Origin of the sequence: Rhizobium sp. SG741, from assembly GCF_012275435.1 — a bacterium.
In the GTDB taxonomy this organism is placed as follows: domain Bacteria; phylum Pseudomonadota; class Alphaproteobacteria; order Rhizobiales; family Rhizobiaceae; genus Rhizobium; species Rhizobium lusitanum.
Genome location: NZ_JAAZQP010000003.1, coordinates 113042 through 170712 on the forward strand (window position 1 = coordinate 113042; position 57671 = coordinate 170712).

Here is a 57671-nt window from a genome sequence, read left to right on the forward strand (position 1 = left end):
TGCGTCGGCAACAGGGCGCGGGCAAAGCCGTCATGGCCTAAGATCGACAGGCGATGTGCCTCCGCCTTGGTCAGCCGTGCATCGGTAACGATGGCGCCGATCGTCGTGGCGGTGACATTGGTGCCCTTCAGCCGCAAGCGTGTATCAATGGTTTTCGGCATGCCGAGCCCGCCGAATTCGCCATTCTCCTCGAAAGGAGCGGCCCAGAAATGTGGGCCGTCGCCGATGGTGGCGGAGCCAAGCGCGTTGACGGCGACGATGGCGGCGATCCGGTATCCCTTGCTGCTGACGGCGCTGGCCGAACCGAGCCCGCCCTTGACCGTAGCCGTCGTGGCACCTGTACCGGCGCCGACGCTGCCGAGTGCAAACGGCCCTTTGCCCGCAGCTTTGAAGGCGGCATAGCCCATATTGCGATAGGGCGAATGCAGGCCCCAGTCCTTGTTGCCGCCATTGATGAGATCGAAAAGGATCGCCTGCGGCGCAAGTGGCACCCGCGCGTCGCCGACCTGCAGGCCACGGCCGATTTCGCGAAGACCCGCCTGAACACCGCCGGCCGCATCGAGCCCGAAGGCGGAACCGCCTGAAAGAACGAGGCCATCCACCACCCCGACCGTCATGGCCGGATCCAGCAGCGCGGTATCGCGTCCGCCCGGCGCGCCGCCGAGCACTGTGCAGGAGGCGACCGCCGGCTCATCGAAGATGATGGCGGTGACGCCGGAGCCGAGCGCAAGATCGGTGGAATGACCGACGGCGACGCCTTCGATATCGGTCAGGAGATTGAGAAGAGCAGCCAATGAAAAATCCTTCGCCTTTTGCAGCGCGAGGCTGTCATGGCGATAGGACCGTAAAGAGGATGAAAAGACAAGATGGGTTTGTTGGAGCGTCGGGGCCGACCCTCGTGGTTCCAGGGCCCTTCGGGCCACCTCACCATGAGGGCGGAGTGGCCTCGCGTGGAATGCAATAAAACCTGATTTCGAAGGCGAAAGCAGGACAGGTCCGGTTGATTCTATCGGAAAGATCAGCCCTCACCCTGAGGTGAGAGCGTAGCGACCCTCGAAGGGCGAGGGCGGGTGATTGGAATGTAAAAGTGGCGGCAAGGCCGATCCATCAAACGTGGATCGGCTTTGCCTGTTGGCGGGAAAGGAGATCGCGGATCGCGAGCTTCACTTCGTCTGCATTTCTGAAATGCTGCTCGTCCAGATCATGGACGTGATATTTCACAGCAATGAACTTGAGCCGATCCTGATCGGGAACGACGATGCCGACCGGAACGCCGGCGTATTCGATAACTTGCTTCTTCATAAATATACTCCCTCCGCACCGCTATCGGCGCAGACATGGCGAATTGACTGTTTGAATCCGGTAAGGGGACGAACGTCACATTCGACAGCGCGGGCTGGAGAGCGCGCCCGAGCGGTCATGGCCAAGCACGGACCGCCCAAGGATCGAAGCGATGGCTTTAACTTTCAGCATGTCACGTCCCTAGTTGGTGTTGTACTTGTTAAGGCTCCGATTCCAGAGCCGGTGATCCGATGTGCTATTATCTACAATCTTAGTAGATAATAACAAATACATCTCCAGAAACATATTCCGAAAGATGTCAAAATGTCGACGATCGGGGAAATACAATTCCGTACCTGGCTAATTGCGGGGTAGGTTGTGTCGACCTCCGCGCAACTTTCCCTAGTGGAACGGTATTGCCGATCACCGACAGACAAGTAGGAATGAACGAGAGATTCGGCAATGCCCCGGCGGCATTAAAATTCACCCGCCGCTAAATTACCCTAATGGTTAATGGCGCTGTTGGACGGATCAAAATCCGTCTCCAAGTACCTTTTCCAGCGCCTTCACGAAGAAATCGGCACTCTCGGCGGAAAGGCAGAGCGGCGGCTTGATCTTCAACACGTTCAGGTGATCGCCGGTCGGCTGCATGACGACCCCGAGATCGAGCAGGCGCTCGCAGATCGCGGCCGTCTCCTCGGTGGCGGGCGTCAGCGCTTCACGGTCGCGGACGAACTCCACGCCGAGGTAGAGGCCCATGCCGTGCACCGCGCCGATCAGGGGAAAGCGCTCCATGAGCGCGATCAGCCCCGCCTTCAGACGATCGCCGATGAGCTGGGCGTTTTCCTGCAGGTTTTCGTCCCTCAGAATGTCGAGAACCGTAAGCCCGACGATGGAGCTTACCGGGCTGCCGCCGGCAGACGAGAAGAAATAGCCTTCCTTTTTGAGCGATTCGGCAATCTCGCGGCGCGTGATGACAGCGCCGAGCGGATGGCCGTTGCCCATGCCCTTGGCGATGGTGATGATATCGGGCACGACGCCCTGGCTCTCGAAGCCCCAGAAGTGCTCGCCGAGCCGGCCATAGCCCACTTGCACCTCATCGGCGATGCAGAGGCCGCCGCGTTGCCGCACGGCATCATAGACGCCGGCAAGATAGCCATGGGGCAGGGTGATGCCGCCGGCATTGCCGTAGACCGCCTCCGCGATGAAGCCCGCAAGGCCGTCGCCCTTTTGGTCGATGGCCTGCAATTTTGCGGCGACGTCGTCGAGATAATCGGGGCCGGAGTCAGGGCCCCGGAATGGGCCGCGATAGGTATTGGGGGAAATGACGGGATGGACCCAGTCGGGCCGCGTCGTCAGCGCCTGCGGATTGTCGGCAATCGAGGTGGAGACGGCGTCGCTCGCGACTGTCCAGCCATGATAGGCCTCCAGCAGGCAGAGCATGTTTCTCTTGCCGGTATGCGTCCAGGCGAGGCGAATGGCCAGATCGTTGGCTTCGGAGCCGCTGTTGACGAGGAAGATGCTGTCGAGCCCCTCCGGCGCCAGCGTTGCCAGCCGCTCGGAAAATTCCGCGACGGCGGCATAATGGAAGCGGGAGTTGGTGTTGAGCCGGGACCATTGCTGCGCGATGGCCGCCGTCAGTCGCGGATGGGCGTGGCCGAGCGTGGTGACGTTGTTGACCATGTCGAGATAGCAGCGGCCCTGCATGTCGAACAGGAATTCGCGCCAGCCGCGTTCGATCTGCGGCGGGATCTCGTAATAATGTTTCTGCGGCTCGGCGAAATGCGCATTGCGCAAGGAAAGCAGTGAGGAGGAATCCGGCCGTGGCGCTTCGCAGGCGGCATTGAGCAGAGCGGCGGGCGAGGGGCAGACGGCAGACCATCCATCAGCCTGATCCGCTGCAGCATAGAGCGGCGGCTCCAGTGTCGGCACACGGCAGAACTGCACGCGCAATCCGCCGATCGCCGATCCCTCGCTGCCGATCGTGCCCAGGGTCGCGCCCCGTTCGATGGCCGCGCCGTCTTCGAGTGCGGTGTCGACACCATCGAGATGCAGGCTGATCTCTTCGCCGACAAGGACAAGATGTTGCCCTTGACGCTGTAGAAGCCCGGGGAAGGGCGCCGCAACCGTCGCGCCGGCCGGCAGGCAGATGTCACTGTGCAGAGCGAAATTCCGTGGCGGCGCCATGCTGAGCGGAGCCGCGAGTGACAGGCGGAATTCGCCGTAGCGCGTTGCCGCCGCGCCGGAGGCAATCGCCGCCTGCGCAAGCAGCCGCCAGTCCATGTCAGGCTTCTGCCAGTTGCCATCGATAAAATCCGGCCCGGTGACGGAAAGATCGACAGCGACGATCTCTCGCGGATCGATATCCGGCAGCAGCGCCGACCAGCCTTCGGTCGCGATCGGGGTGACATCGAAGCCGATCGTTCGCAGGATCGCGGCCTCCATCACATCCGGTTGCGCACCGGTCGCGACATCGAAAATCTCGCGTTCGAAATCGAGATTGCCGCGCACATAGTCGTTGTCGGGATCGATGGCGAGCTGCTGTTCGGTGCTTGCGGCCAGGATGACGGCGCGCGCGACGATCAGGGGCCATAGGGCCTTGGCCTCGGCCTCTTCCAGCGGATAGATCGCATGATAGGCCCTGACGGCCGGAAGGATTTGGAAGGGATTACCATCAGCGTGATGCAGCAGCGAGGCGCAGGTGACGGCGAGATCGCCGACCAGCCAGCCCTGGATGATATCGCCGAAATCGATCACGCCGTCCGGGACGAGCTGACCATGCGCATCAGGGTGGCTGACGACATTGTCGTCGGTGACATCGTGATGGACGGGCTGGACGCGCAGCGCGCTCGCGAGCGGCTGGATGCGCTTGACCGCCGCCACCATTGCCTTGGCGATGCGGTCGCGTGCCTCATGGTCCGTTATGGCCGACAGGAGCTGCACGGCGACCGGCCCGGCCCGGCGCAGGTCCCATTGCAGGTTCCGGTGAAGGCCGGGATGCTCGAAATCGGCGAGGTCGCGTGCGAGCCGGGCCGAAAGTGCTCCGAGACCGGCGGCGGCCGCCGGTGAGAGATGTTTGCGCCGCGTCAATGTCTGCCCGGGGAGAAAACCGAGCAGCCGGACGAGATAGTCCTGTTCGCGGATGGTGATGGTGAGAATGTCGCGGCCGTTGAGTGATGGCACGACATCGGGTATGCGAGGCGCATCGGGCTTGCCGTGCAGGTGGCGGATGGCGGCGTTCTGCGCTTCGAGCTCGACCAGCTCGTATTCGGCCCGGCATATCTTCAGCACATAGGCGTTGTCGCCGGCATCGATGCGATAGTTGCGGTCCTGCTGGCTGCCGAGTTCGCTCAATGCTCCGCTGAGGCCGTAATGCGTCTGCAGGATCTCGGCTGCGTCTTCCGGCGTGATATCCGGTCTTTGCAGTTGCATACGGTTCACGAGCGCGGCGTCAGCCATGGCATCCCCCCGGACGGTTCATTTGCGTCGACACTAAACCATTCCATCCTAAAGAAAATCACCGAAAACAGATAGGGTGATCGAACATAAGTCGGAAGATAGGCTTCGCGCGGCTTCCGCCCAGATGTCGACCTCAGTCGAATAGCTGCAACCGGCCCGCGTCTCGCCGGACGATTTCCATCGCCTCGCTAAGGGTTTTCGCCTTTGGCACGACATCAATCGCACTTCGGATTGCGGGCGTCACAGCTCGCGAGAAGGTGAATTGACAAGCCTTCAAATCAGCCAGGTTCCGGACGATCAACCCATTTGCGCCGAAATCCCATGACCACCGGAGAACCAGCATATGCCGAACACTACCGAGGCCTCGTCCGATACGCCAACACTCCGATACCGACCGTCGCAGCGAATCCTGCACTGGACTATGGCCATTGTGATCATCTCAGCTCTCGGCCTTGGTCTTTATTGCTCGTATCTCGTGCCGGGCTCGGCGCTTCGCCGCGGCCTTCTCGATGTGCATAAATCGCTCGGCATGACGGCGCTGGCGTTGATTGCAATCCGCCTGCCGCTCAGGTTTTCTTTCGGCGAGCCCGCATATCGGCAGCCGCTCGACGCCCTCAACCACTATGCGGCGCGGGGCGTGCATATCCTGCTTTATGCGCTGATGATCCTCATGCCGCTCGCAGGCTACACGACCTCCGCGGCCGGCGGTTACGACCTGCCGTGGTTCGGGCTTTTCCAGTGGCCTAATCTCCTGCCGCTCGACAAGCCGCTGGAGAGAATGGCCGCCGAAATCCATGAATACGGCGCCTATTGCCTATATGCGATCGTCAGCCTGCATGTCGTGGCAGCCCTCTGGCACCACCTCTTCCGAAAGGATGAGGTGCTGCGGCGGATGCTGTAATCGGGAAAGGCCGTGGATCGAACGATCGGGGCTCACCCCATCCGCTCGGATGCATAGCTTCCCGGGCTTGCCGGGAAGACGATGGTGCGGTTGCCGTTGAGGAAGGTGCGGTAGTGGATATGCGCATGGATGGCGCGGGCCAGCACCTGGCTCTCGACGTCGCGGCCGATCGAGACGTAATCATCGGCCGACTGCGCATGCGTGATGCGGGCCGTGTCCTGCTCGATGATCGGGCCTTCGTCGAGATCGGCCGTCACGTAATGCGCCGTCGCCCCGATCAGCTTCACGCCGCGCTCATAGGCCTGCTTGTAGGGGTTCGCCCCCTTGAAGGACGGCAGGAAGGAATGATGGATGTTGATGATGCGGCCAGACATCTTCTGGCACATGGAATCCGACAGGATCTGCATGTAGCGGGCCAGCACGATCAGTTCGGTGCCGGTCTGCTCGACCACCTCCATGATCCGTGCTTCCGCCTGCGGCTTGTTGGCCTTCGTCACCGGAATATGGTGGAAGGGGATGTCGTGGTTGACCACCACCTTCTGGTAGTCGAAATGGTTGGAGACGACGCCGACGATGTCGATCGGCAGCGCGCCGATCTTCCAGCGATAGAGCAGGTCGTTGAGGCAATGGCCGAAGCGCGAGACCATCAAGAGCACCTTCATGCGCTTCTTGCCATCGTGGATCTCGGCCTCCATCTCGAACTTGGCGGCGACCGGCTTGAAGCCTTCGACCAGCGCCTCCAGGCCGACCCCTTGCTCGGAGATGAAGGAGACGCGCATGAAGAACTTGCCGGTGTCGAGATCGTCGAACTGGCTGGAATCGACGATGTTGCAGCCCTGGTCGGCCAAATAATTGGCTATCGCCGCAACGATCCCGCGCGTCGACTGGCACGATACAGTCAGTACATAGTTCTTCATGTCTCTTCCCTCGTAGAACGGCTCATCGTCGGCGCTCGCTTATCGCAATCAGCACTCAGGGAAAAGCTCCCCGATCCGAACGTGGGACAAAGCTTATGACAGGCGGCGGAAAACTCCGTTCCCATTGCGCCTTTAAGCCGCGTATCCCCGTCGTCTTGAGAGCAGACGCCAAAAAATCTGATAGGAGGCGGTCAAGCGGCGACCGCGCGCTTCCTCTTCCATTTCCGCCAGCGGCTGGGTGTCGTCAGCTCATGAATGATGGCGCCGCCAATTGCCGAGCAGATGATGCAGCTGACGATGAAGACCGGAGGACTTGTCAGAATCTGGATGTTCAGATGGACGCAAATGATACGTAGAAATGCGAGCGTGAAGGCGTGGGTGAGATAGATGCTATAGGAGGCATCGCCGAGATAGTTCAGCGTCGCGATGACCGGAAGCTTCGAAAAGTCGATCGACACGGCCGAATACAGGATGACGATCGCGGGGACGCCCCACGTATAGGCGCGGGTGCTGGCGTCGCAAAGTGCCTCGTTGATCAGCAGAAAGGAGAATCCCACCACCAGCGCCGGCCAGGCAACCGCCTGCGGCAGCAGGATCTTGTCGAGATAGAGCTTGGCGAGAACCACGCCTGCCAGGAATTCGTAGATGATCGGGTCGCTGTAGAATTTGGCCGCCGTCATGCCGCCCGGCATGAAGCGGCAGACGAGAATGATCGTCGTCATCGTCGCAAAGAGTGCCGCAATGCGATATTTTTCGCGCACGAGCAGCAGCAAGCCGAACACGAAATAGAAGAACATTTCGTAATTGAGCGTCCAGCCCGGAACGACCACCGGGACCGCCATCGTCGGATCGGCGGGATTTTTCCAGGGAAGGAAAAAGAGCGAGGCAATCAGATGCGGAAGATCGAAGACCGTCGACTTCAATAATGTCGGAGCGAGAAGTGCCACGCTCGCTGCGAACAAGGTCGCCAGCCAGTAAAGCGGCACGATGCGCTGGATGCGGCGTCGGTAGAAATCCAGCGGACGTATTTCACGCCCGGCAGTGGTGAGCCACATGACGAAGCCGCTGAGCACGAAGAAAATGTCGACGCCGGTTTCGCCGGAAAGGTAGAAATCCGTCTGGAAGTCGGGCTGGACCTTCGACACCTGTAGTATCGAATGAAAATAGACGACCATCAGCGCGGCGATGGCACGCAGATACTGCAACTGAACAAGCATCTCGATCCTCACGCGGCCGTTGCCGACGTGAATGGTCGTCAGCCCGGCACTCTACTTTCATTTAGGTTTTCCGACTGCACCCGAACGGCGCGCGGGTTGTCGGAAACACGCATGTAACCGACGAGCAGCCAGAGCAGCCCGGCGATCTTGATGGAAAAGATCGCCGTACCGCCGATCATCATATTCAGAAAAATGAAAAGAGAGAGTGAATGCGCACAGCGTCTTTGCGCCGCCGTCCTTCCGGCCGGATAGAGGCAGACGAAGAGCCAGAAGACGATGAGGCCGAAAATCGTCGATCCGTAGATGAGATAGACATAGCCGCTGTCGGCAAATTCGCCGATACGTGAGATCGACAGGCCGAGTATTGCCTGGATGTCGAGGTCCAGCATCTTCTTGATCGTGACCCCGATGCGCCCGGTGAAATTGTCGCCAACCTCGTCCGGCTTCATGAAATGCACGAAGAAGCCGATGAGGATAATGACCGGCATCAGCGTCAGATTGAATGCCTTCGGGATTTTCGGAAACAGAAAATAGCCTCCGATGCTGACGCAGGAAAAAATCAGCATCGTGCGGGTGTCATTGGTGAGCAGGATCAAAAGCACAGTCGAGATGCACAGCGCCTTTTCAAGGAGGGCGAGCTTCGGCCAGAAGGAGAGCAGGTAGATGACGATGACGCCGCAGAAATTGGCGAGCGACACCTGTTCCAGGAAGATCGATGACGAGCGGTGATCGATGAGGCCGAAGGAGAAGCGCCCCTGGAAGCCGAGGGCATTGGCGAAAAGGCCGGTCGAGTTGAAGCTCACCTGCTTGATGCCGCGCGTATTCTCGAAATATTCGCCGGGATGGAACAGGCTGACATAAAAGGGCGTGCTGACGATTTCGCAGACGAGAAACAACAGCACTGCTGTGCAGGCGATCCGGAAAGCGAGCTTCACCGTTCTCTCGCTCGCCCAGCTGCCGATGCCGGCAAACGCGAAGATGATCAGAATGTTGCGGAACTGGTCGATGAAGGTCAGGCGGTTGAAGACGATGATGTAGATCGTGATGACCAGCGCGAAGCCGAGAAACAGGACGATCGGCAGGTCTTCCTCGTAAATCCCCTTCTTCAGGATGAAAGCCACGCTGGAGATCATCATCAGACCCTCGCACAGCACGACGTGCGAGATCGAGAGCGGCATGATATTGTGGTTGATATAGGCGAGGATGCAGTTGTAGAGCACCGAAAACAGCGTGATCGCCAGGATCGGATAATCGATACGCTGTTTGTCTGTGAGGCTTCTCATCTGTCGTCCACGACTGCCGCATGCTTTGGCTGTCACAACGATAGCAGTCCCGTGATTCGTGACAAAGCTCTAACCGCTGGAGCAATTCCGGGAAAAGCGCGTAGCGGTTTTCCGTCCGGATGTGCTGGAAAACAAGGAACTGGAGCGGCTCAGACTTTCAGTGAAAAGCCGAACCAGCTTGCTCCGGTCGCGGAAGTTCAGCCGATCAGCCGGCCGGCTTGACGGCTGTGCAGCCAGGCGCCAAGGGTGTTTTCTTGCCGACTGCCGCCGTGATCGTCTTCATTTGCGGCCGGTCCTTGCCGTTGCGTGGCTGCACGTTCATCGGCTCCTCTGGCGGCCACCATTCGCCCGCTGCCCAATAGCTCCAGCCGAGCCAAACATCGCTATTGTCGGCCATGATGCCGAAAACGGCCTTCAACCCGTCGAGGCAAGGCTGTGTGCCGGGCACGCCGAATTCGCCAAGAAAGCCGCGCTTGCCGTTGTTGCGTAGCCAGTCCGTGACATCGAGCAATCCCTGTCGCGCACTGTCGCTGCCATCGCATGCCGGATGCGTCCCGGAACTGTCTGCATCGAGATACTGATGGAATTCGAAGGCGTAGAAATCGAGCGGATCTTTGACCCCAAGCATGACGGTGCCGTTGGCGCCGCCGCCCAGCACGTCGGTAGACCAGCTATGCGCCCCCGTCCAGTTCGTGCCGGGGACGAGAATGAGGTTGCGTGCCCCAACCGTGCGGATGCTGCGAATGGCCGTATTGGCCGCCTCCAGCCAGTCGGGCGCCCTGATGTCGTGCGGCTCGTTCATCAGTCCGAAGATGACGCCCTTGCGATTGGCGAATTCGATGGCGAGTCGTGCCCAGAAATCGCCGAAGGCAAGATCCGTTGCCGGTGCTTGCGTTACCTGGGTCTTGTCGTAGTAGCCGAAATTGTGTGGGTCGAGAACCACGGCCATGTCGTGCTTCTGGATGAGGTCGACGGCCTCCTTCAAGCGCTGCATTTCCGCTCTGTCGAAAGGCTGGCCGAGCACAGGCTGCAGCCGCTCCCAGCGGAAAGGCAGGCGCACGACGTTCATGCCCTTGCTCGCGAAATAACCGACCGTCTCCTCGGATGGGTAGGTGTAGTTGACATTGGCCACGCCGTCGCGCTCGCCGTACTCCGCGCCGGAAAGATTGACACCCCGATAGCAGAGCTGCGTCGCGGCAAAACCGCTGTCTGCCTGCACCGCTGCGGCCAGCATGACCGTCCCGGCCAGCAGGCGGCGCAGAAATTCCGTCATCGATCCCGTCATTGCACGTTCCTGTTGTCCACGAGAATACGTCACTCTCATAAGGGCTACGGTATTGAATAATGATGAAGGGGCGGACCGAACCGGCGCCTGCATGGCGACTTCCTGGGAGTGTCCTTAATGTTCCGTTAGCCAAACATTTCTAAACTCTCGGCATCTGCTGCGTGGAATCGGCCTGCGGAGCATTGAAAGTCTGACATGAGCTCAATGGAACAAAGCAGGAGAGCGAACCGACTTGCGGGTTGGCGCGGTACGCAGCCGTCTGACGCGCAGCGCGACGGTCTGCGTCTGCGCAGTCCGGTATTACGTCCGCGCGACTTCGTCGCCGAAGCAGAGGCCGACACATCATCGGAACCAGTCGATCAGGCCAGCAGCAACAACTCCGCGCCCAGGCAGATGCCGGACCGGCACGAGCTTCAAAAGGAAGCGACGCCGCCACTAACTGTCGAGCCGTTGGCTGTCGCCGCCGCGCAGCTCACGGAACCGGCAACCGTTGCCGTACCGCCGGTCGCTCCGCAACCGGGGCCGATACCTGCGGCAGATACGCCATTGATCGATCTGCGCTCCGCCATTCGCTCGATCTGGGCAAAGAAGTTTCTGGTTCTCGCCTTGGCGGTGGTCTGCGCCGTGCTGGGCGCTGCCGTTATTCCGCTCATCCCGCAGAAATTCTCAGCCGAGACCAGTCTTTATTTCGATCCTCGGCCCACCGGAGGCGCCGATTCCTCGCAGCAGGCGCCGACGGCTCCCGAACTGATCACGACGATGATCGACAGCCAGACGCAGATCCTGTCTTCGGGTAGGGTGTTGGGCCGCGTCGTAGACGCCTTGAAGCTCGATCAGGATCCGCAGTTCGATGGCGGCGCCACCGGCGAGGCAGCGAAATACATAGCGACGGCAACCCTGTCGAAGGCAGTGCAGATCGCTCGCGAATCGAGCACCTATGTCGTAACAGCGAAGGTGACGACGCGCGATCCGCAGAAATCGGCAAAGATCGCCAACCAGCTCGTTTCCTCCTTCATCGAGGAAGAGAGCGGAGCTGCTGCGAAGAGCTTCAAGACAAGCAACAGCGCGCTGGACAGCAGGCTTGACGATCTGCGCCAGCAGGTGCTTTCAGCTGAAAAAGCGGTAGAGGCTTATCGCGCCGACAATGACATGGTTGCTGTCGAGGGCAATCTGATCTCCGACAAGCGCCTGACGGCGCTGAACGACATGCTGGTGACCGCCCAGCAGAGGACGATCGAGGCCAAGGCGCGGGCGGATGCGGCCGGCAAGCTGAGCTTCGAGGATGTCGTCGCCAACAACCCCAACAACCCTGCCGGCGGCACGGCATCGACGGCGCTGAGCAGCCTGCGCCAACAATATGCGACGCTTGCCGCCAATGTCGGCAGCCTGCAGAGCCAGCTGGGTGCCCGCCATCCCCGCCTGCTCGCGGCGAAATCCGCGCTGGAAATCCTCGCCGCGGAAATACGGAGCGAATTGCAGCGACAGATGACATCGGCGCGCGCCGACTATGAGCAGGCGCAGGGGACCGAGCAGGATATTGCCAAGGAGCTGGCGGTGCAGAAAGCATCGCAGGTCAATACGTCGGGCAAGCTCGTCGGCCTGAACGAATTGCAGCGCAAGGCCACCGCTACCCGCGATCTCTACGAGTCGCTTCTCAAGCGATCCGGCCAGAGCAGCGATGCGCAGGACCTGTCGCAGAGCAATATTCGCGTGATTTCCGAGGCTGAACCGCCACTAACTGCGGATGGCCCGGCTCGGAAAGTGATGATGATAGCTGGATTGATCGCCGGCGCAATGTTCGGCGCAGGTCTTGGCATGACCTTCGCCATTCTCCTCGGCCTGTTCCGGCATCCCGTGATCCGCAGCTATCTGGCCAAGTGAACCTTATTGATCTTTTTCCGCCTTCCGCCTCTTCAATATCGGGGATGCAATTGTGCGCCGGCTGTTCTAGATGTAAATCGGCGCTGGGAATGATTGAATTTTACTAATGAAGGCATGATGCAATCATCATGCGTCATGTGGCTACATTGTGAGACGATCTATGCGAGAGAAGCGGTGCGCTGTTCCGATGACCGGCGCCAGGGGAAACTGACCAATGGTGCCCGCGGATAAGCTCGTTCTGCCGTTCCTGGCACTGCCGCGCTCCACCAAACGTGCGCTCGCGCTGCTGGTCGACGCCAGCCTTTGTGTGCTGACTGTTTGGTTTGCCTATTGTCTGCGCCTTGACGATTGGGTCATCCTGCAAGGCGTCGAATGGCTGCCGGCCATCGTCTCCCTCCTTGTTGCCATCCCCATCTTCATCGTCCTTGGTCTCTATCGCGCCATTTTCCGATATGCGGGCCTTTCGGCTTTCGTGACGGTTCTCAAGGCGGTGGCCATCTACGCGCTGGCCTTCATGACGATTTTTACCGCGATCAGCGTGCCGGGTGTGCCGCGCACGGTCGGCATCTTGCAGCCGCTGCTGCTGCTGATCGCTATCGGCTTGTCGCGCATGTGGACGCGCTATTGGCTCGGCAATGCCTATCAGCGGCTCTTGAACCGCAATCAGCTCGCCAAGGTGCTGATCTACGGCGCCGGCGCTTCGGGTCGCCAGCTCGCGGGCGCTCTTGCCAACAGCGCCGAGCTGAATGTCGTCGGCTATCTCGATGACGATCGCAACCTGCAGGGCAGCATCATGGGCGGCCTGCCGATCTATGATCCGACCGACCTGCCGGCGCTTGCGGTTACCAGCGAGATCAAGGGCGTGCTGCTGGCCTTGCCGAACGCGACGCGGCAACGCCGCAACGAAATCCTCGAAGATATGCGCAAGGCTCGCGTCACCGTGCGCACCATGCCGGATTTGACGGCGCTCGCGCAGGGCCGTGTCGCGGTCTCCGACCTGCGCGAACTCGATATCGAGGATCTGCTCGGCCGCAACGTGATTGTCCCCGACCGCGCGCTGATCGAGAAGAACATCCGAGGCAAGGTCGTCATGGTGACCGGTGCCGGCGGCTCGATCGGCAGCGAACTTTGCCGCCAGATCCTGAAGAACGGCCCATCCTCCCTGCTGCTGGTTGAGCAGAATGAATTCGGGCTCTACGCCATTCACGGCGAACTTGAAAAATCGGCTGCATCCGCAGAACCCGCCGATGTCCGCATCATCCCCTTCCTCGCATCCGTCCGGGACGGCCAGCGCATCAGGCAGATCATGGAGGCATGGCGGCCGAAAACCGTCTATCACGCCGCCGCCTATAAGCACGTGCCGCTTGTCGAGTACAATCCCGCCGAAGGCATCCGCAACAACGTGCTGGGCACGTTGATCACGGCCCAGGCGGCGCGTGACTATGGCGTCGACGATTTCGTCCTCATCAGCACGGACAAGGCCGTCCGTCCCACCAACATCATGGGCGCGAGCAAACGGCTGGCGGAGATGGTGCTGCAGGCGATGGACGCCGGTCGCAAACCCGGTGTCGCCAGCACCAATTTCTCCATGGTCCGCTTCGGCAACGTGCTTGGCTCATCCGGCTCGGTCGTGCCGCTGTTTCGTCAGCAGATCCGCGACGGCGGCCCGATCACGCTGACGCATCCCGACATCACCCGTTATTTCATGACCATTCCCGAGGCCTCGCAGCTGGTGATCCAGGCCGGTGCGATGTCGGGTGGCGGCGATGTCTTTCTGCTTGATATGGGCGAGCCGGTACGCATCGCCGATCTAGCCCGCCGTATGGTGGAATTGTCCGGTCTGACGGTTAGGGACGAGGATGAGCCCGATGGCGATATCGAGCTGGAGATCACCGGCTTGAGGCCCGGCGAAAAGCTTTTCGAAGAATTGCTGATCGGCGACAACCCGCAGCCGACGAGCCATCCGCGCATCATGCAGGCCAAGGAGGATTTTTTGGCCTGGCCGGAACTGTCGAAGCGACTTACGGCGCTGGAGGCGGCACTGGACGAGAACGACATACCCCTGGCACGGACAATGCTGCAAAAGCTGGTGTCCGGTTATGCGCCGAGCAGTGAAGTTGTCGATCTGGTTTACCGCGAACGTGAAACGGACCTCGCCGTCGTTCAGCCGAATCTCGACAACGTCGCGCCGCTGTAGGGCAGTTCCAGGAAAAGTGCGCGGTGGTTTTCCGTCCGCAATTGCGCAACCGCTCCGGCGTCAGCGTTCGCTGATGCCCGTCTCCCGCTTGACCTTGATGGCATAGCGCCAGCGATGCAGCTGATCGCATGTGCGGAACCAGTGTGCGGTTGCCCGTAGCAGGAAATGTCGCTTCACGGCGCGATAGTGCACACGCTTGCCGATCGTCGTATCGGAGCGGTACGGGCTGAAATCCGCAATATTTTCGAGCGTTGCAAATGTCTCGACGCCGGTGGACCAGCCGCGCTCAAGAGCGACGTCATACGGAAGGAGCATGGGCTTCAGCGTAATGAGCAGCTTCTTGGCGGCCTTTCGATTGACGATGTAGCAGGCGGCGGATCCTTGTGGGCCGTGCATGCAGCGTCCGACAATATCGCTTTCGGCGGTCTCCGAGATCGGTTTGAAGCCGACCAGGCGATGATTGACCAGCTTGACGAGGCGTGCGCCGTTGACACACTCCATGGCGGCAATCGCACGCGGGATCAGCCTTTCGTTCAGCTCGACGTCATCCTCCATGATGATGGCCATCTTGTCGCCGCTGGCGACGAATTGCTGGAGGGCAAGCAGGTGGCTGCGATAACAGCCATATTCGCCGGGCAGCAGCTTGCGGCCGTTATGGTAGATGAACGATTTCTGGTGAAAATCGGCGCGATCCCTCTCCGCGACCGTACGACCGTCGATAGCCGGAATTCGCGTGATATTCAGGTCGTAGTCCATGGCCTGGCCGCACAATCTCTCCCAGCGCTCACGCGAGCGATCGAGATTGATGACATAGATGCGAACTTGCTGCGCGCTCTCGGCAACAATGAAGGGATCGCCGGTCGGAGGAATACGACTAATCCGTTCGAGAATGACTGTTACTCCTACAAACAGAAATCGCGTTGGCGGGAATGAAGAATGCAAGATCTATACTATATAACATGCTTATCACTTGTCGCAAATGCCTGATGCACGTGGATGTTGCATTTTGAGATAAAAGCATTTTGTTTGGTGTAACGTCTCGTGAACGGTTCCCTGCCGGGATGGATATTGCCCGCCGGACGCGATTTTGCGGACCTGCCCGTTGGCGCCCGGCATCCGCTTCACTATATCTGATTGACGCGGCGCACGGTCGTGGCGTCCGCATCGGTGAAGGACGATAGCAATTCATGTGGACCAGATCGAAAATCGTCATTGTTGCTCTGTTCCTCGCAGGCCTCATGCCCGCGACCGGCTTTGCCGACAACCCGCTTCTCCCTAAGCCATATGTCCGCCCCGTCTATCCTTACAGGAACCTGCCTGGTGTAACTGAGCCCAAAATGGCGGCCGACGAGAAATTTCAATGCCGCACGACCACCTTGTATCCGGATGACTTCATTAGGGGCTATTTCTACCGAGGCCTCCCGCGCCTGGGTTATGTTTGCGAGCAGGACGGCGTTACTTCCAGCAGCACCAGAAAGCCGAACTACAAGTATTGGCAATATAACGAACCTGACAGATAACGCCATTGCCATGCCGAAATAAGCAGCAATGCGATGAAATGAGGCGCAGCATCTTCCGATAGGGCTGCGCATTTTTAGGCGGTCATCTGAAAATAAATTTCATGTTTTCGAGTAAATGCGCGAACGTCGTTGACGAATGCGAAAATTTGTCCCAATCTTACGAAAATAAATTACGTAGTGGGAACTGAAAAAGCATGCGAGTTGGAATCATTGGGCTGGGATTCCGCCTGGGATATCTGGGCTATGTCTTCAAGGCGATTGATGAAAGCTTCGAGATCGCCGGATATGTCGATCCGGAGCCGGCGGGTCTGCCGGGCTTGATCGAAAAGGGCATTTCCGCCGGAAAGGCCTATGCCACTCCCCAGGAGCTGATCGCCAACGAAAAGTTCGATCTGTTGATGATCGGCTCGCCGAACCATATGCACCTCGACCATATTCGCATCGGGCTTGAGGCCGGCCTCAAGATCTTCTGCGAAAAGCCGATCGTCACCACCATCAAGGACAGCATCGAGCTTGCCCGGCTGATGGCGAAATATGGCCATGAGAGGCTGATGGTCGGTCTCGTCCTGCGCTATTCGCCCATGTATCGCGATCTGCTGGTCGCGCAGGCCGAGGGAAAGCTTGGCCACGTCGTTTCCATCGAGGCGTCCGAACATATCGAGCCCTATCACGGCGCCTTCTTCATGCGCGACTGGCGCCGCTACGAGCATTATTCCGGCAGCTTCATGCTGGAGAAATGCTGCCACGACCTCGATCTCTATAATGGCGTGGTCGGCGCGCGTCCGGAGAGGGTCGCAAGCTTCGGCGGGCGCAAGAGCTTCATTCCGGAAAACGATCCGGCCAGGGAAGGCATCAACGACCTAGAGCTTTTCCATCGCAAGCCGAGCGGCTGGATGGGATCGGACAAGGTCTTCGACAGCGATGGCGACATAATCGATTACCAGGTGGCGATCGTCGAATACGCCAACGGCGTCGGCATGAACTTTCACACCAATCTCAACGTACCGGACCAGTTCCGTCGCTTCGCCATCATGGGTTCGCGCGGCATGGCGGAAGGCGACTTCATTCGCGGCTATTTCAACGTCCATGAGATGCTGACCGGCAACAAGGTGGTCGAAAAGACCTATGCGACGCGCACAGCGCTTTCGCAGCACTACGGTGCCGACGAGCAGATGGCGGCCGATATCATCTCGCATGTCAAATCGGGGCAGCACCTGCCGGTCTCGACCTTGAATGCGCTGGAGGCAGGCATCCTGGCGCTTTCGATGGATGAGGCACGCATGAAGCGAACCGTCGTGGATCTCCGACCGATATGGGACGAGTTCGACGAAGCGCTCTATTCACGAGCAGCCTAGGGAGGGGCGCAAGATGGGTGTTCAACGCAGCACAATCATCTTCGCCTGGGTCCTGCTTTTTCCGGCTCTCCTTTACGTCACCATCATCGTCGCCTATCCATTGGTCGACACCATAATCCTGTCCTTCACCGACGCCTCGTTGAAGCGGGTGACGAACTGGGTCGGCTTCGAGAACTACGGCAAGATCTTCAACGATACATTCGCATCGGTGATCGTCCGCACGTTCATCTGGACGTTCTTTTCCGTGTCGATCAAGATGATCATCGGCACCCTGGGCGCGAGCATGTTGAATGCGGCGGTTCCTGGGCGTGCCCTCTTCCGGGTGCTGACCATGCCGCCCTGGATCGTGCCCATGGCGATCGGCATCTTCATGTGGGGCTGGATGTATAACGGCCAGTTCGGCATGATTTCCGGCCTACTGCAGCGCTTCGGCATCGTCGACAGTCCGGTTGCGTTTCTTGCCTATGGCAGCACGGCCTTCTGGGCGACGATCGTCACCGACGTCTGGATCGGCGTACCGATGGTGACGCTTTATATGCTGGCGGCCATGCAGGCGATCCCGCAGGATCTCTATGAAGCCGCCTGGACCGACGGTGCCGGCCGGTTCTATCGCTTCCGCCGCATCACGCTGCCGCTCCTGGTGCCCTCTCTGGTCACCATGTCGATGCTGTCGCTGATTTCGACGTTCAACTCCTTCGACATCATTTGGATCTTGACCCGCGGCGGCCCGAACGGCGAGACGACGACGATGATCATCGACACCTATCGCACGGCGATCGGATCTTACAAATACGGGGAAGGTGCTGCGCGCGCGGTGCTGATCTGCATCTTCCTGTCGCTTTTCTGCCTTGCCTATTTCCGCCTCACCAGCCGCTTTTCCACAGGAGCCAAGCGATGAGCCAGCCCGCGATGATCAATCGTTACAAATGGTATGAGCTCATCGGCATCTATGCCGGAATCCTGCTGTTCCTCACCTTCGTCCTGGCGCCCTTCATCGAAGGGTTCCTGGTCTCGCTCAAGCCGCTCAGCCAGCTTTTTTCATCGCCTTACCGCTTCATCCCCGAGCACGGGTCCTTCGATGCCTATCGCACGATGTGGACCAGCGTGCCGGGCTTCGGCTGGTATATCTTCAACTCGTTCCTGATCTCCGGTTCGATCACCATCATCGTGCTGATCCTCGTGGTGCCGGCCGCCTATGCCTTCGCCCGGTTCGAGTTCAGGGGCGCCGGCCTGTTGCTCGGCGCCTTTCTGGCCGTCAAGATGTTCTCCGGCGCCGTTCTTCTGATCCCGCTGTTCCGGCTCATGCGCTCCTTCGGCGTGCTCAATACCTATTTCGCCATGATCATACCCGGCGTGGCCTTCATCATACCCACGGGCATCTGGCTGCTGCACACCTATATCAGGCGCATTCCCCGCGAACTCGACGAGGCCGCCTATGTCGATGGCGCGAGCCAGCTCTACACGCTGCGCCGCGTCATTCTGCCGATCGCCATGCCTGGTATCACTGTGGTTGCGATTTCTTCCTTCATCGAGGCCTATGCGCAGCAGTTCATCTATGCGCTCACCTTCAATTCGAAAACGGAATACATGCCGTTGCCGGTTGGGCTGTTTGCCTATTTCGGCCGGCAGGAGGTCGTCTGGAACGAACTCATGGCTGCAAGCTTCGTCGGCATCGCGCCGGCGCTGGTCGTGATCTTCTTCCTGCAACGGTATCTCGTCAGCGGTCTGACCGCCGGCGCGGTGAAGCAATAAAACCAATCAAACACCAGAGAAACGGGAGCTTAAACGTGACATTCCATTTCAAAACGGGGCTGGTTGCCCTTGCTTTGCTTGGCTCCACCGCGCTCGGCGCTGTGACTGCCCATGCTGCCGACAAGGAAATCAGCTGGATCTATTGCGGCGACAAGATCGACCCGATCCATGAGAAATATATCAAGGCATGGGAAGACAAGAATCCGGGTTGGGCGGTCAAGCCCGAAGTCGTCGGCTGGGAACAGTGCCAGGACAAGGCGACGACGCTTGCCGCAGCCGGCACGCCGGTCGCCATGGCCTATGTCGGCTCGCGCACGCTCAAGGAGTTCGCGGAGAACGACCTCATCGTTCCTATTCCGATGACGGACGATGAGAAGAAGACATATTATCCGGGTATCGTCGGTACCGTTACCTCCGGTGGCCAGCAGTGGGGCGTGCCGATCGCCTTCTCGACCAAGGCGCTCTACTGGAACAAGGACCTTTTCAAGCAGGCCGGTCTCGATCCGGAGAAGCCGCCGACCACCTGGGCTGAAGAAATCGCCGACGCCAAGACGATCAAGGAAAAGACGGGTATCCCCGGCTACGGCCTCTCGGCCAAGACCTTCGACAACACCATGCACCAGTTCCTCCATTGGGTTTACACCAACAACGGCAAGGTGATCGACGGCGACAAGATCGTGCTCGATAGCCCTGAAGTGCTGGCCGCCCTTCAGGCCTACAAGGACATCACGCCTTACTCCGTCGAAGGACCGACTGCTTACGAGCAGAACGAAATGCGCGCCATCTTCCTGGACGGCAAAGTCGGCATGCTTCAGGCGGGCTCGGGCGCTGCCTATCGCCTGAAGGAAACGAAGATCAACTGGGGCGTCGCACCGTTGCCGCTCGGCCCGGCGGCCAAGGGCCAGGGCACGTTGCTCATCACCGACAGCCTTGCCGTCTTCAAGGGCAGCGGCGTCGAGGACAAGGCGATCGAATTTGCGAAGTTCATCACATCGCCCGGTCCGCAGGGCGAATATGAGCTGCAGGGCGGCGCCGGTCTCACGCCTTTGCGTCCGTCTCCGATGGTCGATGAGTTCGAGAAGAAGGATCCCTTCTGGAAGCCGTTCATCGACGGCATCAGCTATGGTGGTCCCGAGCCGCTGTTCAAGGACTATAAGGGCTTCCAGAATGTGATGATCGAGATGGTCCAGTCGGTCGTAACAGGCAAGGCCGAGCCGGCGGATGCCCTGAAGAAGGCAGCTGCCAATCTCGAGCAGTACAAATAAGATCGCAAATCGCCGGGCCGCGCGCATCGCGCGCGGCCTTTCGAGCCCTGCACGCACAATGGCGGCGCCGCGCGGAGACAGAGTTTGGGAAAGCTGCACCTTAATCAGGTCAAGAAATTCTATGGTCATTTCGAGGTCATCAAAGGCGTCGAGCTCGACGTCACGGACGGTGAATTCATCGTCTTCGTCGGGCCGTCCGGTTGCGGCAAGTCGACCCTGCTGCGGATGATCGCCGGCCTCGACGAGGTGACCAGTGGCGACATCCTGATCGACGGCGCTCGCGTCAACGATCTGCCGCCCGTCAAGCGCGGCATTGCCATGGTGTTCCAGTCCTATGCTCTCTATCCGCATATGTCGGTGTTCGAGAACATCGCCTTCCCCTTGCGTGTGGAGAAGATGCCGGAGGACAAGCTCAAGGCCAAGGTCGCGCATGCCGCCCGCATTTTGCATCTGGAGCAGCGCCTGCAGCAGAAGCCGGGCAATTTGTCCGGTGGCCAGCGCCAGCGCGTCGCCATCGGCCGCGCGATCGTCCGCGAGCCGAAGATCTTCCTCTTCGACGAACCCCTGTCGAACCTCGACGCCGCTCTGCGCGCCGACATGCGCATCGAGCTGGCGAAGCTGCATCACCAGCTGCAGGCGACGATGATCTACGTCACCCACGACCAGGTCGAAGCCATGACCATGGCCGACCGGATCGTCGTCCTCAATGCCGGCGAGATATCGCAGGTCGGCGAGCCGCTGGAGCTTTATCACAAGCCGGCGAATACATTCGTCGCCCGGTTCATCGGCAATCCCAAGATGAACTTCCTGCCCGTGACCTGCACTGATGTCAGCGAGGCCGGCGTGGAAATAGACTATAAGGGCCAGAAGGCGCTGTTGCCGGTGACGCCGCGCCAGGGCGCGGTCGGCAAGGCGCTGACGCTCGGCATACGGCCGGAGCATGTCCAGCTCGGTGGCGGCGAGCTGACATTGACCATCGTGCCGACCGTCGTCGAACATCTGGGTGCGCAGACTGTTGCCTACGCCGCCGCCGAGGGTGTCGACGAGAATTTTTGCGCCACGCTGCCGGGCAGCGTCGCCATCCGCCTGGAGGCACCGCTCAAGACCGGCATCCGTATCGCCGATTGCCATCTGTTCGATGAAAGCGGCATGGCCTTCGAGCGCAGGGTGGAACTGACCGATATCGACATGGAATTGCTGAATTCTGCGGCTTCCTAAGGGAAGCGGCTGCCATCTCGGGCCCACTTGTCCTTCGAGGCTCTACCCTGTGGGCTGCGTACCTCAGAATGAGGGGAGCGGGCCAGCGCTGTGACAAAATAGCAGTCGAGCGATTAACTTTCCCGTCGCCGGACGGGAAAGGATCAGTTCTCCTGGTGAGGTGCGTAGATCGCGAGGCATGAAGGCGGGTTGCTGCTGAAGCCGTTACCAAACCAGGCCGCGCGCAGCCACATCCTCGACGCGCGTGACGATACCGTCGCGGTGAAACACCATCTGATCGAACAGGTTGGACACGACGCAGGTATGGTTGGGGATGATGCGGATCTTGTCGCCGATCTGCGGGCGCGGACCGGTGCAATTGGATAGATCGATGACGCCGTGTTCTTCCGAAAGGCCCTTGATCACGGCTTCCGGGTAGCCGACCACCTGGCCGTAATCCGCAAAGCCGAGGAGATCGGAGGTAAGAGCCTTCGAGCCGGCATCGATAACGGCGCGGTCTTCCGTCGGCCGCGAGACGACGGTGGCGAGAATATGCATGGCGCAGTCCTCCTCGCGGCAATGGCCTGCCCGCACCATCGACCTGTCGTTGTAGATATAGGTTCCGGCGCGATGCTCGGTGGCCGCCGTCACGAGATGCGCTTCGAACAGGCTTGGCGTGCCGCCGTTGCTGACGATCGGGCATTCGATGTTCTCGCCCTTCAGCAACGCGACGGCTTCGGCGAGGAACGCCTGTGTTCCGGCAGCATTGTTCGGCTTCGGATAGCTCATCAAGCCGCCGAAGACGAGGCCCTGTTTGCCGGCGATAAGCTTGCCGAGCGCAGCAGCTTCGGCTGGCGATTGCACGCCGCAGCGCGCGCCGCCGGTGTCGCATTCCACCAGCACGGTCAGCGGTCTGCGTTCGGCGAACCAGGCGGAGAGCCCGTCGACGGTGACGGTGTTGTCGGCTACGACCTTCAAGCCGGAAATGCGATCGTTCAAGGCCGAGAGGCGAACGAGCTTTTCGGGGCCGAGAATGTTGAAGGTGATCAGGATATCCTCGAAACCCGCATCGGCGAAGGCTTCCGCCTCGGTGATCTTCTGGCAATTGATACCCTTGGCGCCGGCGGCCATCTGGGCGCGCGCCAGCGCGGGAATCTTGTGCGTCTTGATATGCGGCCGGAAGTTCAAGCCGTGCGCATCCATGTAGGACTGCACGCGGGCTATATTCGCCGCCAGCCGCTCTTCGTCGATGATCGGACGCGGCGTCGAAATTCCGTCGATCCGGTCGCCGGGCTTGGGGCTGATTTCGAGCGCAATATCATGTGCCATCTCAGGCTTCTTTCCGTTTTTCCACATGAGGATCGGCCACCATCGGCCAGATATCTTTCCGCGCGCGGCGATAGGGCGTGCGGGCCGGATTGTTCGGATAGGGCGTTCCGGCGGAGCAGTAAAGGATCTCCGAGGCGATCCTGGAGAAGGACGCGTAGAAATGATTGGTTGATTTGATGACCAGGATCTTCTTGAGCGTGGAGTCGATGCCCATCACGGAGAAGAGGCTCGGATCGAAACTCTGCGCGCGCGTCGAATTGAGGATGATGTCGATGCCGTCGAGCTGGATATGCGCGGCGTCGCCAAAGGGGGCGAAGCTTTCGCCGAAGCGCATCTCGGCACTGGCGACGAGGCTGATGATCTTGACCAGGCCGTCGATGGGATTGCCCGTGCCAGGCGCCGATTTTGCGCCGAACCGCAGCGGGATTTCCGCGCCTTCGCCGGCCGCCATGCAGATCTGCACCGCCATCGGATCCCAGATCGTGCCGATCGCCGTGTCGGTGGCGCCGCGGTCGAGCAGTTCCTGAAGGATGACGGTCGCATCACCAGCAGTACCGCCGCCGGGATTGTCCCAGAGGTCGGCAATGACGACAGGTCCTGATGTCGCCGCCATGGCCTGGCTCACCGCCTGCTTCTCGTCGATCTGCGGCATGATGAACGTGCCGCGCTTGGAGAACAGCTCCAGCCCAAGCGCACGCGCAATCGCGGAGCCCTTATCCGGCTTGCTGTTGGTCACGACAAGCAGCTTCGTGCCCATCTCAGGCACGTCGCCGGCCATGAAACCATGAATGACCGATATGGACAGGATATTCGCATCGCTCTTTTCCATCGCCATGATCTTGTCGACGAAGGAGCGCATTGGCTCTCGCGATGTCGGAAAGACATCGATCATGCGGCAATCGAACACGGACATGGCAGGCTTTACGCGGCCTTCCAGCGTATCGACGGCAATGCGCCAAAGGTCTTCGGCGCGATCGACGAAATCGGTGTGCGGGAATTCCTTGAAGTAGACGAAGAAATCCGCAGCCGCGACGCGCTTCTCGGTCAGATGGCTGTGCGGGTCGAGTTCGGCGCAGACAAGAATGTCCGGCCCGACGATCTCGCGGATCCGGGACAGCAAGTCACCCTCGGTATCCTCATAGCCGTCCGCAACCATGGCGCCGTGCAGGCCAAGCACCACGGCATCGACCGGCATGGCCGCACGAAGCTGATCGAGGATCTCGTCCCGTAAGTCCTCATAGGTCCGGCGGTTCACCAGGCCGGCAGGATCGGCCCATGCCGCGGTGCCCTCGATCAGGTCCCAACCCTTTTGGGCGGCAACGCGCCGTCCCACAGTGATCGGTGCGGAACAGAGTGTCGGCGTTTCCGGATGCATGCCCGGCGGCGCATAGAGGGAAGCCTCGAAGGCGCGCCGGTCGATACAGATCGGGGAGAAGGTATTCGTCTCGGTCGCGAATGCCGCAGTGAAAATGCGCAATACGGTCGCCTTTATTCCATGGGGTTCGGCAGGTAACCGGTAAAGCCGGAGATCTTCCAGCGCCCCTCATGCAGTCGGCAATAGTAAAGTGTCTGCCATTTCAGCACGTCGATGCCGCCATCCGACTTCTTCAGGCTGCCGTCGAATTTCTTGCGCACCAGCGCCGTGTCGCCTTCGATCTCGATGTCTTCGAGCGTCGTCGTCGTGAAAATGGCGGTACGCGGATCCTCGGCAAAGGATTGGCCGGCGAAGTCGCGCGCCTGGCGCAGCCATTCCTCGCGATAGGCTGACAGTGTCGGAAAGGCGAGGCGCCACTTGTCGGGGTTGATTTCGCGCCGTCCGTCGATGCCGATGAAGCCCTCCTCGACGAAATCGCCTGCTACCGACGACCAGTCGGCGGCAAGGAAAGCGTCGATGTCACGCGGCACGAGCATCTCCCAGATCGCATGCCTGATGGTATCGCTGGCAGGGAAGGGATTCTGGAAGGGATCACGCATTGTATCGGCCGTCATTTAAATTCTTTTCATAATCCACGATTTTCACTGGTCAAATTCTGCTTTCTATGGTCACTTGTCAACGCATCAAGAAAATAATTTGCAGGAATCGCATGATGTCCATCAAGCGTTATGGTTCCGGCCAGAGAAGAGCAGGCGGCGAGCCGCAACCGCTCTTGCGCCATGTTTTGGCCCGATGATGGATAACCGGATTGAGATGGATTGCGTCGCTCATTAAGTATCGGACGTTCTTAAGCGCAGCAACGCAAAGGGGGAGCTGATGGATATCTTCACGACCATGCAGGAGGAGAGGGGGCGGCTTTCACAATCGGAAATCCGGATCGCCGATATCGTCCTCGGTGACTTCGAATTCGCTGTTAACGCTTCCATCATCGAGCTGGCCGGCAAGGCGGATGTCTCGCCGCCGACCGTCACCCGCTTCTGCCGCCGTCTCGGCTGCGAAAGCTTCTCCGATTTCAAGGTGCAGCTTGCGCGCACGGCCTATGTCGGCATGCGCTATCTCAAGCCAGAGCCGAAGAGCATCGCCCCGGCCGATGTCGCCCAGGACATCATCACCAAGGCGCAGAATGCGCTCTTCCTGCTGCACCGCGGGCTCGATGTCGCGGCCATCGAACAGGCGGCCAATCGGCTCGCCGGCGCCGAGATGATCTACGCCTTCGGCTCCGGCGGCAATTCCTCGATGATCGCCAGCGAGATGCAGAACCGTCTGTTCCGGCTCGGCCTGCGCATCACCGCAAGCTCCGACCACAGCATGCAGCTGATGATGGCTGCGGCCGCCAAGCCGACGGATGTGCTGATCGGTTCGTCTTTTTCCGGCCGCAACGCCGAGCTCGTGCGCGCCTTCACGCTGGCGCGCGAGGCCAAGGTGCCGACCATTGCGCTGACGCAGAGCGGAAGCCCGGTGGCGCACGTCGCCGACATCACGGTGCCGGTCGATTTGCCGGAAGGCGAGAATATCTATCGACCGACATCGACGCGCATCGCATATGTGGCCGTTCTCGACATTCTCGCCAGCCTCGTCGCATACCGCATCCAGCCGCAGGCCACGGTGACATTGCGCCGTATCAAACAGCAGCTCGTCACCCATCGCGACGGCGATGATCGCCAGCTTCTCGGGGACTAGGATTTCATCAAGGGAACAGAGACATGAGCAGATCGGTAGCCATCGTCACCGGGGCCGCGGGCGATATCGGCCGCGCCATCGCCAAGCGCCTGGCGGATGACCACGATGTCATCCTGCTCGTCGATATCGACGAGGCTGCCGCGCAAAAGGCGGCGGAGGCGTTGGGCACCGCAGAGCGCTTCGTTGCGTTCAAGGCGGATATAACAAGCGAAGCCGATACCGCCGAGATGGCGAAGGCTACGGCTCGGCTCGGCACGCTGAGGACGCTGGTCAATAATGCCGGGGCTGCCCGCGCCGTCAGTCTGCACGATACGACGCCCGAGATCTGGCGCGCCGACAATGCCCTCAATCTGGAAGCGGCGTTTCTCTGCTTCCGCGCTGTCGAGGACATGTTGAAGGCTTCGAAAGGGTCGCTGGTCAACATCGCCTCCGTCAACGGCCTGGCGGTCTTCGGCCACCCGGCCTATAGCGCCGCCAAGGCGGGGCTCCTGCATTTCACCCGGCTGGTCGCTGTCGAATACGGCAAGTTCGGCATCCGTGCCAACGCGGTGGCACCCGGCACGGTGCGCACGCAGGCATGGGAAAAGCGCGCCGCCGCAAATCCGAATGTCTTCGAGGAAGCAAAGCGCTGGTATGCGCTGCAGCGCGTCGTCGACCCGGTCGATGTCGCCAATGCGGTTTCCTTCCTGGCAAGCCCGCTCGCCGCCGCCATTACCGGCGTCTGCCTGCCGGTCGATTGCGGGTTGACTGCGGGGCAGGCCGAGCTCGCCCACACATTCTCACAATCCGATCACTACTAGAGTCGGATGATTTTAGGTCTGTTCGACCTAAAATCTGAATCCGCTCTAGAATCAAAGAGGTAGAGCATGATGTCGTCCGAAAAACCGCTTACACTTTTCGGCATCATGCTCTGAACGCGCGTCGCCAAAGAGGGAACAAAGATGCAGCCGGCTTCCTTTCATCTCGAAAACACCTGGTCTCCCGAGGGAGGAAAGCATGGTCGACTGACCCTGACGCTTTTCAATTTCTCGGATGCGCCGCTCGCGAATTTCCGCCTTGCCTATACGACACTAACGCGCGTCGTCGATCCAGAGGCCTGCGACAATGCCATCTTCGTCCGCCGCAACGCCAATTTCCATGAGTTCGCCCCACCGGCAGGCTTTTCCGTAGGTCCCGGAGAGAGCTGGACGTTCAGTGTCTCCGCCCTTCACCGGGTCGCGCGGCATTGCACCGACGGTGCCAAATCAGCCTATGTGACGCTGGCGGATGGCAGCCATGTCACCGTCTTCACGTCGGACCTCCTGCTCGAAGGCCGCGTCAGCGAGCCGCCGCCGGTGCTGTTGCCGGAGGGCAGGCTGGAGCTTCCCTTCGCCATCCAACCATGGCCGGCGACGATCGATGTCGAGCCGGGCGAAGACTTCCCGGTTGCGCTCTATCCCGCAAAGGGCACGGATGCTGCAAGCGTGAAGGCGCTCGCCACGGCGCAGGCGCTGTTCCGCCGGCTGTTTCCCGCCAATCACATTCCCTTCAGCCTCATCGCCGCGCCGCAGGGCAGGGTGCTGCGCTTCGTCGATCGGCCGGTGCTCGCGCGCGAAGCCTATGAGCTTACCTTCTCCGGCGATGAGGTCGTGCTCGCCTATTCGGCCGATGCCGGCCGCCTCTACGGCCTGACGACGCTGGCGCAGCTTCTGGACGGCGCGCGACGCGAACCCGGCAAGTTCCGCTTCCCGATTTCGGGCGAGATCGCCGACCAACCGCGTTACGGCTGGCGCGGCTGCCATCTCGACGTATCCAGGCAGTTTACCCCCAAGGCGGATGTCCTGCGCCTGCTCGACATTCTCGCCTGGCTGAAGCTCAATATCTTCCACTGGCACCTGACGGACGACGAGGCCTGGCGGCTGGAGATCCGGGCCTATCCGCAGCTGACATCGACCGGCGTGCTGCGCGGACCCGATGAGCCGTTGCTGCCGCAGCTCGGAAACGCCGCCGAGCCCGTAGGCGGTTTCTATTCGCAGGATGATGTGCGCGAGATCGTCGCCCATGCCCTGGCGCTCGGCATCGAGGTCGTGCCTGAGGTCGATATTCCCGGCCATAGCACCGCCACCCTTGTTGCCCTGCCTGACCTGACGGATGGGCAGGAAGCGCCGGACAGCTATCATTCCGTCCAGGGCTTTCCGAACAACGCATTGAACCCCGCCATCGAGCCGACCTACGAATTCCTCGGCAAGGTCTTCGACGAAATGGTCGAGCTCTTCCCTTCCGAATATATCCATATTGGCGGCGACGAGGTCGCCAACGGTTCCTGGCTCGCTTCGCCCCTGGCGCGCAAGCTGATGGAGAAGGAAGGCATATCGGGCACCTTTGCGCTGCAATCCTATTTCCTGAAGCGCATCAAGGCCATGCTGACCGAGCGCGGCCGCAAGCTTGCCGGCTGGAACGAAGTCGCCCATGGCGGCGGTGTCGGTGCCGAAGGCACGCTGCTGATGGCCTGGGAAAAACCCGAGGTCGGCATCGAGCTTGCGCGCGAAGGCTATGAGGTCGTCATGACCCCGGGCCAGGCCTATTATCTCGACATGGTGCAGGCCGACGCGTGGCAGGAGCCCGGTGCCAGCTGGGCCGGCACGGTGCCGCCGGCCCATACCTATGCCTACGAGGCGGAGGGTGATTTCCCGGATGAACTGAAGCACCTCATGAAGGGTGTGCAGGCCTGCATCTGGCAGGAGAATTTCATCTCGCGTGATTACTTCAATCGTCTGGTCTTCCCACGCCTGCCGGCCGTTGCCGAGGCCGCATGGACGCCGAAGGCGCAAAAGGACTGGCTGCGCTTTGCCGCCATCGTCCCGCTCAGCCCGAAGCTCTAGCGCAGACCACTTGGGGGTGAGGCGTTCTTATTCAATGTCTCACCGTGTTCGAAGCTGCCGAAAGAAACTTTCGGCGGCTTTTTCATGCCTGGAATGAGGTGACAAATGACGGCCGGCAAAGCCAAAATTGCTTCATTTCGCCAGGTTACCCGGCCCGCGCCGCGGTGACGTCAGTCGGGAATACCCCAACCCAGGCCAATACGGCGATGGCCGTGATGACAAGCAGATACCACATGGTCAGATAATCCCCGACCAGCCTCCTGTTCAACGCGGCAAAGAGAAGAGCGACGCTGAAGGCAAGCCAGAGGAGGTTGCAGATATGGTCCATTTTATTGTTCCCCTTATTGGTCTGTCCCTCCCTTTGCGGGAGGTTAACCAGATGGGGGACCGAGAGGTAGTTCCGTAGCGGGATGGAGGGTTGCGCAAAGTGGGGGACGAGGGCGCGTGGGTGACGCGTGAGCAGGCCCAGACGCAATGTTGCTACCCTCTGTTACAGAGCAGCAAATATGCAAATTATTGTGCAGGACTAAGTGTTTGATCTTGGCAGTGATCAAATGGAATGGTGCCCAGAAGAGGACTCGAACCTCCACACCCTTTCGGGTACCAGCACCTGAAGCTGGCGCGTCTACCAATTCCGCCATCTGGGCGACGGACACGCATGTAAGGGGGTGGCCGTCTGGTGTCAACAGGGTTTTTGAAGTTTTCGTGTCAATCTGGAAAAAAGCGGTTGAAGCCCGGGTCAGACCCGGGCTGCCGCCCACGCGGTGATCAGGCCAAGTCCCTGTTCCAGCAGGGCCTTTGCCTCGCTTTCGCTTCCGGCTTCGACATAGCAGCGCATTTCCGGCGCGTTTCCGGAGGGGCGGAAATGAATGATTCGGCCGTCCACAAGCGTTACCCGCAGCCCGTCTATGTCGCTCTTCGATGTCACCCCTGCAATGGGGCTAAGGAAGTCCGCGAGATTGGCGTCGGAAGCGCGCAAATAGGCCATCAGCGCGGCGCTGGTTTCCACAGGGAAATTCTCCAGACGGTCGGCGGCGGCAAAGGGCAGGCGATAGCCGTCGGCCACGGCGGAGAGCGGTTTCTTCGCCTGTGCGGCGGCATAGAGCGACGCGAGGATCGGCAGGAAGCTGTCGCGTGTCGGCAGGGCGTCGAAGGGCTTGCCCGCGACGGTGAAGCGGCTCGCCGTCAGCGTGCCGCCATTGGCCTCGAAACCCATGACATTGGCCTTGCCGGCGGCAACGGCTTCGTCCATGCCGGCGATCACATAAGGCGAGCCGACGCGGGTGCGGGTGACCGCATAGGAGCCGGCGGCTTCGATGCCGGAATTGGAGGTGATCGGGGTCACCACGACCTCGGCGCCGAGGAAGTTCGCGGCGATGAGGCCGAGCAGATCGCCGCGCAGCGGCTCGCCGGTTTCATCCGCGACAAGCGGCCGGTCGCCATCGCCATCAGCCGAGACGATGGCATCCAGCCCGTGCTCCGGCGCCCAGCCCTTCAGCAGCCGGATGGTATCGGCGGAAACGGCCTCGGTATCGACCGGAATGAAGCTCTCGGAGCGGCCGAGCGGCACCACGCGAGCGCCGTAATGGGCAAGCACCTGGCCGAAGAGGTCGCGGGCGACCGTGCTATGCTGATAGACGCCGATGGTGAGGCCTGCGAGGCTGCCTGCGGGAAGCAGACCCTTGTTGCGTTCCAGGAACAGCGCTTCGGTCTCCGCCGTGCGATTTTCGGCACTGCCTGATGTCTCGTCGATGAGCGTGTCGATGATCGCGGTTGCTTCCGCGCTGATCGCCAGCTCGTCCTGCTTGTCGATCTCGCCGTCCGGCCGGTAGAATTTGATGCCGTTGCGATCGGCGGGGATATGCGAGCCGGTGATCATCAGCGAGGCGGCTTTGAGCTGCAGCCCGTAAAGCGCCAGCGCGGGGGTCGGCAGCGCGCCGCAATCGATCGGCGTCAGACCGGCGCGCTTCAGGGCGCCGATGCAGGTGGCCGAAATGGCAGGGCTCGACTCGCGGAAGTCGCGGCCGACGAGAATGAGGTCGCCGGGCTTGGCATGGCCGCTCTTCAACAGGTGGTGGGCAAAGGCGGTCGCATAGAGGGCGGATGCCCGTCCGATGAGGTCGACGGACAGGCCGCGAAGGCCGCTGGTGCCAAATTTCAAGCTGCTCACGGGCAATCTCCTCGGAATGATTGCGCTGTTATGGCGCAAGCCGTCTTAAGGATCAACCGATCGTGAAGCGTTGTTTTCCGGTTGCGGCAGCACTGGTTTTGCCACCGTCATGACCCCAAATAGATATGGAAGCGCCGCGGCAGCGACATCGGCTGGCGGCGCCCGCTACAGGAGTTTATCATGGCTGTTTTCGGCAGGATCGCGTTCAGTTGCGCTCTCGGTTTCGCCTTGCTGGCGCATGCGGATTTCGCCGCTGCCGCTTCCGATCCTCCGAGGATCGTCATTCCGCCGCGCACCACCAACTCCGTCATTTGTGATTCTCGCGGCTGCTTCGGCTTCGGGTCACGGCAATTCTATACCCGTCCCGGCCAGCCCCTTCCCATCACGCCGCCCTATACCGGCGGCACGAACCGTTACGACAGCCCGCGGATTCAGATCCCTCCGCGCGAAGACTATAGGCCCCCGAGGGTCGTCTATCCGTCGCCGGCGCAGCAGCGCGCGCGGCATCAGATGTGGTGCGCCGAACGCTATCGGACCTATAACCCAGGCACCAACCTCTATTCCACCATCCATCACGGCTTCCAGACCTGCCGTTCGCCCTTTGACTGAGGGCTGCGGCCGGCAATAGGCAGCTCAGCTTTCCAGCGATGCGCGGTCCGTATGGCCGAGATCGCGCTCGGGGTCGATGATATCGCGCACCCGCTGCTTCAGCTCCTTCGGCCCGGGGAAACCGCCGTCGCGCTTGCGTTCCCACAAGAGCTCGCCATCGATGCGGATTTCGAAGACGCCGCCGGTGCCGGGTATCAGCGCCACTTCGCCGAGACTGTCGGTGAAAGTCTGCAGCAGCTCTTGCGCCATCCAGCCGGAGCGCAGCAGCCAGTTGCATTGCGTGCAATAGAGAATGGTGATCCGCGGCTTGTCGCTCATCGTTGTCATCCTTCGTCGTTTGATGACATCTAGAGCATTTCCAGGAAAAGTGTGAAGCGGTTTTCCGTGCGGAAATGCGCAAAAACAAAAGGATAGAGCGCTGCCGTGACCTTGTTTGGAACGGAAGCGCTCCAGGCTCAACCTTGGCGGGCTGCAAGCTAGGCCCTTGCCTGATCACCCCGCCTCGTGCTCATCTCTGGCGAGAACATTGCTCGGGAATCATCGGCATGCGCGTCGCAATCATCGAGAATATGAAGAATACCCCGCTCGGCGCCCTCGGCATCGCGCTGGAGGAGGCGGGAGCTGAGGCCGAATGGTTCCGCGCATGGGACGGCGAAGCGCTTCCCAAGGATACGGCATCTTATGACGCGCTCGTCGTGCTCGGCGGCGAACAGAATGCCCGCGACGACGAAACCCATCCCTACCTGCCGGAACTGGCGCGGCTGATGCGCCGCTTCGAGAGTGAGGATAAGGCCGTGCTCGGCATCTGCCTCGGCAGCCAGATCCTTGCGCGCGCCTACGAGGCGGAAAATCTCATCGGCGCGGCCGACGAATTCGGCTGGAAAACGGTGGGCCTGACCGAGGAGGGCAAGACGGATCCGCTGCTCGCCGGCGTCGGCGACCAGTTCACCATTTTCGAATGGCACTCCGATACCTTCACCCTGCCGGCCGGCGCCGTGCGCCTGGCGACCAACGGCGTCGCGCAGAACCAGGCCTATCGCATCGGCCGCGCCACCTATGGCACGCAGTTCCACTTCGAGGCCAATGCCGCCGTGGTCGACCGCTGGCGTACCGAATTCAAGGCGACGATCGAAAGCAAGGAACCGGGTTGGCTGGAAAGCTATCCGGAGCTTGTTGCCCAACATGCGGAAGCTGCGGAGACTGCGGGCTTGGCGATTGCGCGCGCTTGGGTCCAGACGATCGGAACGCGGCAGAGGCTTCTTCAGGCAGAGGAAGCATGAGGATTGCTATAGGCTTCCAATTCAGAGGGAAGCCGGTGTCGGCATCATCCGAAGATGAATGCCGGCGCCGATATATCATCGAAGACGGGAGGAGATAAGATAATGACGACGCTGGAACTACCCTGCGAGGGCGGCTGCCGTTGCGGACAGGTGCGGTTGAAGATCAGCGCCAAGCCCTTGCTGACCATGGCCTGTCATTGCACCGGCTGCCAGCGCATGACCGGCAGCGCCTATTCGCTGAGCGCCGCTATCCCCTCCGATGGTTTCGAGGTGACGCAAGGCGAACCGGTCATCGGCGGCCTGCATGGCGACGCCATCCATCATTATTTCTGCCCGCATTGCATGAGCTGGATGTTCACAAAGCTCGACGGCGTGGATTGGTTTGTCAATCTGCGCGCCACCATGCTCGATGACCCCAGCTGGTTCACGCCCTTCATCGAAACCTGGACGAGCGAAAAACTGCCCTGGGTGACGACACCGGCCAAGCACAGCTACGCCGCGCTGCCGGCGATGGAAGAGTATGAAGGCTTGATCAAGGAATATATGGCGCAGGCCTAAACCTGCAGCGAACCCACGCCGTCAGAATTGCCGGTATTTCGCAAAAGGCAGACCGTGCTTTTCGATATAGGCATTTGCTTCGGCAATCGCCTCTGCATTTTCGACGAGCCAGAAACGTTCGCGCTCAATCTTGCTGGCGCGAGCGGATTTGTCTTCAATAGGATGTGAGGTATCGATCTTCGAGTCGCTCACTCATCCCCCATCTTCAGCGCCGCAATGAACGCTTCCTGCGGGATTTCGACCTTGCCGAACTGCCGCATGCGCTTCTTGCCTTCCTTCTGCTTGTCCAGCAGCTTGCGCTTGCGGGTGGCGTCGCCGCCGTAGCACTTGGCGGTCACGTCCTTGCGCAGCGCCTTCACCGTCTCGCGGGCGATGATGCGCCCGCCGATAGCAGCCTGGATCGGGATCTGGAACATGTGCTGCGGGATCAGGTCCTTCAGCTTCTCGCACATCACGCGGCCGCGCTTTTCGGCGGCCGAGCGGTGCACGAGCATCGACAGCGCGTCGACCGGCTCGGCATTGACGAGGATCGACATCTTGACGAGATCGCTCTCGCGATAGTCGGTCAGGCTGTAGTCGAAGGAGGCATAGCCCTTGGAAATCGACTTCAGGCGGTCGTAGAAATCGAAGACGACTTCGTTGAGCGGCAGGTCATAGGTGATCATGGCACGGTTGCCGACATAGGTTAGCTCGGTCTGGACGCCGCGGCGGTCCTGGCAGAGCTTCAGGATCGAGCCGAGATAGTCGTCCGGCGTCAGGATCGTCGCCTTGATCCACGGTTCGCGGAATTCGGCGATCTTGACCACATCGGGCATGTCGGCCGGATTGTGCAGCTCGATCTCGGTGCCGTCGGTCATGGTGAGCTGATAGACGACGGAAGGGGCCGTCGCGATCAGGTCGAGATTGAATTCGCGCTCCAGGCGCTCCTGGATGATTTCCAGATGCAGCAGGCCGAGGAAGCCGCAGCGGAAGCCGAAGCCGAGTGCAGCTGACGATTCCATCTCGAAGGAGAAGCTGGCGTCGTTGAGGCGCAGCTTGCCCATGGCCGAGCGCAGATCTTCGAAATCGGCGGCATCGACCGGGAAGAGGCCGCAGAACACCACAGGCTGGGCCGGCTTGAAGCCGGGCAGGGCTGCGGCGGTCGGGCGCTTGTCCTCGGTGATGGTATCGCCGACGCGGGTGTCGGCCACTTCCTTGATCGAGGCGGTGATGAAGCCGATCTCGCCGGGGCCGAGGCTTTCGACGGTCAGCATCTTCGGCGTGAGAACACCGACGCGCTCGATCTGGTATTTCACGTCCGTGCCCATCATGCGGATGGTCTGGCCCTTGGTCATCACGCCGTCGATGATGCGCACGAGAACCATGACACCGAGATAGGTGTCGTACCAGCTGTCGACCAGCAGCGCCTTCAACGGCGCCTTTTCGCCGCCGGCGCTCTTGGGCGCCGGGAGCTTGTGGACGATAGCTTCGAGAACGTCGGGAATGCCGAGGCCGGTCTTGGCCGAGATCAGCACGGCCTCGGAGGCGTCGATGCCGATGACTTCCTCGATCTGCGCCTTGATGCGGTCCGGTTCGGCCGCCGGAAGGTCGATCTTGTTGAGAACGGTGACGATCTCGTGATTGTTGTCGATCGCTTGATAGACATTGGCGAGCGTCTGCGCTTCCACGCCCTGGCTGGCATCGACCACCAGCAGCGAGCCTTCGCAGGCCGACAGCGAGCGCGAGACTTCATAGGCGAAGTCGACGTGGCCGGGCGTGTCGATCAGGTTGAGGATATAGGTCTCGCCATTGTTGGCCTTGTAGTGCAGGCGCACCGTCTGGGCCTTGATGGTGATGCCACGCTCGCGCTCGATATCCATGCTGTCGAGCACCTGCTCCGACATCTCGCGTTCGGCCAGGCCACCCGTCGTCTGGATCAGACGATCGGCCAGCGTCGATTTGCCGTGGTCGATATGGGCCACGATCGAGAAGTTGCGGATGTGCGAAAGCGGTGTGGTGGAATTGGTGCTCATGCGCGCCATATAGCAGCGCCGCCCCGCGCCGCAAAGCGGAAAAGCGGGGTTTTGACGGCTATATTCACGCTGTGGCAGGGTTTTCTGACGTCACGGCCGGCAGATTATGATCATGCTTGATTCCATCATTGGATCGTGTAATTCTCTTATAATAGAATTTCAGCGCAGATGATGGAGTCAAATGGCCGATGATGATCTGGAACTGGCGATCGGCGCGCGGATCAAGCATCTGCGTATCGCTCGCGGCCTGACGCTGGACGAGTTGGCGAATGCCTCCGCCGTCAGCCGCGCGATGATCTCGCGCATCGAGCGGGCCGAGGCAAGCCCGACGGCGTCCCTGCTGTCGCGGCTCTGCGCGGCGCTCGGCCTGTCGCTTTCGGCCTTCTTCGCCGAGGACGACAATGATGTGTCGCCGCTGGCTCGCCGCGACCAGCAGGCGGTCTGGCGCGATCCGGAAACCGGCTATGTCAGGCGTGCCGTCTCGCCGCCTGGAACGGGCTCGAAGGTCGATCTCGTCGAAGTCGTCTTTCCCGTCGGCGCACGCGTCAGCTTTCCGCCGAATAGCGCGAGCCTCGGCATGACCCAGCATGTCTGGCTGTTCGAGGGCGAGATGGAGGTGACCCACCGCGATATCACGCATCGCCTGATGCCCGGCGATTGCCTCTACATGGGCGTCGGCGATGGCCATGCCTTCCACAATCCCGGTGAGGCCCCTGCGCGCTATTGCGTCATCCTCGATCGCGGCCGTTCATAAAACCATCCAAGGACCGTTTCATGCCCGACATTCGCCTTCTATCCGCTGCCGATGCCCGTACTGTCCTCTCCGATCTTTGCGAGGTGCTTGCCGATTGCGTCAATGGCGGTGCCTCCGTCGGATTCATGCAGCCCTATGGATCTGCTGATGCCGTGCCCTATTGGCAAGGCGTTGCCGATAGTGTCGAGAGCGGCGCGACATTGCTTCTTGTCGCCGAGATCGAAGGCAAGGTTGTCGGCACCGTGCAAGTGGGCGCGGCGCAGATGCCGAACCAGCCGCATCGTGGCGATCTGAAGAAGTTGCTGGTGCACCGCGCCGCCCGCGGCAAGGGTCTCGCCCGTCTCTTGATGGAAGCGGCGGAGCGCGAGGCATCCCGCGCCGGCAAGAGCTTGCTGGTGCTCGATACGGCTACCGGCAGCGAAGCCGAGGCGATCTATCCGCGTCTCGGCTGGCAACGCGTCGGCGTGATCCCGGATTATGCGATGTGGCCGGAGGGCGGCCTCTGCGACACGACCATTTTCTACAAGCGCATCGCTGCGTGAGAGTGCCGTCTCAGGCGGAAAGGGCGGCGATGGCGTCCTGCAGTCTCATGCCGGATGTCCATTGCTTCGCCTTCCAGCCAAACTGACGCGCCGCCGCGATATTCGCCTCGACATCGTCGATGAAGCCGATCTCGTCGGCGGCGATGCCGACCTTCTCGGTCGCCAGCTGAAAGAATTCGGCTGCCGGCTTTTGATAGCCGAGAGCGGCGGAATAGAAAATGCCGTCAAAGCGCGCGGAAAGCCCGAGCTTCTCCATGAGATAGCCGGCGCGCAGATGCTCCTGATTGGTCGCAAGGAACATTTGCGTCCCCTCCGCCCGCAGCGCGGCGAGGTCGTCCAGCAGTGTGTGGTCGAGGCGAGAATCGTTTTCGAGCCAGTAGTCGATCAGCGTTCTCGCGCTGAGGTGGGGAGCAATTGTGCCGAGAACCTCGACCAGCCTCGGTTCCAGCGCGTCGCGACCGGTGACGATATCGCGCCAATAGGTTTTGAAGAATGCTTCTTGCAGCACATCCAGCTGCAGCCCCAGATCGCGTTGCAGATAGGTGAAAAGCGGCAGGCCGTCGCTCGGCCGGCCATGGATCAATACGCCATCGACATCGACCATCAGGATTTTCATGCCTAATGCCCCCAATTTGCGAGATGTGAGCGGAAGATGCCGTCGTTTCCCATTGCGTTCAAGGGCGCACACCCGGCTCTTTTTTCTTGGCGACGATGCATGTAAGCCTTTGCGTCGACATAACTTAGCCTGTCATGGAGGGGACGACAATGCGGGTCATTTACTCGGAGGATCATAAGCTCAGGGACGCCAAGACCGAGCTGCATGACGGTCAGCTCGTCACGCCCTTCGAAGCGCCGTTCCGCGCCGAATGGATCCTCGCCGCCGTCAAGGAGGCGGGCTTTCGCGACGTAGTCGCCCCCGAGGCGTATGGGTTGGAGACAGCGCGCAAGGTGCATGATCCCGCCTATCTCGATTTCCTGGGTGTGGTCTGGGAGCGCTGGGTTGCGGCTGGCTACAAGGGCGAGGCGATCTCCAATTCCTTTCCCGTCAGGCGCACCAGCCAGCGCATACCGGAAAACATCGTCGGCTTGATCGGCCACTATGCCAATGCCGCCGATACCTCGATTACCAAGGGATCCTACGAGGCAGCCATCGCCTCGATGCGCTGCGCTCTGACGGGGGCCGACTGGCTCCATGCGGGCAATCGTTTCGCCTTCGCGCTCTGCCGCCCGCCCGGTCATCACGCCGGTTTCGATCTCTTCGGCGGCTATTGCTTCATCAACAATGCCAGCGTCGCGGCGCAGCGCCTGCGCGATCATGGTGCGGCCAAGGTGGCGGTGCTCGACGTCGATTTCCATCACGGCAACGGCACGCAGGACATATTCTACCAGCGCGGCGACGTCTTCACCGCCTCGCTGCACGGCGATCCGATCCATGCCTTTCCCTATTTCCTCGGTCATGCAGACGAGGAAGGGGAAGGTGACGGGCTCGGCACGAACCGCAACTATCCCCTGCCGCGCGGCACGCCCTGGGAGGTCTGGTCGGCGGCGCTGGACGACGCGCTGTCCCGGATCAAGGCATTCGGTGCCGAGGCGATCGTGCTTTCGCTCGGCGTCGACACGTTCGAGCGCGATCCGATCTCCTTCTTCAAACTGGCGTCGGAGGATTTCATTCGCATGGGTGCGCGTATCGCGGCTGCCGGCTTGCCTGTTCTTGTCTGCATGGAGGGCGGCTATGGCGTGCCGGAGATCGGGCTGAATGTCGCTAACGTGCTGAAGGGCCTCGAAGGCTGACCGATTCTTGTATCAAAGCGTCTGATCGCAGGATGAAAAGTTTGAATTTGCCAGTCTCTGGCTCGGCCTCTAAAAGCCTCGCATAAGAGGAGAGGCCATGGATCAGAAGATTGTCGAAGGCGGCTCGGATGGCGGCGCGGCGCTGATGCCGCATCCGGATGTGGCGACGTCCTCGGGCGGCATCGCCGCCGGTGTGCTCATGTGCCTGCTGTCCATGTCATCGATCCAATTCGGCTCGGCACTGTCGTCTCCGATCATCAACGCCTATGGTCCGGCCGGCGCGACATGGCTGCGGCTTGTCTTCGCGTCCGCCGCATTGGCGCTCATCGTCCGTCCGAAGATCATGAGCTACAGCCGCACGCAATGGCTCGGCGTGCTGGCGCTCGGCACCGTATCGGCGCTGATGACGACGTCCTTCTTCTCGGCGATTGCTCGTATTCCCTTGGGTCTTGCCGTCGCCATCGAATTTCTCGGGCCTCTGCTTGTCGCGACCCTCGGCTTCGGCCTCAGCCGTCAGCTTCTCTGGCCCGTCTTTGCCGCTGTCGGCGTTCTGCTATTGGCCTATGACGGCGAGGAATGGGTGGGCAACCTGCCTGGTATCCTCTTTGCCATCGGCGCGGGCGCGGGATGGGCCTGCTACATCCTGCTGACGAAGAAGGTCGGCAATGCTTTTCAGGGCCTTGAAGGGCTTTCCGTGTCGCTGCTGGTTGCGGCAGTCGTTTCGACGCCCTTCGGCTTCGTCTCCGCGGTCCCGCATCTGACGGCCTTTGGCCTCCTCGAAATAGCCGGCTTGGCGCTGCTCGTTCCGTTGCTTCCCTATGTGCTGGAAATGGTGGCGTTGCGGCGCATGCCCACTTCGTCCTTCGGTATTCTCATGAGCCTCGAGCCCGCCATCGGCGCCTTCGCGGGCTTCGTCATCCTGTCGCAGCCGATGACGCCGTCGCAGATGTTCGGCACGGGGCTTGTCGTTGCCGCCAGTATCGGGGCGACTGTGTTTGCTGCAAGGAGTTGATGAGCTTTCGCTATGCCGCGTCTCTGACACCCCCTCCGCCAACTCGAAGGCAAGATGATCGCTCATCAACCCTGTCGCGCCGGATCATCCACCGCTGGATTGTAAAACAACGACAATACCAGGCTTTTGGCAATGCGTTCGGCGGTGGCCATGAACCAGCTTTTCGCCTCCTCGGTGGGCGCGATATCATCAAGTGTCTGCGAAAACAGCGCCAGCCACTCCGGAAAGAGATCGGCGGCGATACCCTTGACGCCGAGATGCGCCTGCACCGGCTTGCCCCCATAGGCGCCGTTCTTGAAGGCGACCGAGGACCAGAAGCGTTTCATCTTTTCCATATGATCCGGCCAGCGCCCGGCGAGGCGGCCGTCGAATACCGGCCCGAGGCGCGGATGGGCCTGGATGCGCGCGTAAAACGTTTCGACCAACCTGTCGATGAAGGCGGCATCGATGCCCATGCGCGTCATCTCCGCTTCGGCTTTTTCGCGAATGCCGGCGAGATGGGCGGCTCGTCCCTGTATGTGGTTTTCCATATGATGCTCCCGCCGGTCCTGCGCGGAACGCCGCGGCGACCGGCTTTCGTCACCGCCTGTCTATGCTATTTCATGGCAAAGCCAAGACGTCATGCAGGCGTTGCGGCAATCTGTCAAAGTGGCGTTGCAATTTTCCGCTCTCCTTATTTATGCATTACCCTCTTTCTGAGGCGAGATTTCCGTTGGAGACATCGCCTCGGCGCTTGACCGGCACGACGGCTCACTTTACTTTTAGAATAATTCTAAAAGTAAGAGGCTGCCTCTCATGTTGTTGGGTTTTTTCCGTTCGCCGAAACGTTCCTTTACCTCCCTGTCCGAGCAGGAGATCCTGGCCATAGCCATCGCCGCCGAAGAGGACGATTCACGCATTTATCTCGCCTATGCCGACATATTGCGCCCGAATTTTCCCGAGTCCGCCAAAGTCTTCGAGGATATGGCCGAGGTCGAGGATACTCATCGCAAGACCCTGATCGACATGCATCGCAAGCGGTTCGGCGAGCGCATTCCGCTGATCCGGCGCGAGCATGTGAGTGGTTTCTATGAACGCAAGCCGGACTGGCTGCGCAAGAACCTCTCGCTCGACGCCATGCGCGAGGAAGCGGAGGCGATGGAGCAGCAGGCCTATAATTTCTACGTCGAGGCCGCCAAGCAGGTCTCGGATGCCTCGACACGCCGGCTTCTCGGCGATCTGGCGCTGGCCGAGCAGGGCCACGAGGACGTCGCCCGCATGCTCGGCGACAAGCACACGCCGGAAACCGTCAAGCACGAGGAGGATGCGCATGCGCGTCGCCAGTTCGTGTTGACCTATGTGCAGCCGGGTCTCGCTGGCCTCATGGATGGTTCCGTCTCGACGCTCGCGCCGATCTTCGCCGCCGCCTTCGCCACGCAGCAGACCTCGCAGACCTTCCTGGTCGGCCTCTCGGCCTCGGTCGGTGCCGGCATTTCCATGGGTTTCACTGAAGCCGCCCATGATGACGGTAAGATTTCCGGTCGTGGCTCGCCGATCAAGCGCGGTCTTGCCTGCGGGATCATGACTACGCTCGGCGGCCTTGGTCATGCGCTGCCCTATCTCATTCCGCAGTTCTGGACGGCGACGATCATCGCGGCCATCGTCGTCTTCTTCGAGCTCTGGGCCATTGCCTTCATCCAGAACAAATATATGGAGACACCGTTTCTGCGTGCCGCCTTCCAGGTGGTGGTCGGCGGCTCCCTCGTGCTCGCAGCGGGCATATTGATCGGAAACGCTTAGGGCGTGTTGCCGCCCTGCTTTCCTGAACCAATGAACAAAGAAGGCCGGCAAATCTGCCGGCCTTCTTTGCGAGGTCGATGATTTCGGTGCTTACTTGACGGCGCCGACCAGAACGTCGTTGCCGTTCTCGATGGTGACCCAGCGACCGGCGTTGAAGCTCGCCTGACGCTTCAGGTAGGAATAGGGGGTCTTGGACCAGATCTTTATCTCGTCCTCGAGATTGTCGAGGATATAATCGCCCTGCTTCGTGCGCAGCGTCAGCACGGCGTGGCCCTCGCCGTCGGGCTTGCGCACGACCGTCATCAGCAGGTCGGAGGCGGAGATGCCGCTCTGCATCAGCAGCCTGCGCTTCAATAGGGCAAAATCCTCACAGTCGCCGGCGGTCTTCGGATATTCCCAATATTCTTCCTGGCCGTAGACTTCCATGTCCGTGGCGGGCCGGATGGTCTTGTTGACGCGCAGGTTGATCTGGTTGACCAGCGCCCAGGAGGCGGCATTCAAGTCGACAGGGCCGACATTGCGGGTCGGGCCGCACTCGTCGGTGTGCCTCTGGCAGAAATCATAGTGCCCGATAGGCTGGGAAGTGACGTTGCCGACGGTCATCGACGCGGTCTGCTGAGACGCCGGCATCGCCGACGACGACATCGCAACTATAGCAGCGAAAGCAACCAAAAGGCCCTTAATACGCACGCCCACTATTCCTTGTATCGTCCCTGCATTTGTTAACAAATTGTTAATGTAGGGGGGCGTGCGAAGTCAATCGTTACTTAAGTGTTAACGTCGGAACCGGCCTATATGGTTAATTTCGGCACAATCAAGGAGATAGTTGCCATAATCTCATGCCTCCTGCGATTACGGAGGTGCCAAGCCAACCCGCCACGACGAGGGAGCTGCTTATCAATCTGGCGACATGATAGCTATTTGATTTTATGCAATATTATGCGTTGCCAGCGTCTCCGCTGCCGCCAGCATGCGCTCCAGATCCTGCGGTCGTGACAGGCGGTGATCGCCGTCACGCACAAGTGTTAACACCACGTCGTCGGCAGGCAGGTGCTCGACCAGCTTCAACGAATGGGCAAAGGGCACGTCGGCGTCCTGCATCCCCTGCAGGATATGGACCGGGCAGCCGGTCTCGATGATGCCGGTCAGCACGCGATTGGCGCGGCCGTCCTCGATGAGGGCGCGGGTGAAGATGTTCGGCTCGGGACTATAGTCCGACGGTTCTTCGAAATAGCCGCGCTCTGCCAGCGAGCGCCGCTCGACATCGGAGAGATTGGGCTCGATGAGATCCACGGTGAAATCCGGGGCTGGCGCAATCAGCAGGAGACCTGCGATGGCAGGCGCCTCTTTGCGCTTGCGCAATTCCTGGATGGCCCTGAGCGCGATCCAGCCGCCCATGGAGGAGCCGACGAGGACGATCCGGGTCGGCTTGGCATGCTCTATGACATCAAGCGCCTCTTCCAGCCAGCGCGAGATCGTGCCGTCGGTGAACTTGCCGCCGGATTGGCCGTGGCCGGAATAGTCGAAGCGGATGCAGCCGAGACCGAGCCGCTCGGCCAGCGCATCCAGTTCCAGCGCCTTGGCGCCGCTCATGTCGGATCGATAGCCGGATAGCCACACGAAGCTTATGTCCTTCGAGCCCTTGCCGGCGGCACGCTGGCAGACGGCGATTTGACGCTGGCCGTCGCCCGTGCCAACGGAAAGGAAGGTCGGCTGAGTGCCTGCGGCTGCTTCGGACATCAAGAAACTCCCGGAATTTTTGCCCTATAGAGCAGATTCGCGCGCGCATGACCCGAAAAATCGTCGGGCTTTTCACGCGGGTTTCCGCTTCTTTTTGGAATAATACTGTGTCCTTCGCGCATCTTGCGCTGCCGTGATACTGTATTGACACGCAAGAGGTGATTTTTTCCTGATGTCATGCTATTGACTTCAACACAGCTTTTACGACATTTCCGTCAGTTGCGCTGATGGGAGCGAGAGGCTGCAGCTAATCCGAAACAATTCGTGGAGAATACGACCATTCGCAGACCCTTTAAAACCGATGCGCCCGTAAAGGACGGGCCACGTTCCAACAGGGAAATTCGCATTCCCAAAGTTCAGCTCATCGGAGCTGACGGCGCTAATATGGGTATCGTCGCGACGGACCAGGCGTTGAGAATGGCAGAGGAGGCCGGCCTCGATCTGGTGGAGATTTCCCCCAATGCTGAACCGCCTGTGTGCAAGATTCTCGATCTGGGCAAGCTGAAATACGCTAACCAGAAGAAGGCCGCCGAGGCGCGCAAGAAGCAGAAGATCGTCGAAGTCAAAGAAATCAAGATGCGTCCGAACATCGACACCCATGACTATGAGGTGAAGATGAAGGCGATCGGCCGTTTCTTCGAGGAAGGCGACAAGGTGAAGGTGACCTTGAAGTTCCGTGGCCGCGAAATGGCCCACCAGGAACTCGGCATGAAGCTTCTTCAGCAGGTCAAGGAAGACACGATTGAGATCGCCAAGGTGGAAGCCGAGCCCAAGCTCGAAGGCCGTCAGATGATGATGGTGCTTGCGCCGAAGTGAGGCGCAGGTTGGAGTAAGAGGTCGGAGCCGTCCCATTGGGCGGCTTTTTCCTTTTTTGCAGCAATGTCGATGCCTGTCATCGATCTGCAAAGATTCACGCGTCTGGCCCGTTGCACTCTGAGGCAACTGCGGTTATAAGCGCGCGTCCGAACTGACCGGCAGGGCATGCCGTGGCAGTTCAGAATGCTGGCGGGGCGGTTCATCACCGTATCCGCCGTTCAACAACAAACGCTCCGGCACCTTGTCGCAGCCCGGCCTAGCCGGATCTGTGGGAAGGGCTTTTTAGCAAAGCGCGCACGGAAGCACCAAAGGAGTAGCAAAATGCCCAAGATGAAGACGAAGTCCTCTGCCAAGAAGCGGTTCAAGATCACCGCGACCGGCAAGGTCAAGGCAGCCGCTGCTGGCAAGCGCCACGGCATGATCAAGCGTAGCAACAAGTTCATTCGCGATGCCCGCGGCACCATGGTTCTCGCAGAACCGGATGGCCGTAAGGTAATCAAGAACTACTTGCCGAACGGTCTCTAAGACTATTCGTAACGCTATAGACTAAGGAGATCATGAAATGGCACGTGTAAAAAGAGGCGTTACCGCCCACGCCAAGCATAAGAAGGTTCTGAAGCAGGCTCGTGGCTTCTACGGCCGCCGCAAGAACACCATCCGTACCGCCAAGGCCGCTGTCGATCGTTCCAAGCAGTACGCTTACCGCGACCGCAAGGTCAACAAGCGCAATTTCCGCGCCCTCTGGATCCAGCGCATCAACGCTGCCGTCCGCGAATCCGGCCTGACCTACGGCCGTTTCATCGACGGCCTGACCAAGGCTGGCATCGAAGTCGACCGCAAGGTTCTCTCCGATATGGCGATCCATGAGCCGGAAGCTTTCGGTGCGCTCGTTGCTGCCTCCAAGAAGGCGCTCGAGTACCTGAAGGATGCCGGCACGAAGAACGAGTTTGAAGCAGCCGTTAGCTAACGCCGCTTCGCACGTCTTTCGTAAATTCATTATGAAACCCGCGCTGGCAAAACCGGCGCGGGTTTTGTGTTTTGCAGCCTACGCTTTTCCATCGTGTCAGGCGGTCCTGTCGGGCGGAACCCCGGGAAATGGATCGCGTATCGGGCGGCAAGTGCCAAGGACCCCTTTCTCGGCGGGTTTTTGTCATTTGCCCGGTTGATTGGCCGCTTGCACATGGGTAGTGATCTGCAGCGCCTCATCGTTGCCACAAGCTGTCTGATGTGGGCGTTCATCCATTATTCCGCGGACTGAGCGGCGTTCCAAGCCCGCCGCCCGCAAGGCAGGATCAGATGACGGAACTCGTAACACTTGAAACCCAACTCATGGCCGATGTGGCCGCGGCGACCGACGAGCAGTCGATCGAGGCGATCAGGGTGGCCGCGCTCGGCAAGAAGGGCTCGGTTTCGGAACTGCTGAAGACGCTGGGCTCGATGTCGCCGGAAGAGCGGCAGACACGGGGTGCTGCGATCAACGCGCTGAAGAACTCCGTCACCGAGGCGATCAATGCCCGCAAAGGCGCGTTGAAGGATGCCGCCATCGACGCGAAGCTGAAGGCCGAGACCGTCGATGTCAGCCTGCCGGTGCGCTCTTCTCCGGCTGAACGCGGCCGCATTCATCCGATCAGCCAGATCGTCGACGAGATCACCGCGATCTTTGGCGACATGGGCTTCTCGATCGCCGAAGGCCCGGATGTCGAGACCGATTACTATAACTTCACGGCGCTGAACTTCCCTGAAGGACATCCGGCCCGCGAGATGCACGATACCTTCTTCTTCCAGCCGGACGAGAAAGGTGAGCGCAAGGTGCTGCGCACGCACACCTCGCCGGTGCAGATCCGCACTATGGAAGCGCAAAAGCCGCCAATCCGCATCATCATTCCCGGCAAGACCTACCGCCAGGATAGCGACGCCACGCATTCGCCGATGTTCCATCAGGTCGAGGGCCTGGTCATCGACAAGACGGCGAATGTCGCCAATATCCGCTGGGTGCTGGAAGAATTCTGCAAGACCTTCTTCGAGGTCGACAATGTGACGATGCGTTTCCGTCCGTCCTTCTTCCCGTTCACGGAGCCGTCCTTCGAGGTCGATATCCAGTGCGACCGCTCCGGCCCGATCGTCAAGTTCGGCGAGGGCACCGACTGGATGGAAATCCTCGGCTGCGGCATGGTGCATCCGAACGTGCTGCGCTATGGCGGCCTCGATCCGGATGAGTATCAGGGCTTTGCCTGGGGCATGGGCCTCGACCGCATCGCCATGCTGAAATATGGCATGCCGGACCTGCGCGATTTCTTCAATGCCGACGTCCGCTGGATGAACCATTACGGCTTCCGCCCCCTCGACATGCCGACTTTGTTCGGCGGCCTGAGCGCGTAAGCAAGGATTGATCAGATGAAATTCACACTCTCCTGGCTGAAAGAGCACCTGCAAACGGATGCCACGCTCGACGAAATCTGCGCCCGCCTGACGATGATCGGGCTTGAGGTCGAGGATGTCGACGACAAGGCCGCTTTCAAGCCTTTCGTCATCGCCAAGGTTCTGACGGCCGAAAAGCACCCCCAGGCTGATCGTCTGAAGGTGCTGATGGTCGATACGGGCAGTGGCGCCCCGGTTCAGGTCGTCTGCGGTGCGCCGAATGCGCGCGCCGGCCTCGTCGGCGCCTTTGCTGCGCCGGGCACTTACGTTCCCGGCATCGACGTGACGCTTGCCGTCGGCAACATCCGTGGCGTCGAGAGCCGCGGCATGATGTGCTCGGAAAAGGAACTGGAAATCTCCGACAGCCATGACGGCATCATCGACTTGCCCGAGGATGCGCCTGTCGGCACCAGCTTTGCCGCCTATGCCGGCCTCGACGATCCGATCATCGAGATCAACCTGACGCCGAACCGCCCGGATTGCACCAGCGTCTACGGCATTGCCCGCGATCTCGCCGCCTCCGGCCTCGGTACGCTGAAGCCGCTCGCGATGCCGGCCTTCGCCGTCGAAGGCGAAACGCCCGTCGCGCTGAAGATCGTGCTCGACGATACCAGGCTTTGCCCCGGCTTCGCCCTTCGCCTCGTGCGCGGCGTCAAGAACGGCCCGAGCCCGAAGTGGATGCAGCAGCGGCTGCTCGCCATCGGCCTTCGCCCCATCAGCGCGCTGGTCGATATCACCAACTACATGACCTTCGACCAGGGCCGGCCGATGCACGTTTTCGACGCGGCCAAGGTCAAGGGCAATCTGGTGGTGCGCCGCGCCAGGGACGGCGAGACCGTGCTGGCGCTCGACCAGCGCGAATACAAGCTGAACCCGAGCAATGTCGTGATCGCCGATGATAACGGCGTCGAGTCGATCGGCGGCATCATGGGCGGCGAGCATTCCGGCTGCGACGAGAACACAACCGATGTGCTGATCGAGTCGGCGCTCTGGGACCCGATGAACATCGCCAAGAGCGGCCGCAGCCTCGGCATCATCACCGATGCGCGCTATCGCTTCGAGCGCGGCGTCGATCCGGAATATATGGTTCCAGGCCTCGAGCGCACGACCGAGCTGGTGCTTGCCTGCTGTGGCGGTACGGCCGCCATGGCCAAGGTCGAAGGTTACGAGGGTTATGAGCCCAAGATCGTCGATTTCCCGCTGTCGGAAGTCAAGCGCCTGACCGGCCTTGAGGTCTCTGCTGAGGAAAGCAAGTCCATTCTGACGAAGCTCGGCTTCTCGGTGTCCGGCTCCGGCGAACGTGTCTCCGTCGCCGTTCCCTCCTGGCGTCCGGATGTCGACGGCAAGGCTGACCTCGTCGAAGAAATCATGCGCATCCACGGCGTCGACAACATCAAGCCGCAGCCGCTTAGCAGCCATGCCGCGGTCAACGGCAAGATCCTGACGGTGCTGCAGATCCGCACCCGCTCGGCCAAGCGGGCGCTTGCTGCCCGCGGCATGCTGGAAGCCGTCACCTGGTCGTTCATCGCTGAAGACCAGGCGAAGCTCTTCGGCGGCGGCTCCAACGCGCTGAAGCTCGCCAACCCGATCGCGTCGGACATGTCCGACATGCGCCCTTCGCTGCTGCCGGGTCTGCTCTCGGCGGCGCAGCGCAACGCCGACAAGGGCTATGGCGACGTCGCGATCTTCGAAGTTTCCGGCACCTATGAGAACGACACGCCCGAGGGTCAGCGCCGCGTTGCCGGCGGCATTCGCCGTGGCACGGCGACGCTCGCCGGCGCCGGGCGCATGTGGTCGAACGCCGCCAAGGGCGGCGGCAAGCCGGTTGATGTCTTCGATGCCAAGGCTGACGCGCTGGCGGTCATCGAAGCCTGCGGCCTGCCCATGAGCAATATCCAGATCGAGCATGGTGGTCCCGCCTGGTATCATCCCGGCCGTTCCGGCACCATCAAGATGGGCCCGAAGGTCGTGCTTGGCTACTTCGGCGAATTCCACCCGAAGACGCTGGAAGCGCTCGACGTGTCAGGCGCGCTCGCCGGCTTCGAAGTCTATATCGATGCCATGCCCGAGCCGAAGAAGAAGGCGACGCGCACCAAGCCAGCACTGGAGCTCTCGCCGTTCCAGGCCGTCAAGCGCGACTTCGCCTTCGTGGTCGACAAGACGGTGGAAGCCGGCGCCATCGTCCGCGCCGCTGTCGGCGCCGACCGCAAGCTGGTGACCGGCGTCAACGTCTTCGACATTTTCGAGGGCGCATCGCTCGGCGAAGGCAAGAAGTCGATCGCCATCGAGGTGCAGATCCAGCCGGCCGAGCGCACGCTGACCGACGAGGATTTCGAGGCGCTCACGCAGAAGATCGTCGCCAATGTGACGAAGGCGACGGGTGGAGTTTTGCGGGGTTAATCTGCTGCTATTGAGTTTGCGGAGGGGCGGCCACCCCCCTCTGTCTCTGTCGCGACATCTCCCCCACAAGGGGGAGATTGGTAGCTCGCTGAACTCGCCCGCCTCAAGCAACACGAGTCCGCAGAAACTGCAGCTTATTGTTTTACGGATAAAGAGCCGCAAGCTCCCAACGATCTCCCCCTTGTGGGGGAGATGTCAGCGAAGCTGACAGAGGGGGGTATGGTCGCCGCATACTCAAATGCCGCTCATCTACCGATGCAAATGATAAACCTTATTCACCACGCTCCACCGCCCATCGATCTTCAGCAATGACAGGTAGTCCGAAAAGCGCATGCCGGCGAATTCGTCGACGACCTTGACGCTTGCCGCATCGCCCTCGATGTCGATCAGTTCGATTTCCATAAACGGTATGGTGCCGGGCGGGGCGCTGCCTTCCTCGACGATCGCCGAGATGAATTCATCCCGCGTCATCCATTCGACTGCGCCTTGATAATTGCCGATGATATCAGCTCGCGGATGGAACGCCTTTCGCAGCGCGGGCTCATTCGCGAATGCCATGCCATCGACATAGAGGTGAACAACCGCACGGATTGCCTGCTCTTCCGACATCTCGCCATTCCTCGTTTGAGTTATATCTAACATAACATAGGCGGTGCCGGCTGGCAAAAATGCGACGGCGTCCTCGCGATGATTTGACAGCTCTTATTCGACGAAAACCCGCACGCTTGCCGCACGTCCGGCGGCATCGATGACGGTGAGGGTCGAATAACCAGCGCCGTCAGGCGTCCATTGATTGGTGCGGCGGCGCGAAAGATCCGGCAGCGGCTTGCCGTTGGCGAGCCATCGGAATGGTGCGCGGCCACCCTGCAGCTTCAGCGCCAGCGGCGTGATCTGGTCAGCACCGCCGCTGGCACCGAGATCGACGCGCGCCCCTTCCGGGGGATAGACGATCTGTGGCGCCGGCTCGCGGTTCGAGGCCGACAGCAGCCCGGCAGCGGTCACGGAAAAGCGCCGCTGGCTGATCGGCAGCTCGGTCGCGGAGATGCGCACCGCGCCCATGGGAGGCGACGGGAAAGGCGTGATCGCCACGCCCGATTTGGCGAAGGCTTCGAATAGGATGGGTGCCGCCGAAACATAGCCCGCCAGCCCCGGGACTGCGCCGTTGTCGGGACGGCCGACCCAGACGCCGAGCACATGCGCGCCGTCATAGCCGATCGACCATGCATCGCGGTTGCCGTAGCTGGTGCCGGTCTTGTAGGCGATGCCGAGCTGCTTGCTGCCGCGCGGCGCGATGATGTCGGAGAGAATGTCGGTGATGTTCCACGCGGCGACCGGCTCCATCAGCGGTTCGCTGTCGATCGGTCCCGGCTGGTCCTGAATGCCGTCGCCGATCCGCATCGGCTTGCCGCGATTGGCAAGCCCCGCATAGAGCTGCACGAGGTCCTTGAGGGTGATGCCGACGCCGCCGAGGCCGATGGCAAGACCCGGAGCTTCGTTCGGCGGAAGCTTCGGCTTCACCTCGGCGCGGCGGAAGCGCACCAGCAGCCGGGTCGGTCCGACGGCGTCGAGCAGGCGTACGGCCGGCACGTTGAGCGACAGCTGCAGCGCTTGGCGCACGCTCACATCGCCCTGGTAGGTCATGTCGAAATTGCGGGGACGGTAGCCGTAGAAATCGGCTGGACGATCCTCGATGATCGTCTCCTGCGCCACATAGCCCTGCTCGAAAGCCAGGCCATAGATGAAGGGTTTGAGCGTCGAGCCGGGGGAGCGTAGCACGCGGGTCATGTCGATCCAGCCCGAGCGGCCGGAATCGAAGTAATTGGCCGAGCCGACCTCGCCGATGATCTCGCCGCTCTTGGCGTCGGCCATCACCATCGCAACCGACACCTTCGGCCCAAGCCGCTTTGCCGCCGCATCGGCAACTGCTTCCAGCCCCTGCTGGACATCGCGCCGCAGGGTGGTTCGATGCTGGATGATGCCGGGCTGCTTCTTCAGCGCCAGTTCGGCGAGATGGGCCGCATAGGCTGGCAGCTGCCGTCGGTTGGCCGGTATGGGTGAAAGAGCAGCGCGTTCGGCTTCCCCTTCGCCGATGATGGCGGCGACCGCAGCGCGCTCGAGCACGCGGTGGCGGGCGGCCTGGGCGGTGGCGAGATTGCGGTCCGGCCGGCGCTTTTCCGGCAGTTGCGGCAGGGCGACCAACAGGGCGGCTTGAGCGACGCTGAGATGGCGCGGCTCCTTGCCGAAATAGGCAAGGCTCGCGGCTCGGACACCCTCGAGATTGCCGCCATAGGGCGCGTGCGTCAGATAGAGGTCGAGGATTTGCTCCTTGCTCAGCCGCCGCTCGATCTGGATGGCGCGGACGATCTGCAGAAGCTTCGCCGTGACAGACCGCTCGCTGCGCGGCTCGATCAGGCGCGCCACCTGCATTGATAGCGTCGAGCCGCCGGAGACGATGCGGCCGTGGGTGACGAGCTGCAGGAACGCGCGGCCGATCGCCATGGGATCGACGCCGTGGTGATTGTAGAAGCGCCTGTCTTCATAGGCGACCAGCATGCGCAGAAATTGCGGATCGACGTCGGCAACGCCGGTCTTCAGCCGCCAGCGCCCCTCGGGCGTGGCGAAAGCACGCAGCAGGTCGCCGTTGGCGTCGAGTACTTCCGCCGAGACCACGCGGGCAGTGTCCAGCGGCGGCGGAAAGGCGCGGTCCGCGGCTTTAAGGCCGAAGACCAGCGCCACCGCCGTCAGGGCAGTGGCTCCAAGGCCAATCGCAATCTTCCATCGCGCCTTCATGGCTCTCTTACTGCTGGGCGGCCAGCACCTCCATGCGGCCCATCGCCGTGCGGGCCGAGAACTGCGGACGGTACATGTCCTCGACGCTCGCCGCAGGATGATCGTAGACGCCGGGTGTGACGGCGCGCACGACATAGGCGAAGCTCAGGTCACGGTTGGCGCCGTAGGTCTGGTCGAAGGCGGCGACGAAGCGGTCGTTGCGGAATTCGACATGGGCGGGCTGCACATCGCTCAGCCAGTCGAAGTTCGACAACTGGGCGCTGCTGACGATGCTCGGATTGTCGATCTCGAAGCCCGCGGGCAGGAGGTCGGTGACGAGCAGGCGCTGCGGCCAGTCATTGTCTCCTATCACGTGCAGCACGACGACGTAGCGCTCGTTCTGCTGTGCCTGGCTGACGTTCGCCTCTTCGCCGTCGAGCGTGTAGTACTTGCGCTCGATCTTGAAACCGTTGCCGCCGGCAGGCAGCGGCGTGACGGGAGCGGCGACGGTGGTGACCGCCGCAGACAGCGGCTGGCGCGTCGTGTTGGTGACGGTCAGCGGATGGCCCATCAGGGCATCGCCCGACATCTGCGCCATATAGGTGCCGGAGTGTGCAGCGCCGTTGACATCAAGCGTCAACCCGTCGTCGCCGTTCTGCAGCGCCCTGGCGGCGAGCAGCATCCAGGTCTGTTCCTGGGTGCTGGTGTAGCCCCGGCTCTGCCATTCCTTGCCAACGACGCTTGCCAGATCCGGAATGATCGGCGGTACCGGGCGGCTCTCGGCGGCGAGCGCCAGCACCGCGGCACCGTCGCGCAGCGACGAGCCGTAGTCGGAGCGGGCAAAGCTGACCTTGGTGATCGCCGCCTTCTGCGACATCTGCAGGGAATCCACGAAGATGTTGCGCGAGCGCTGGGCATCCCCATAGAGGGCCAATGCCGCAGCCAGATGCGCCTTGGACAGCGGCGTCGGGAAGTCGTTCAGCATCGTATCGGCGTAGTAGCGCAGATCGCTGATCGAGGCCTTCTTGTTGCGCGCCAGCACATAGAGCGCATAGGCGATCTCGTTGCCGTTATCCTTGACGTTGGTGTTGGCGCTCAGCGAGTTCTGGAGGTTTTCCAGTGCCTGCACCATGGCCTGATCCGGCACGATATACTTCTGCTCGCGGGCGCGGGTCAGGAAGTCAGTCACATAGGCATCAAGCCAGAGATCGCCGGATCCCGGACCCCAAAGGCCGAAGCTGCCGGTCGACGACTGGTAGGACATTTCGCGATAGATGGCGTCCTGGACGCGCTTGTGGATCTCCGTGTCGTCGGCAAGGCCGTTCTTGATCGCCATATCGCTGAAATAGAGCAGCGGCAGCGCGCTGCTCGCCGTCTGTTCGGCGCAGCCATAGGGATAGCGGCTGAGGCTCATCAGCAGCGCCGGCACGTCGAAGGCGCTGGAGCGGCTGACATTGACGCTGACCGAGGCGCCGGGCAGCACGCTGTCGGCGAGTAGATCGGCATTGACGGTCAGGCTTTTGCCGGGCGCAAGCGCGATGACGCGCCGTTCGGTGACCGGCAGCTGCGCCGGCCGAACGGGAATATCGACCGACTGATCGAGCGATAGTCCCGAAGCATTCGACAGTTTGATCGCGATAGTGCCGGCACCGGGTTGTCCGCCTGTCAGAGGCAGCGTGATATTGTATTTTCCGCCGGCCTGCAGGTTGATCTTCTGCTGCGCGGCATTCGCATCCACGCTCACGGCGCTATTGCCCGTGACCGCAAGCGTGTAGTCGCCGGCAGGCGCATCGGTGTTGGCGACGTCGAGCCGCAGATTGGCCTTATCCCCGGGAGCCAGGAACTTCGGCAGGCTCGCGGTGACGACGACCGGATCGCGGATGATCACATCCTGCGTCGCATGTCCGACACCTGATTTCGACCATGCCACGGCCATCAACCGCGCCGTACCATTGAACTGAGGGATATCGAAGCTGATATTGGCCTTGCCGCTGGCATCCAGCTTGACCGCGCCTGAGAAGAAGGCGACCAGCTTTTCCGTCGGTGGGCTCGCCTGCAGGGCCGCCTGTCCGCCGTCGCCGCCGGTGCGCAGCTTGCCGGTCGCGCCGAGCGAGCCGTCGATGAGGCGTCCATAGATGTCGCGGATTTCCAGGCCGAGCTGACGCTGACCATAATACCAGTCGTCCGGTGCCGGCGGCTGATAGCGCGTCAGGTTGAGGATACCGACATCGACGGCAGCAACCGTGACATAGGCGTCTTCATTGGCGCCGGCGCCCGAGACCTGCACGCCGATGGTCAACGGCTGGCGCGGCAGGGTCTTCGCCGGTGCATCGAGCTTGATCTGCAGCTTGCGCTCGCCGGGATCGACCGGCGCCCATTTGATGCCGATGGCGCGCATCGGCATGCGGCTTTCCTGGGCATCGCCGGGCCGGAACAGGGTCGCGGTCAGATAGGTGCCTGCGCCCCAATCGGCGGTCACGGGAATGTCGACCTCGCCGCCAGTGGCGCCGATATCGGCATTGGCGACCGAAATCAGCGTCTCGGCACCGGCCGTCACCATCAGCTGGCCGGCATAGCGCGAGGTTACCTTGAGCTTGGCGGTATCACCGACCTTATAGCTCTGCTTGTCGAGTGCGATCTCCAGCGCATCCGGCGTTTCCGTCGAGGTGGAGGCGACATACCAGCCGGCGTTGAATTCGACGCTGGATTCAGGGCCGTTCGCATCGGCGGTGGAGACCTCAAGCCGATAGCGGCCCCAGGTGACGGGCACGGAAATTGCCGCGCCGTCGGTGGTGGCGTTCACCGTGCCGACAGCCACCTGCTTGGTGGACATGATCGGCTCGTATTTCCAGCTGTTGCCGTCGCGATACCATTGATAGTCGCGCTCGATGCTGAGCAGCTTCCATGTCAGGCCCTGCATGGCCTGTTTCTGGCCATTCGCGTCGATGGCGATGACGTGGAAGTTGCCGACGGAATTTTCGCCGAGATCCCCGTCGAATTCCGGCTTGATGCCGATGCGCGAGCCGTCGGCCTTGACCGGCAGCGTGAGGGAGCGCTCGACGGCGCGGCCGCCGGCCTCCTGCATGCGCACGGTGATGTTGGCGTTCAAAAGCTGCGTGGTCGAAGGCGTGTCGTTGATGGTGACGTCGAAGGTGGTCTTGCCGTTCTCGTCCAGCGCCTGCAGATCTTCGAGCGGCACCTGTGTGCTTTCGGCCTTGCTGTCGCCGCTGCTGCTGTCGCCGTCATTGTTTTCCTTGCCGGCGCCCTCGTCGGCAAGGCCGAACTGATAGCCCACGTAGTCGGCGCTTTCGCGCGTCGGCTTCAGCGTCACTTCGCCTTCGAGGTTGAGGCCGGCGGCCGGCGCGCCATAGAGGTAGCGTCCGTCGACATTAACAGGCGTCGGTTGGCCGACTTCGATCTCCTTGGCGTCGCTGGTCATGTCGAACTCGATACGATCCGGCACGAAGTCGTCGACGAGGAACGTCTGCGAGCCGATGGAGGCGCCCTTCGGGTCGGTATAGATATTCATCGTCCAGGTGCCGCGCATGGAGGTCTGCTGCAGCGGCAGGTCGACATTGTAGCCGCCGAGCTTGCCGCCATCGGTGACGATGCGGCGGTCCTCGACGCCATCGGGGCGCAGGAAGACGAAGGTGAGCGGCAGGTTTTCCACCGCCGTCGAGCTGACGTCGCGGGCAAGCGCCGAGGCATGCACCGTCTCGCCGGCGCGGTAGATGCCGCGCTCCGTCCATGTCAGCAGGTCGATCGCGCCGGGCGCGGTTCTGCCGGCAACGCCACGGTCGGAAAGATCGAAGCCGGCGCGCGTCATGTCGAGGAAGACATAGTCCTGATCGCCGTTCTGTGCGGTGATGACGGCCGGCGTCATGCCCGCCGTGCCGCGCATCAGGCCGGCGCTGAAGGTGGCGCGGCCGTTATCGTCAGTCTTTGCGGTACCGAGGATTTCATTGTTCTTGGCGAGCAGCTGCAGCTGGACGCCGGCGAGCGGCTTGGCGCTGCCGAGCGAGCGGGCAAACACGTTCAGACCGTCCGTGCCGGCATAGGTGGTGACGCCGATATCGGACACCACGAACCACTGCGTCGCCTGCGGATCCCATTCCTGACCGCCGCTATTGGGGGCCACGGCCGTCAGCACATAGACGCCTGGCTTGCGCTTAGGCAGAGCCTCATCGACCGGGAAGCTGGTCGCGACATCCTTGTTGAGTTCCTGCTTGATCTCGATCGAGCCCTGCCAGACCAGCTCGCCATTGGTGTCCTGGATGGTCTGGGCGCTGTAGCTGTCCATCTGCGTCAGGAACTGCGAGTTGTTGAGGATCTGCGCAATGTTGCGGTCGCCGATGCGGTAGAGCTTGAGATTGGCCGTGGTGGCGTTGACCGAGACGATCGGGATGCCGCGCCGCGCGGTGGACGGCAGCACGAAATTGTCGCCGGTAAAGCGCAGCGAGGCCGTGCGGTCCTTGACGTAAACGTCGACATTGACCTGTGCGGCAAGGTTTTCATCCACGGAGGAGGGCAGGCCGGCGCGCACCGAAATGCGGTAATGCTGGCCAAATTCCAGGCCTTCGACGCAGATTTGATTGTCCTTGGCGTCGACGCCCTTCGGCGCAGCACCATTGACGGTGACGAACGGCGCATAATCGACGCCGCTCTTCACCAGCTTTTCGGAGAACTGCACGCAGGCGCGCGGCGATGCATTGTCATTATCGAGCGTGTTGCCGGTGACGCGGAAACCCTGGCGGGCGCGCAGATCGTCATAGGCCGCCTGGACCGCGGCGGAGCTGGCGAGATCGAGGCTTGCCTTGTAGGCGCTGAGCGCCGGGCGATAGTTCTGCGCGTTCTTCAGCGACTCGGCGAGAACAGCCAGCGCATCGGCGCGGCTGTTCGTCGTGCGGGTCAGCTGATAGCCGTTGAGCGCCGCATAGGCCGCCTTGGTGGCAACGGACGTATCGTTCGTGATCGTGTTGGCGGCCCGCGCCATCTCGATCCACAGGTCGCCATTGTCGGGGTTGAGCGAGAGCGCGCCCTGGAATGCGTTCAGGGCATTGTTGACGTTGCCGGAGGTCAATTCGATGCGGCCAAGCGCGATCAGGCTTTCGACGCCTTGCCCCTTCAGTTCGCTGCCGAGCGTCAGCGTGCTCTTTGCATCGCGTGCGCTTTGAACGAAATTGTCTGACAGGAAGGAAAGGGCGGGTGCGGCACCGATATCCGGTTCGTTGGCTGCGGCGGTTTCGACGATTTTGCCGGCGACGGCGCCCGGGAAACTGTTGAGCTGATTGAAGTCGGACTTCATGAAGCACCACTTCACCTTGGGATTGTAGGTGAAGGCCTTGCAGGACTTGTCGCCGATGCAGGACGCGGAGCATTGATCCAGCGTCACGTTCTGCTCCGTTCGCAGATCGAAGCCGAAGTAATCGCCGTCCTTGGTGGTGACCACCTGTCGTTTGACATCAGCTGCCGCCGAGGGGCTCAGAGATGTGAAGATGGCGAGTAGAAAAGCGGAGAAGCCGATAAACGCGCGCTTAGACATAAGTCCTCCCAACGCTGCCCGTTTTGATTGGCCGCACCTTAAAATTTCGGGTTGGTTTGTCAACCGAGCGTCGAGTGGAAGCGCGGGGTTTGCGACCATGCCGATGCGCCCCCGTGGCGTCAAACAGGCGGCAATTCCGCGGCTTTTGGGGACTTCGTGGTCCTGTCGCGTCACTTCACTTTTCTTTTCAGCCCTAAAATGGCACCGGCCGCCGGGCCGATGCCTTTGCGTAAAGAAATGAGAGCTTGCGCGTCATATATTTGTCATGGCCAGCGAGGCATCGGTATAGCGCTTGCCGGCGACGCTTTCGAGCGGGATGATCGCCCCGAGCTCCTCCACTTCCCGTGGCGAAAGTACGATATCGGCGGCCGCCGCATTCTGCTCGAGATGATGCAGTTTGCGGGCGCCGGGGATCGGGACGATGGTATCGCCCTGATGCAGCACCCATGCGAGCGCCAGTTGTGCCGCCGTGACTGCTTTTTCCTTCGCGAGGGATTCGAGCTTGGCCACGAGGGCGGCGTTGGCATCGAAATTCTCGGCTTGGAAGCGCGGCAGCGAGCGCCGGAAGTCGTCATCGGCGAGGTCGTCCGTCTTGCGGATCGCGCCGGTCAGGAAGCCGCGGCCGAGTGGGCTGTAGGGGACGAAGCCGATGCCGAGTTCGCGG

At 61.2% G+C, this 57671-nt stretch carries 49 protein-coding genes and 1 tRNA gene (2 of these 50 running past the window's edge); 25 read left to right on the top strand and 25 right to left on the bottom strand.

The features are described from left to right. From FHT29_RS08990 to FHT29_RS09000, 3 genes are all read right to left on the bottom strand, one after another. A protein-coding gene (locus FHT29_RS08990) for a P1 family peptidase (RefSeq protein WP_168599598.1) crosses the window boundary here: on the bottom strand, positions 1-794 show its 5' portion. Its footprint begins 205 nt before the window's first position; the window shows 794 of its 999 coding nt (coding positions 1-794); the start codon lies at positions 792-794; the stop codon falls past the left edge of the window. Between the two features lie 313 nt (positions 795-1107). Further along, positions 1108-1302 (bottom strand): hypothetical protein, encoded by a 195-nt coding sequence (locus FHT29_RS08995; protein WP_015338438.1) that lies wholly within the window; start codon positions 1300-1302, stop codon positions 1108-1110. Positions 1303-1812: 510 nt separating this feature from the next. Further along, the gene (locus tag FHT29_RS09000; RefSeq protein WP_168599599.1) at positions 1813-4740 is read right to left on the bottom strand and encodes an aminotransferase; all 2928 of its coding nucleotides are present in this window, start codon (positions 4738-4740) and stop codon (positions 1813-1815) included. Between the two features lie 343 nt (positions 4741-5083). Here FHT29_RS09000 and FHT29_RS09005 point away from each other — a divergent pair, with 343 nt between their 5' ends. Beyond that, positions 5084-5641 (top strand): cytochrome b, encoded by a 558-nt coding sequence (locus FHT29_RS09005; protein WP_037200963.1) that lies wholly within the window; start codon positions 5084-5086, stop codon positions 5639-5641. Positions 5642-5673: 32 nt separating this feature from the next. Here the strand turns inward: FHT29_RS09005 and purU are convergent, their stop codons facing one another. The 4 genes from purU to FHT29_RS09025 all read right to left on the bottom strand — a co-directional run bounded on the left by purU (position 5674) and on the right by FHT29_RS09025 (position 10343). Further along, the gene (purU, locus tag FHT29_RS09010) at positions 5674-6558 is read right to left on the bottom strand and encodes a formyltetrahydrofolate deformylase (protein WP_092575736.1); all 885 of its coding nucleotides are present in this window, start codon (positions 6556-6558) and stop codon (positions 5674-5676) included. A 191-nt stretch (positions 6559-6749) separates the two neighbouring features. Next, a complete protein-coding gene (locus FHT29_RS09015; RefSeq protein WP_037197143.1) occupies positions 6750-7775 on the bottom strand; it encodes an acyltransferase in 1026 nt (341 codons plus the stop codon). Between the two features lie 38 nt (positions 7776-7813). Next, entirely contained in the window at positions 7814-9058 is a 1245-nt protein-coding gene (locus tag FHT29_RS09020; protein WP_052212125.1) for a hypothetical protein, read from the bottom strand. Positions 9059-9263: 205 nt separating this feature from the next. Then, positions 9264-10343: a glycoside hydrolase family 5 protein gene (locus tag FHT29_RS09025; RefSeq protein ID WP_047556374.1), complete on the bottom strand. Its 1080-nt coding sequence runs from the start codon at positions 10341-10343 to the stop codon at positions 9264-9266. 195 nt (positions 10344-10538) lie between these two features. On the opposite strand from FHT29_RS09025, the gene FHT29_RS09030 reads away from it, so the two are divergent. Both FHT29_RS09030 and FHT29_RS09035 read left to right on the top strand, forming a co-directional pair. Then, entirely contained in the window at positions 10539-12224 is a 1686-nt protein-coding gene (locus FHT29_RS09030) for a GumC family protein (protein ID WP_047556372.1), read from the top strand. Positions 12225-12438: 214 nt separating this feature from the next. Continuing rightward, positions 12439-14421, top strand: a complete 1983-nt coding sequence (locus tag FHT29_RS09035) for a nucleoside-diphosphate sugar epimerase/dehydratase (protein WP_037197147.1) — start codon at positions 12439-12441, stop codon at positions 14419-14421. 60 nt (positions 14422-14481) lie between these two features. Here FHT29_RS09035 and FHT29_RS09040 read toward each other — a convergent pair whose 3' ends face one another. Further along, on the bottom strand, positions 14482-15363 hold the full coding sequence (locus FHT29_RS09040; protein ID WP_246703015.1) for a glycosyltransferase family 25 protein: 882 nt from the start codon (positions 15361-15363) through the stop codon (positions 14482-14484). 245 nt (positions 15364-15608) lie between these two features. On the opposite strand from FHT29_RS09040, the gene FHT29_RS09045 reads away from it, so the two are divergent. From FHT29_RS09045 to ugpC, 6 genes are all read left to right on the top strand, one after another. Continuing rightward, on the top strand, positions 15609-15941 hold the full coding sequence (locus FHT29_RS09045; protein WP_047556371.1) for a hypothetical protein: 333 nt from the start codon (positions 15609-15611) through the stop codon (positions 15939-15941). Positions 15942-16135: 194 nt separating this feature from the next. Further along, a complete protein-coding gene (locus FHT29_RS09050; RefSeq protein ID WP_037197150.1) occupies positions 16136-17296 on the top strand; it encodes a Gfo/Idh/MocA family oxidoreductase in 1161 nt (386 codons plus the stop codon). Positions 17297-17309: 13 nt separating this feature from the next. Beyond that, positions 17310-18194, top strand: a complete 885-nt coding sequence (locus tag FHT29_RS09055) for a sugar ABC transporter permease (RefSeq protein WP_037197151.1) — start codon at positions 17310-17312, stop codon at positions 18192-18194. Then, the gene (locus FHT29_RS09060; protein ID WP_034514198.1) at positions 18191-19048 is read left to right on the top strand and encodes a carbohydrate ABC transporter permease; all 858 of its coding nucleotides are present in this window, start codon (positions 18191-18193) and stop codon (positions 19046-19048) included. The genes FHT29_RS09055 and FHT29_RS09060 overlap by 4 nt, the downstream gene beginning before the upstream one ends. Before the next feature lie 35 nt (positions 19049-19083). Beyond that, positions 19084-20313 (top strand): ABC transporter substrate-binding protein, encoded by a 1230-nt coding sequence (locus tag FHT29_RS09065; protein ID WP_037197153.1) that lies wholly within the window; start codon positions 19084-19086, stop codon positions 20311-20313. Between the two features lie 84 nt (positions 20314-20397). Continuing rightward, positions 20398-21531, top strand: coding sequence for a sn-glycerol-3-phosphate ABC transporter ATP-binding protein UgpC (gene ugpC / locus FHT29_RS09070; protein ID WP_047556367.1), 1134 nt, complete (start codon positions 20398-20400; stop codon positions 21529-21531). 204 nt (positions 21532-21735) lie between these two features. Here the strand turns inward: ugpC and FHT29_RS09075 are convergent, their stop codons facing one another. The 3 genes from FHT29_RS09075 to FHT29_RS09085 are packed head-to-tail and all read right to left on the bottom strand — an operon-like array spanning position 21736 to position 24813. Then, positions 21736-22839, bottom strand: a complete 1104-nt coding sequence (locus FHT29_RS09075) for a D-TA family PLP-dependent enzyme (RefSeq protein WP_047556440.1) — start codon at positions 22837-22839, stop codon at positions 21736-21738. Between the two features lies 1 nt (position 22840). Beyond that, the gene (locus FHT29_RS09080; protein WP_168599600.1) at positions 22841-24316 is read right to left on the bottom strand and encodes a M81 family metallopeptidase; all 1476 of its coding nucleotides are present in this window, start codon (positions 24314-24316) and stop codon (positions 22841-22843) included. An 11-nt stretch (positions 24317-24327) separates the two neighbouring features. After that, positions 24328-24813, bottom strand: a complete 486-nt coding sequence (locus tag FHT29_RS09085) for a hypothetical protein (protein WP_168599684.1) — start codon at positions 24811-24813, stop codon at positions 24328-24330. 277 nt (positions 24814-25090) lie between these two features. Here FHT29_RS09085 and FHT29_RS09090 point away from each other — a divergent pair, with 277 nt between their 5' ends. From FHT29_RS09090 to FHT29_RS09100, 3 genes are all read left to right on the top strand, one after another. Then, positions 25091-25954 (top strand): MurR/RpiR family transcriptional regulator, encoded by an 864-nt coding sequence (locus FHT29_RS09090; protein WP_168599601.1) that lies wholly within the window; start codon positions 25091-25093, stop codon positions 25952-25954. Between the two features lie 23 nt (positions 25955-25977). Further along, positions 25978-26754: an SDR family oxidoreductase gene (locus FHT29_RS09095; protein ID WP_047556364.1), complete on the top strand. Its 777-nt coding sequence runs from the start codon at positions 25978-25980 to the stop codon at positions 26752-26754. Between the two features lie 141 nt (positions 26755-26895). After that, a complete protein-coding gene (locus FHT29_RS09100) occupies positions 26896-28815 on the top strand; it encodes a beta-N-acetylhexosaminidase (RefSeq protein ID WP_168599602.1) in 1920 nt (639 codons plus the stop codon). Positions 28816-28960: 145 nt separating this feature from the next. Here the strand turns inward: FHT29_RS09100 and FHT29_RS09105 are convergent, their stop codons facing one another. From FHT29_RS09105 to FHT29_RS09115, 3 genes are all read right to left on the bottom strand, one after another. Beyond that, entirely contained in the window at positions 28961-29143 is a 183-nt protein-coding gene (locus FHT29_RS09105; RefSeq protein ID WP_037197161.1) for a hypothetical protein, read from the bottom strand. 232 nt (positions 29144-29375) lie between these two features. After that, a tRNA-Leu gene (locus tag FHT29_RS09110) sits at positions 29376-29462 on the bottom strand. Between the two features lie 92 nt (positions 29463-29554). Next, positions 29555-30976, bottom strand: a complete 1422-nt coding sequence (locus FHT29_RS09115; RefSeq protein ID WP_210255428.1) for a phosphomannomutase — start codon at positions 30974-30976, stop codon at positions 29555-29557. 189 nt (positions 30977-31165) lie between these two features. Here FHT29_RS09115 and FHT29_RS09120 point away from each other — a divergent pair, with 189 nt between their 5' ends. Next, a complete protein-coding gene (locus FHT29_RS09120; protein ID WP_047641189.1) occupies positions 31166-31594 on the top strand; it encodes a BA14K family protein in 429 nt (142 codons plus the stop codon). Between the two features lie 24 nt (positions 31595-31618). Here the strand turns inward: FHT29_RS09120 and FHT29_RS09125 are convergent, their stop codons facing one another. Next, positions 31619-31912, bottom strand: a complete 294-nt coding sequence (locus FHT29_RS09125; RefSeq protein WP_004108029.1) for a SelT/SelW/SelH family protein — start codon at positions 31910-31912, stop codon at positions 31619-31621. Between the two features lie 227 nt (positions 31913-32139). Between FHT29_RS09125 and FHT29_RS09130 the strand changes: the two genes are divergently transcribed. Both FHT29_RS09130 and FHT29_RS09135 read left to right on the top strand, forming a co-directional pair. Continuing rightward, entirely contained in the window at positions 32140-32874 is a 735-nt protein-coding gene (locus tag FHT29_RS09130; RefSeq protein WP_168599604.1) for a type 1 glutamine amidotransferase, read from the top strand. Positions 32875-32976: 102 nt separating this feature from the next. Continuing rightward, positions 32977-33432: a GFA family protein gene (locus tag FHT29_RS09135; protein ID WP_168599605.1), complete on the top strand. Its 456-nt coding sequence runs from the start codon at positions 32977-32979 to the stop codon at positions 33430-33432. Between the two features lie 21 nt (positions 33433-33453). On the opposite strand, the gene FHT29_RS09140 is transcribed toward FHT29_RS09135, so the two are convergent. Both FHT29_RS09140 and lepA read right to left on the bottom strand, forming a co-directional pair. Further along, positions 33454-33624, bottom strand: coding sequence for a type II toxin-antitoxin system CcdA family antitoxin (locus tag FHT29_RS09140; RefSeq protein WP_081938731.1), 171 nt, complete (start codon positions 33622-33624; stop codon positions 33454-33456). Continuing rightward, on the bottom strand, positions 33621-35453 hold the full coding sequence (lepA, locus tag FHT29_RS09145) for a translation elongation factor 4 (RefSeq protein ID WP_168599606.1): 1833 nt from the start codon (positions 35451-35453) through the stop codon (positions 33621-33623). The genes FHT29_RS09140 and lepA overlap by 4 nt, the downstream gene beginning before the upstream one ends. A 172-nt stretch (positions 35454-35625) precedes the next feature. Here lepA and FHT29_RS09150 point away from each other — a divergent pair, with 172 nt between their 5' ends. Continuing rightward, positions 35626-36198 (top strand): helix-turn-helix domain-containing protein, encoded by a 573-nt coding sequence (locus tag FHT29_RS09150; RefSeq protein ID WP_037197169.1) that lies wholly within the window; start codon positions 35626-35628, stop codon positions 36196-36198. Positions 36199-36218: 20 nt separating this feature from the next. Continuing rightward, positions 36219-36740, top strand: a complete 522-nt coding sequence (locus FHT29_RS09155) for a GNAT family N-acetyltransferase (RefSeq protein WP_037197171.1) — start codon at positions 36219-36221, stop codon at positions 36738-36740. Positions 36741-36750: 10 nt separating this feature from the next. On the opposite strand, the gene FHT29_RS09160 is transcribed toward FHT29_RS09155, so the two are convergent. Further along, a complete protein-coding gene (locus FHT29_RS09160) occupies positions 36751-37356 on the bottom strand; it encodes an HAD-IA family hydrolase (protein WP_168599607.1) in 606 nt (201 codons plus the stop codon). Between the two features lie 149 nt (positions 37357-37505). Between FHT29_RS09160 and FHT29_RS09165 the strand changes: the two genes are divergently transcribed. Beyond that, positions 37506-38531 carry a histone deacetylase family protein gene (locus tag FHT29_RS09165; RefSeq protein WP_168599608.1) on the top strand — a complete coding sequence of 342 codons (1026 nt, stop codon included), beginning with the start codon at positions 37506-37508 and terminating at the stop codon, positions 38529-38531. A gap of 97 nt (positions 38532-38628) precedes the next feature. Beyond that, on the top strand, positions 38629-39543 hold the full coding sequence (locus tag FHT29_RS09170) for an EamA family transporter (RefSeq protein ID WP_047556349.1): 915 nt from the start codon (positions 38629-38631) through the stop codon (positions 39541-39543). 65 nt (positions 39544-39608) lie between these two features. On the opposite strand, the gene FHT29_RS09175 is transcribed toward FHT29_RS09170, so the two are convergent. After that, complete coding sequence (locus FHT29_RS09175) at positions 39609-40073, bottom strand: truncated hemoglobin (protein ID WP_047641185.1); 465 nt, start codon at positions 40071-40073, stop codon at positions 39609-39611. Positions 40074-40338: 265 nt separating this feature from the next. On the opposite strand from FHT29_RS09175, the gene mbfA reads away from it, so the two are divergent. Beyond that, the gene (mbfA, locus tag FHT29_RS09180) at positions 40339-41322 is read left to right on the top strand and encodes an iron exporter MbfA (protein ID WP_037197179.1); all 984 of its coding nucleotides are present in this window, start codon (positions 40339-40341) and stop codon (positions 41320-41322) included. 90 nt (positions 41323-41412) lie between these two features. On the opposite strand, the gene FHT29_RS09185 is transcribed toward mbfA, so the two are convergent. Both FHT29_RS09185 and FHT29_RS09190 read right to left on the bottom strand, forming a co-directional pair. Next, entirely contained in the window at positions 41413-42012 is a 600-nt protein-coding gene (locus FHT29_RS09185) for a transglutaminase-like cysteine peptidase (RefSeq protein WP_037197180.1), read from the bottom strand. Between the two features lie 237 nt (positions 42013-42249). Further along, positions 42250-43062, bottom strand: coding sequence for an alpha/beta hydrolase (locus FHT29_RS09190; RefSeq protein ID WP_047641184.1), 813 nt, complete (start codon positions 43060-43062; stop codon positions 42250-42252). Positions 43063-43341: 279 nt separating this feature from the next. On the opposite strand from FHT29_RS09190, the gene infC reads away from it, so the two are divergent. From infC to pheT, 5 genes are all read left to right on the top strand, one after another. After that, complete coding sequence (gene infC / locus FHT29_RS09195) at positions 43342-43878, top strand: translation initiation factor IF-3 (protein ID WP_173411338.1); 537 nt, start codon at positions 43342-43344, stop codon at positions 43876-43878. Positions 43879-44199: 321 nt separating this feature from the next. Beyond that, positions 44200-44403, top strand: coding sequence for a 50S ribosomal protein L35 (gene rpmI, locus FHT29_RS09200; protein WP_003544621.1), 204 nt, complete (start codon positions 44200-44202; stop codon positions 44401-44403). Between the two features lie 37 nt (positions 44404-44440). Beyond that, positions 44441-44845, top strand: a complete 405-nt coding sequence (rplT, locus tag FHT29_RS09205; RefSeq protein ID WP_037197182.1) for a 50S ribosomal protein L20 — start codon at positions 44441-44443, stop codon at positions 44843-44845. 329 nt (positions 44846-45174) lie between these two features. Beyond that, positions 45175-46257 carry a phenylalanine--tRNA ligase subunit alpha gene (pheS, locus tag FHT29_RS09210; RefSeq protein WP_037197183.1) on the top strand — a complete coding sequence of 361 codons (1083 nt, stop codon included), beginning with the start codon at positions 45175-45177 and terminating at the stop codon, positions 46255-46257. A 15-nt stretch (positions 46258-46272) separates the two neighbouring features. After that, the gene (gene pheT / locus FHT29_RS09215; protein ID WP_168599609.1) at positions 46273-48696 is read left to right on the top strand and encodes a phenylalanine--tRNA ligase subunit beta; all 2424 of its coding nucleotides are present in this window, start codon (positions 46273-46275) and stop codon (positions 48694-48696) included. Positions 48697-48945: 249 nt separating this feature from the next. Here the strand turns inward: pheT and FHT29_RS09220 are convergent, their stop codons facing one another. The 4 genes from FHT29_RS09220 to FHT29_RS09235 all read right to left on the bottom strand — a co-directional run. Continuing rightward, positions 48946-49305, bottom strand: a complete 360-nt coding sequence (locus FHT29_RS09220) for a nuclear transport factor 2 family protein (RefSeq protein ID WP_034514153.1) — start codon at positions 49303-49305, stop codon at positions 48946-48948. A gap of 93 nt (positions 49306-49398) precedes the next feature. Beyond that, positions 49399-51486: a penicillin-binding protein 1C gene (pbpC, locus tag FHT29_RS09225; RefSeq protein WP_037197186.1), complete on the bottom strand. Its 2088-nt coding sequence runs from the start codon at positions 51484-51486 to the stop codon at positions 49399-49401. 7 nt (positions 51487-51493) lie between these two features. Further along, complete coding sequence (locus FHT29_RS09230) at positions 51494-57007, bottom strand: alpha-2-macroglobulin family protein (protein ID WP_047556341.1); 5514 nt, start codon at positions 57005-57007, stop codon at positions 51494-51496. 252 nt (positions 57008-57259) lie between these two features. After that, positions 57260-57671: the 3' end of an aldo/keto reductase gene (locus tag FHT29_RS09235; RefSeq protein ID WP_047556339.1), read on the bottom strand. 584 nt of this gene lie beyond the right edge of the window; 412 of the gene's 996 nt are visible here — the last part of the coding sequence; its start codon lies off the right edge, out of view; its stop codon occupies positions 57260-57262.

Bases quoted from the DNA above. Each gene is read 5' to 3' on its own strand.
- FHT29_RS09060 (WP_034514198.1), top strand. From the start codon at position 18,191: ATGAGCCAGCCCGCGATGATCAATCGTTACAAATGGTATGAGCTCATC.
- FHT29_RS09075 (WP_047556440.1), bottom strand. From the start codon at position 22,839: ATGGCACATGATATTGCGCTCGAAATCAGCCCCAAGCCCGGCGACCGG.
- FHT29_RS09085 (WP_168599684.1), bottom strand. From the start codon at position 24,813: ATGCGTGATCCCTTCCAGAATCCCTTCCCTGCCAGCGATACCATCAGG.
- FHT29_RS09015 (WP_037197143.1), bottom strand. From the start codon at position 7,775: ATGCTTGTTCAGTTGCAGTATCTGCGTGCCATCGCCGCGCTGATGGTC.
- FHT29_RS09105 (WP_037197161.1), bottom strand. From the start codon at position 29,143: ATGGACCATATCTGCAACCTCCTCTGGCTTGCCTTCAGCGTCGCTCTT.
- FHT29_RS09125 (WP_004108029.1), bottom strand. From the start codon at position 31,912: ATGAGCGACAAGCCGCGGATCACCATTCTCTATTGCACGCAATGCAAC.
- FHT29_RS09190 (WP_047641184.1), bottom strand. From the start codon at position 43,062: ATGTCCGAAGCAGCCGCAGGCACTCAGCCGACCTTCCTTTCCGTTGGC.
- FHT29_RS09120 (WP_047641189.1), top strand. From the start codon at position 31,166: ATGGCTGTTTTCGGCAGGATCGCGTTCAGTTGCGCTCTCGGTTTCGCC.
- FHT29_RS09170 (WP_047556349.1), top strand. From the start codon at position 38,629: ATGGATCAGAAGATTGTCGAAGGCGGCTCGGATGGCGGCGCGGCGCTG.
- FHT29_RS09090 (WP_168599601.1), top strand. From the start codon at position 25,091: ATGGATATCTTCACGACCATGCAGGAGGAGAGGGGGCGGCTTTCACAA.
- rpmI (WP_003544621.1), top strand. From the start codon at position 44,200: ATGCCCAAGATGAAGACGAAGTCCTCTGCCAAGAAGCGGTTCAAGATC.
- FHT29_RS09030 (WP_047556372.1), top strand. From the start codon at position 10,539: ATGAGCTCAATGGAACAAAGCAGGAGAGCGAACCGACTTGCGGGTTGG.
- FHT29_RS09135 (WP_168599605.1), top strand. From the start codon at position 32,977: ATGACGACGCTGGAACTACCCTGCGAGGGCGGCTGCCGTTGCGGACAG.
- FHT29_RS09020 (WP_052212125.1), bottom strand. From the start codon at position 9,058: ATGAGAAGCCTCACAGACAAACAGCGTATCGATTATCCGATCCTGGCG.
- FHT29_RS09230 (WP_047556341.1), bottom strand. From the start codon at position 57,007: ATGTCTAAGCGCGCGTTTATCGGCTTCTCCGCTTTTCTACTCGCCATC.
- pheS (WP_037197183.1), top strand. From the start codon at position 45,175: ATGACGGAACTCGTAACACTTGAAACCCAACTCATGGCCGATGTGGCC.
- FHT29_RS09155 (WP_037197171.1), top strand. From the start codon at position 36,219: ATGCCCGACATTCGCCTTCTATCCGCTGCCGATGCCCGTACTGTCCTC.
- purU (WP_092575736.1), bottom strand. From the start codon at position 6,558: ATGAAGAACTATGTACTGACTGTATCGTGCCAGTCGACGCGCGGGATC.
- FHT29_RS09100 (WP_168599602.1), top strand. From the start codon at position 26,896: ATGCAGCCGGCTTCCTTTCATCTCGAAAACACCTGGTCTCCCGAGGGA.
- FHT29_RS09050 (WP_037197150.1), top strand. From the start codon at position 16,136: ATGCGAGTTGGAATCATTGGGCTGGGATTCCGCCTGGGATATCTGGGC.
- FHT29_RS09025 (WP_047556374.1), bottom strand. From the start codon at position 10,343: ATGACGGGATCGATGACGGAATTTCTGCGCCGCCTGCTGGCCGGGACG.
- FHT29_RS08995 (WP_015338438.1), bottom strand. From the start codon at position 1,302: ATGAAGAAGCAAGTTATCGAATACGCCGGCGTTCCGGTCGGCATCGTC.
- FHT29_RS09095 (WP_047556364.1), top strand. From the start codon at position 25,978: ATGAGCAGATCGGTAGCCATCGTCACCGGGGCCGCGGGCGATATCGGC.
- FHT29_RS09165 (WP_168599608.1), top strand. From the start codon at position 37,506: ATGCGGGTCATTTACTCGGAGGATCATAAGCTCAGGGACGCCAAGACC.
- FHT29_RS09160 (WP_168599607.1), bottom strand. From the start codon at position 37,356: ATGAAAATCCTGATGGTCGATGTCGATGGCGTATTGATCCATGGCCGG.
- FHT29_RS09045 (WP_047556371.1), top strand. From the start codon at position 15,609: ATGTGGACCAGATCGAAAATCGTCATTGTTGCTCTGTTCCTCGCAGGC.
- pbpC (WP_037197186.1), bottom strand. From the start codon at position 51,486: ATGAAGGCGCGATGGAAGATTGCGATTGGCCTTGGAGCCACTGCCCTG.
- FHT29_RS09000 (WP_168599599.1), bottom strand. From the start codon at position 4,740: ATGGCTGACGCCGCGCTCGTGAACCGTATGCAACTGCAAAGACCGGAT.
- FHT29_RS09005 (WP_037200963.1), top strand. From the start codon at position 5,084: ATGCCGAACACTACCGAGGCCTCGTCCGATACGCCAACACTCCGATAC.
- lepA (WP_168599606.1), bottom strand. From the start codon at position 35,453: ATGGCGCGCATGAGCACCAATTCCACCACACCGCTTTCGCACATCCGC.
- FHT29_RS09055 (WP_037197151.1), top strand. From the start codon at position 17,310: ATGGGTGTTCAACGCAGCACAATCATCTTCGCCTGGGTCCTGCTTTTT.
- FHT29_RS09130 (WP_168599604.1), top strand. From the start codon at position 32,140: ATGCGCGTCGCAATCATCGAGAATATGAAGAATACCCCGCTCGGCGCC.
- mbfA (WP_037197179.1), top strand. From the start codon at position 40,339: ATGTTGTTGGGTTTTTTCCGTTCGCCGAAACGTTCCTTTACCTCCCTG.
- FHT29_RS09035 (WP_037197147.1), top strand. From the start codon at position 12,439: ATGGTGCCCGCGGATAAGCTCGTTCTGCCGTTCCTGGCACTGCCGCGC.
- rplT (WP_037197182.1), top strand. From the start codon at position 44,441: ATGGCACGTGTAAAAAGAGGCGTTACCGCCCACGCCAAGCATAAGAAG.
- FHT29_RS09175 (WP_047641185.1), bottom strand. From the start codon at position 40,073: ATGGAAAACCACATACAGGGACGAGCCGCCCATCTCGCCGGCATTCGC.
- pheT (WP_168599609.1), top strand. From the start codon at position 46,273: ATGAAATTCACACTCTCCTGGCTGAAAGAGCACCTGCAAACGGATGCC.
- FHT29_RS09150 (WP_037197169.1), top strand. From the start codon at position 35,626: ATGGCCGATGATGATCTGGAACTGGCGATCGGCGCGCGGATCAAGCAT.
- FHT29_RS09220 (WP_034514153.1), bottom strand. From the start codon at position 49,305: ATGTCGGAAGAGCAGGCAATCCGTGCGGTTGTTCACCTCTATGTCGAT.